A 57,671-nucleotide genomic window follows, 5' to 3' on the forward strand; every position below is an offset into this window, starting at 1 on the left:
GTGGCATTAACCCGCTCCGTGAATGTACTGAACTCTGCGGCTACCCATCAAAACCTTGATTCATGGAGCATTTGCGAGCGTCGATGTGACAACATTGGTGCAAAACTTGCCATACTTCTCATTTTGCAGACTGCGTACCGCACAAAAGTCTCGAATGCGCAAGCTCTAGGGGATTCCCCTCCCACCTTAAGGGCGATGTGGCAAAGGGGTTCGCTGCAAATAATACCGACACCCTCAGCATGGAGGGGATATGGGAGAAACATGAGAAATCAATCAATCTTGAAGCTGTCGATTGGCGCAGGTCTTTGCGCGGCGTTTCTGGTCGGTTCTGCGCATGCCGCAGCGGCAACGCATTCAAAACCACAGATGGGCGGCCAGAAGAAAGTCATCTACACGATCAAGAAGAACAGTGCGGGGTCAAAAAAGGGTAGCGCAGTTGTAGCCCTGTCGGCGGAGGGAGGCTGCATGCCCGATTCGGAGGTGGTCTGCGTGCCACCGGATGAGGCTACAGAAATCTACTCGGTTACCTACGAGCTGCCGAAACAGGAAATCAACGGCCGCGCCATGGATGACGGCTGGACAACGATTTGCTCAGGGATGGAGTGCATCGGCTTCGAACTCCAAGAGGCGAAGAATGCAACCGATGATGAGAACTCCCATGGGGCAATCAAGGAGGCAATCATTCGGTACTCTGAGGTTCGAGACAAGACTGAAAATGCATGTTCGAGCGTCGCTGCTATAGGCTCAAGCGCGACCGCAAATATGGTGAGCAACACAACGAGCCAAAGTAGTACGTTGGCTCGCGATGTTGCCGCCAAGGCCATTTGGAATGAATCACCACAACGCATCCAACTCGCGAGAGACTTTGCGAGCCTCGCTCCATCAACATGGCTTGATAAATATGGATATGCGGCCGATGGCGGTTACACTCTGACCATCACGTACTCTGATGGAGGCACGGAGAAGTTCAAGGTGATAATGATGAATGGAAGCGGAGACCTATCTGAACCACTTCCAGGAACCCTTGTTACGGGCACTGGAGTTTCCCAATGTCCAAAGAGCTAAATTGAGTTGAAATGAAAAGAAGGCAAGTACTTGGTTTTGGCGTCATTGTTGCTGCCTCATTGATCGTAGTTTTTGCCAAAATGGCGAAAGATGATTCTGTGGTCAATCTGCCTGATCGAGGCTTGTCTTCGTCGGTCGTTCCAGTTCCTGCAAATAGCGCCAGCGCTGTGGCGCCCCTCAAGAGTTCCCAGGAGCCAAACTCAGCTTTGCTCCCGTGGGCCAAAGCATTAAGCAGGGTTCGAAGGGAAAGTCTTCAAGTTACGGCGCAACGTGCTGCCGTTTCTGGAAAGCTTACGGATATTGTGGCCCTCCGTGTAGCGGAACGGGCTTGTGTGACTTTTCAGTTAGGCGCTGAGACATATGCCAAGCAGGGGATCGTACTCACCCCTACACAGCTAGAACACTTCGCATTGCGGAGATCACTCTGCGACGCCGCCGGGACCCCGGAATCGTTTAATATTCCCTTGAAGGATGGACAAGGACTTGGAGTTGCAGCGGATGCAGTTCTAAGCTCCGTAAGGGGTGGCTTCAAGAAGGGAGATGCGCGCCGCGAAGAGGCCATCGAAACTATTGTAAAGTCACGATCCATTGAGTTACTCGATGCGGTGCCCCGCAACGTGTTTACTGTTGAAGATGCTTACCGCGCAGGACTCCCTCGTTCTGATTCAAGAATGCTTGACGAGCAATTAATGGACATGGCAATCAAGATCCAAGCATGCTCAGTTCGAGGTGATTGCGACATTGTTGCCCTAGATCGAATGAATTGCAGTGAGTCAAATTCTTGCGTATCGAATATGCTTGATTTCCCTGAAAAGAAGATCTTCGCCGAACCGGGGGATCGAGTCCCTCCCTATCATGATCCCAGGCTATCTTCTGAGGATTTGAGGGCTAGATGGATGGTTATACAAGGATTCTTCTCAAGCAGGTTTGATTCGTAATCCTGAAAGCTTAGGGTCGAAAAGACCACGGAGGAAGCGGGAGCTTTCCCCGCCCGAGACAGGGCACGCAGGTTCGCTAGTTCCGATCCGGCCTGATCGGCAACCCGCCCGAGGACTCGGAGCCATCGGTGACCTTGCCGCTGGCCATTCGAGATGCGCGGCCTGATCGCAGGACTGGCTTGGGGTCTGGGGTGGTGGGCGCCGCCTCCTGTACTGGGGGGGCGGGTTCAGGTGCGGGGTGATTGGCCGAGGGCGCCGGGGACGGCACGACCGGTGGCGTGATGACCGGCGCCGGCAGGTTGGTCGAGGCCGCATCCACGGGCGGGCCGACCTTGCCGGACTGTCGCCGGCTGGCCGCCGAGCCGGGCGCATCTACCGTCTGAGCGATGGCGGCCGCGGCCACCACTGTCACCGACAGGGCGATCACCGCGACATTGAAGTGCTTCATGGCCGATTCCTCCGGAGCGGACAAGCAGCGCGCCGAGAAACGCGGCGCCGGTCGGCAATTGCGGCAATCCGCATTCCTGGCGGCGGCCGCGATCGCACATGACAGGTCTGCAATCCATCGGCATGGATTCCTGGAAGCCGCCGATTTCTACAGTGATCTCCGCGATGAACGCGCTGGCGGCCTCCAGAGAAGGCGGCGTTCCCGAATTGGAGGTCCCTCATGAATGCATCGCGCCGAGCGCGTTCGCGGCCAAGGGGCTCGTGGTGCGTGTATCGAGGAATGCGGCGGAGGGGAACTCGGCCCCAGACCGTGCCCGATTGCCCGGGCACGGCCAGATCTGACGCGGGCGGCGGCTTTCCGGGCCGCCGCAGCCTCTACACTCCGCCCCCATGCGCCGCTGGCTCACCGTTTTCCTGCTGGTCTTGTTGCCGCTCCAGTTCTCCTGGGGAGCGGCCGCCGTCTATTGCCAGCACGAACCCGCGCCCGAGTCCCGCCATTTCGGCCACCACGTCCACGAGCACGGGGACGCCGCACATCAGGGCCAGCAAGCCGACCTCAAGAAGTCCGCCGACGCCGACAAGTCCAAGCCCGCCAAGCTCGCGCCGGACAACGACTGCGGCCAGTGCCATCACAGCGCCTTCAAGCCGGTCACCGCCGTGGCCGCTTCGCTGAACGGCCCGGGCGCCCAAGTCCTGCGAGGCCTCTCCGGCCCCGCCTTCTCCTCCCGGTCGCCCGATCACCCGGACCGCCCCAACTGGCGCATCGCCTGATTCGGCGATCGCAGCGGGTCTTCCTCCCCCTTTCATTCCCCAGCGGCTGAACGCCGCGCTGCCTTCGTCGAACCCTTCGAGTTGTTCCCGCAACCCTGGAGTTTTCGATGCGCAGATTGCTTGTGCCGCTCGCTTGGGCGGCCATTGTTTCCCTCCCCACGTCCCTCGCCGCGCAAGGCCTGACGCTGGAGGCGGCCGTCCAGACTGCCCTCCGTCAGAACCCGACGCTTCGCGCCTTCGGTCATGAGCTCGAAGCCAGCGACGGCGCCATCCGCCAAGCCGGCCTGATCCCCAACCCCTCGCTGAGCCTGACCGCCGAGGACACCCGCAAGGACACGCGCACCACCTCGATGACGCTGAGCCAGACCATCGAGCTCGGCGGCAAGCGCTCGGCGCGCGTGGAGCTCGCTAGGCGTGAGCGCGACCTCGCCGCGCTCGATCTGGCGACGCAACGCGCCGACGTGCGCGCGACGACCATCCAAGCCTTCTTCGACGTCCTCATCGCGCAAGAGCGCGTCGAGGTCGCGCGCGAGTCGCTGGAAATCGCCGGCAGCGGCGCGTCCGCCGTGTCGCGTCGCGTGATGGCGGGCAAGGTCTCGCCGGTCGAGGAGACCCGCGCCAAGGTCGCCGAATCCACCGCCCGCATCGAGCTGCGCCAGTCGCAAGCCGACCTGCGCGGCGCCCTCCAGGCGCTGGTCGCCGTGATGGGCGCGGAGCCCGACACCATCGCCCGCGTCGACGGCAGTGCCGATGCGATGCCCGCCTTGTCCGCCGCCGCTGTCCTGAACGAGCGCCTCGAGCGCTCGCCTGCGCTGCAGCGCGCCCGCATGGACGTGCAGCGCGCCGAGGCGGCATTCCAGCTGGAGCGTTCCCGCGGCGTGCCCGACGTGACCGTGGGCATCGGTGCCCAGCGCGCGCCCGATGTCGGCCGCACGCAGCCGCTGATCAGCGTGTCCATCCCGATTCCGCTCTTCGATCGCAATCAGGGTGCGCAGTTCCAGGCGCTGCGCAAGCGCGAGGCGGCGCAAGCCTTGGCCCAAGCCGAGGAGCAACGCCTGCGCGCCGAGGTGCTCCAGGCCGTCGATCAGCTGGAGGCCCGCGCCGACGAGGTCGACGCGCTGCGCCGCGACGTGCTGCCGGGCGCCCGCACCGCCTACGAGGCCGCCCGACGCGGCTTCGAGCTCGGCAAGTTCGGCTTCCTGGACGTGCTCGATGCCCAGCGCACCTGGTTGCAGGCGCGCGGCCAGTACTTCAGCGCGCTGTCGCAGGCGCACCGCCTCTCGGCCGACATCGATCGGCGCCTCGGCAGCCCCGATGAGCGCGGCGACGCCGCCCCTGTCCCGACCTCCGCGGCCCGTCCCTGATTCGATTCCGATCCCACGCGATCGACCCCAACACGAGTTTCTCCATGACTTCCAACAACGAATCCAACAGCCGCTCCGGCGCTCGCTCGGGCGGCCTCATCGGCGGCTTGCCCAGGAAGCAGGCGATCGCGATCGCCGTGGTGCTGCTGCTCGGCACGGCGGCCGGCATCGGCATCTTGACCAGCGTCGGCAAGAGCGGCGCCTCGACCGAGGAGGCCCATGGCCACGGCCATGACGAGGCCAAGGGCCATGACGACGGCGAGCATCACGAGGCCAAGGAGCCTCATGACGACGAGGGCCTGATCCGCTTCACGCCCGAGCAGATGAAGAGCGCCGGCATCGTCGTCGACACCGTCCAGGCCGCGACGCTGCAAGGCAGCTATCAGCTGCCCGGCGAAGTGAAGTTCAACGAGGACCGCACCGCCCACGTCGTGCCGCGCGTGTCCGGCGTCGTCGAGGCGGTGCCCGTCGCGCTCGGTCAGCAGGTGCGCAAGGGCCAGGTGCTGGCCGTCGTCAGCAGCCCGGCGGTGTCCGATCAGCGCGCCGATCTGCAAGCCGCGCAGAAGCGCATGCAGCTCGCCAAGCTCACCTACGAGCGCGAGAAGCGGCTTGTCGAGGAGAAGATCTCGCCCCAGCAGGACGTGCAGATCGCCGAGCAGGCCCTGCGCGAAACCGAGATCGCCGTCGCCAACGCGCGGCAGAAGCTGCAGGCCGTGGGCGCGTCGCCGGAGAGCGGCTCGCTCAACCGCTTCGAGCTGCGCGCGCCCTTCGACGGCACCATCGTCGAGAAACACATCGCGCTGGGCGAGCAGGTCCGCGAGGACGTCAACGTGTTCACCGTGTCGGACCTGCGCAGCGTCTGGGCGCAGATCAGCGTGCCGGCCAAGGACCTGCCCATGGTGCGCGTCGGCGACGCGGTCACCGTCCGCGCCACCGCCTTCGAGCAGAGCGCCTCGGGCAAGGTCGCCTACGTGGGCTCGCTGATCGGCGAGGCCACGCGCACCGCGCAGGCCCGGGTGACGCTGGAGAACCCCGATGCCGTCTGGCGTCCCGGCCTCTTCGTCAACGTCGAGATCAAGAGCGCCGCCTTCAGCGCGCCCGTCACCGTGACCGCCGACGCGGTCCAGACGCTCGAGGACAAGACCGTCGTCTTCGTCCGCCAAGGGGAGGGCTTCGTCGCCCAGCTGGTCAGGGTCGGCCGCGCGGATGCGCGCCGGGTCGAGATCCTCGACGGCCTGAAGGCGGGCGCGGCCTACATCGCCGCGGGCAGCTTCGTCGCCAAGGCGGAGCTGGGCAAGGCCACGGCCTCCCACGCGCATTGAGAGGCGGATCCTCATGTTCGAACGCATCATCCGCTTCGCCATCGAGCACCGACGGCTGGTCCTGCTCGCCGTGCTCGGCATGGCGGGCCTGGGGCTCTACAACTATCAGAAGCTCCCCATCGACGCCGTCCCCGACATCACCAATGTCCAGGTGCAGATCAACACCGGCGCGCCCGGCTACTCGCCGCTGGAGACCGAGCAGCGCGTCACCTATCCGATCGAGACGGTGATGGCCGGCCTGCCGGGCCTGCAGCAGACGCGCTCGCTGTCGCGCTACGGGCTGTCGCAGGTCACTGTCATCTTCAAGGACGGCACCGACATCTACTTCGCGCGCCAGCTCGTCAACGAGCGCATCCAGGCCGCGCGCGATCAACTGCCCGCCGGCGTGACGCCCAACATCGGGCCGATCTCCACCGGCCTGGGCGAGATCTACTTGTGGACCGTGGAAAGCGAGCCCGGCGCGAAGAAGCCTGACGGCACGCCCTACACGCCGACCGACCTGCGCGAAATCCAGGACTGGGTCATCAAGCCGCAGCTGCGCAACGTCGCGGGTGTCACCGAGATCAACTCGATCGGCGGCTTCGCGAAGGAGTACCACGTCGCGCCCGACCCGGCCAAGCTCTCGTCCTACGGCCTGACGCTGGCCGACGTGGTGACCGCGCTGGATCGCAACAACGCCAACGTCGGCGCCGGCTACATCGAGCGCCGCGGCGAGCAGGTGCTGATCCGCGCGCCCGGCCAGGTGCGATCGATGACGGACATCGGCAACATCGTGCTGCGCAACGAGGCCGGCATCCCCGTCCGCGTCCGCGACGTGGCGACGGTCGAGATCGGCCGTGAGCTGCGTACCGGCGCGGCCACCGACAACGGCCGCGAGGTGGTGCTGGGCACCGTCTTCATGCTGATCGGAGAGAACAGCCGCACGGTGTCGCAGGCGGTGGCCAAGCGCATGGCGCAGATTAACGCCAACCTGCCCAAGGGCGTGCATGCGGTGACGGTCTACGACCGCACGACGCTGGTCGACAAGGCCATCGCCACGGTCAAGAAGAACCTCATCGAGGGCGCGGTGCTGGTCGTCGCGGTGCTGTTCCTGTTCCTGGGGAATCTGCGCGCGGCCATCCTGACGGCGATGGTGATTCCGCTGTCCATGCTGTTCACCTTCACCGGCATGGTGAGCCAGAAGGTCAGCGCCAACCTGATGAGCCTGGGCGCGCTGGACTTCGGGATCATCATCGACGGCGCCGTCGTGATCGTGGAGAACTGCTTGCGCCGCCTGGCCCATGCGCAGGCCCACAAAGGCCGGCCGCTGACGCGATCCGAGCGCTTCCACGAGGTCTTCCTGGCGTCCCAGGAAGCGCGCCGGCCGCTGCTCTTCGGGCAGCTGATCATCATGATCGTGTACCTGCCGATCTTTGCGCTGGCCGGCGTCGAGGGGAAGATGTTCCACCCGATGGCGTTCACCGTCGTGATCGCGCTGATCGGCGCGATGATCCTGTCCATCACCTTCGTCCCGGCCGCGGTGGCGCTGTTCATCGGCGACAAGGTCGACGAGAAGGAGAACCGCCTGATGGGCTGGGCGCGCCGCGCCTACGAGCCGCTGCTGGCCCGCGCGATGGGCGCCAGGCCGCTGGTGCTGACCGTCGCCGCGGTGACGGTGGTGCTCTCGGTCCTGCTCGCCACGCGCATGGGCAGTGAGTTCATTCCCAGCCTCAACGAGGGGGACTTCGCGATCCAGGCGCTGCGCATCCCGGGCACCAGCCTGTCCCAGTCGGTGGCGATGCAGCAGCAGCTGGAGACGCGGCTCAAGCAGAAGTTCCCCGAGATCGAGCGCGTCTTCGCCCGCACCGGCACCGCCGAGATCGCTGCCGATCCGATGCCGCCCAACATCTCCGACGGCTACGTGATGCTCAAGCCGATGGACCAGTGGCCCGAGCCGCGCAAGACGCGCGACGAGCTGCTGGCCGCGGTGCAGGCCGAGGTCGCCCAGCTGCCCGGCCAGAACTATGAGTTCTCGCAGCCCATCCAGCTGCGATTCAACGAGCTGATCTCGGGCGTGCGTTCTGACGTGGCGGTGAAGGTCTTCGGCGACGACATGGAGGTGCTCAACGCCTCGGCGCAGAAGATCGCGGGGCTGCTGCAGGGCATCTCCGGCGCCTCGGAGGTCAACGTCGAGCAGACCACCGGACTGCCGATGCTCAGCGTCACCGTCGATCGCGAGCGGACCGCGCGCTACGGGCTCAACGTCCAGGACGTGCAGGACACGCTGGCCACGGCCATCGGCGGCCGCGAGGCCGGCACCCTGTTCGAGGGCGACCGCCGCTTCGACATCCTGGTGCGGCTGCCCGAGACGCAGCGCGCGGACATCGAGGCCATCAAGCGCCTGCCGATTCCGCTCCCCCTCGGCGCCGACGGCGCGCGCCGCTTCATCCCGCTGAGCGAGGTCGCCGATCTGGGGACCGCGCCCGGCCCCAACCAGGTCAGCCGCGAGGACGGCAAGCGCCGCATCGTCGTCAGCGCCAACGTGCGCGGCCGAGACATCGGCAGCTTCGTCGCCGAGGCGCAGCAGCTGATCGGCCAGCAGGTGCAGGTCCCGCCCGGCTATTGGATGGCCTGGGGCGGCCAGTTCGAGAACCTGCAATCGGCGGCGGAGCGGCTCAAGATCGTCGTGCCGGTCTCGCTGCTGCTGGTCTTCGTGCTGCTGTTCGCGATGTTCGGCAACGTCAGGGACGGGCTCATCGTGTTCACGGGGATCCCGTTCGCGTTGACGGGCGGCATCGTGGCGTTGTGGATGCGGGGAATTCCCCTGTCGATCTCGGCGGCGGTGGGCTTCATCGCGCTGTCCGGCGTGGCGGTGCTCAACGGGCTGGTGATGATTTCCTTCATCCGCAACCTGCGCGAGTCCGGTCAGCGCCTGGATGCGGCCATCCACGAGGGCGCGCTGACACGGTTGCGCCCGGTGCTGATGACGGCGCTGGTGGCCTCGCTGGGTTTCGTGCCGATGGCCTTGGCCACGGGCACCGGCGCCGAGGTGCAGCGTCCGCTCGCGACGGTGGTGATCGGCGGCATCCTGTCGTCGACCGCGCTCACGCTGCTGGTGCTGCCTCTGCTGTATCGACTCGCACATCGGCGCGATGAGGAGGATGAGGGGTCTTCGTCATGAAGCTGCTCATCGTCGAGGACGAGCGCAAGGCCGCCGTCGCGCGCATGCATGGCGGCAGCGCGGAGGTGAGGTCGGCGGACGGCGTGACGACGGTGGAGTTCCGCCTCAGAGCTTGATCTCGTGAAGCGGCACCGCCATCTCGTCGGCGGCCGGACCATGCCAGCGGCGCAGCACGCGCTGGAAGAAGAGGCTGTTGGGCAGCTGCAGGCTGGACCCGCTGGCGTGATCGCCCGATTCGAGCAGGGTCGTGTAGACGAGGTTGATCTCCACGACCCGCCCCTTCATGCCGGGCTTGTCGCCGGCCTCCAGCAGCTCGACGACGTCGCCGACGCGGAAGGCGCGGGTGACGTAGATCAGCAGCGCGCAGAAGAGGTTGGACAACACGCTCCAGGCCGCGAAGAAAGCGACCGCGCCGACGGTGGCGAAGCCGGTGAAGGCGGTCCACAGCACGCCGCCCGAGACGCCCATGCGCTCGAGCGCCCATAGCACGGCGCCGCTGTAGATCAGCGCGGCCACGATGCGCATGAAGACGGTGGCGACGGTGACGGGGAGCGTGTAGGCGGCGGTGAGCCGGCGCGTCAGCATGCGGGCGACGCGCACCAGCAGCCAGGCGCTCAGCAGGATGAGCGCCACCTCGATGGTCGGGACGATGATGTCGAGCCACTCCGTCGCCCAGGCGGGCAGGCTGATGTGCAGGCGGTCGTGCAGGTTCTGAAACAGCTTCTTCATGGCCGCGATTCTCGGCCAGTCGGCACTGTGCTGGCGTGACTCGTCGGTGCCGGCGCGGGCTTGTCAGGGCGGAGAAGGGCCTTCAGCGCAGCGCGCTCGCGCCGTGCCAGATCACATAGAGACCGACCAGGATGATCAGCGCCCCCGATAGATACGGGGCTTTGCGGGCGAAAGCGCCGAAGCCGTTCCAGCGCTTGGAGACATGCTTGACGCTGAGGGCGGCCATCGCACCCGAGGCGATCATGGTCAGCGCCAGGCCGATGCTGAAGCACAGCACCAGAGCGGCGCCGAGCGAGAACTGCTTGAGCTGCAGGCACAGCAGCAGCACGGTGATGGAGGCGGGGCAGGGGATCAGGCCGCCGGTCAGACCGAAGACGATGATCTGACCGGTGGTCACCTGGCGGTTGGCGAAACGGCGTTGGATGTCGGCGGCATGGGCGCGCTCGTGGGCGTCCTGGGGGGCGTCGTCGCCGAGGTCGATTCGGGCGGGGGCGTGCGGGTGAGCGTGAGCGCCATGCCCGTGTTCGTGCCGGTGGCCATGATCGTGGTCGTGGTCGTGACTATGGCCATGTTGGTCACGCCACGTGCGCCACAGCATCCACGCCGCCACCAGCAGGATCAGCACGCCCGATGCGAGCTGGAAGTAGGGCTCGGTGGTCTCGGCATTCCAGTTGCGACCGAAGTGCAGACCGGCGAGGGCGACCAGCCAGACCACGGCCGTGTGGGAGATCGTGGCCGACAGCCCGAGCAGGACAGCCTGGCCCATCGTGCCTCGGATCGCCACGATGAAGGCCGCCATCATCGTCTTCGAATGTCCCGGCTCCAGACCATGCAGGCCGCCCAGCAAGATCGCGCTCGGGACGAAAAGCCAGGCATTGCCTTGCTGGAGCAAGGTGGCGAAATCGGTCATCGGGGAGGGTGGCAACGGGCCGGTGAGGGGAGTGGAGTGGGGGATACTCTACCCCAGTATGTCGACGGAGGTGAGAATGGCCCTGGCGGGCTGGGGATCAATGCAGGCGACGGTGTGCGATGGCTCTATCCCGCAAGCCGGCGCGGCGCGATGCGCCCACCCGATCAGCGGATGTAGCGCCGCACGGCATCCACGACCAGATTCAGATCCGCCTCCCGCTCCTCAGCCGAATGCGAAGGATCCCCGAGATGCTCCCGCACATGGCCCTCGAGAACCTCAGCCATCAGGCCATTCGTCGCGCCCCGGATCGCGGCGATCTGCTGAAGCACTCCGGCGCAGTCGGCCTCGCTCTCCAAAGCGCGCTCAAGCGCCGCGACCTGGCCCGCGATGCGCCGCACGCGGGTGAGCAAACCCTTCTTGCCATTGATGGTGTGTGCCATGGAGGAACGCCGGCTCGACGGCCGGTATCTGGAGACGATCTCGAATGATAGGCGGGTACTCCCCCCTAGCATCGGAGCCTTGAGGGTCTTCGGGCGCTACGCCAGGAAGCGCCGAATCTCCGCCAGCACCACCTCCGGCGCCTCGCGATGCGGCATGTGTCCGTTCTCCGGCAGCAGCAGCTTGCGCGCCGGGCCCGACACCCGATCGTGGATCAGGTCCTGATGGATCGTCGACCCGAACTCATCCAATCCGCCGTGAATCGTCAGCGTCGGGCACTTCGCCCGCGGCAGCACCTCCCGCAGCGACCAGCTCGCGAATGCCTGCGACAGCCAGGTCTCCGTCCACGCGCTCAGCACCCACGGCGCCTTGTCGCCGTGATAGCGACGCAGGCGATCCAGCTGTTCCGGCGCCTTGAAGTCCTCGCGTGCCGCGCGGATGCCCGTCAGCGTGCGGTCCTCGGCGAAGACCTGAGCCGCGATGGTGATGAGGCGATCCACCCGATCCGGCAGCTGCGCCGCCGCCTCGATCGCCATGCCGCCGCCGACGCTGTGACCCATCGCGACGAAACGCTCGATCCCCAGCCGATCGACGACGGCCGACAGCCCCGTCGTTGCTTCATCCGCGACGAATGCGGGCGTCAGCGTGTCGGCACGTGGGCTGGACTCGCCGAAGCCGGCGCGGTCGTAGGCAACGACCTGGCGACCCGTCGCGAGCGCGAGCGCCTCGGGGAAGTTCCGCCAGAGGCTGACCGCGCCGAGCGAGTCATGCAGCAGCACGATCGGCGGCGTAGTCGCGCTCGCGGATGCCGGCGTCCAGCTGCGCGCATGGAGCGTGCCGCCGTTGTAGGGGATGGCATGGACGGCGACCTCGCAGGTCGTCTCGGCGGACAGGGCTGGATCGAGGGGCTGTGTCATGTGGCGATTAGAGCTGTTGAGGCGCCCGATGAGCGTCACGGGGGCGACCGGGGTGCGCGCGAAGACCCTCTCCCCAGCCCTCTCCCGCAAGCGGGAGAGGGGGGCATACGAGCGGGTTCGCGGCATCGTGCGCGGCGTCCAGCTCAGTACGTCTCCAGATGCAGCCGCCCCTCGCGCTTGAGGCCGCCCGCGATGGCTTCCCAATCCGCGCCGGCCTGCACCGCGATGTCCCGCAACGCCAGCACCACGCCTTCCTCCATCGCCTTCAGGCCGCAGACGTAGAAGTGCGCTTGAGGATCACGGAGCATCTCCGCCAGGTCGGCGGCGCGCTCGCGCATCAGGTCCTGCACGTAGCGGCGCGGCTCGCCGGCCACGCGGCTGAACGCCAGGTTCACGTCGATGAAGTCCTTGGGCAGCTTCTGCAAGGGACCGAAGTAGGGCAGCTCTTGCGGCGTGCGCGCGCCGAAGAACAGCATCAACTTGCCGCCCTCGAACTTGCCCGACTGCCGCAGTCGTCGACGCCATTCCGTCATCGCCCGCATCGGCGCCGAGCCGGTCCCGGTGCAGATCATCACCACATGGCTGCGCGGATGATTCGGCATCAGGAAGCTGCTGCCGAAGGGACCGACGACCTGCACCTGCGCGCCGACCTCCAGGTCGCACATGTAGTTGCTGCCCACGCCCCGCACCGGCCTGCCGTCGTAATCCTCCAGCACCCGCTTGATGGTCAGCGAGACATTGTTGTAGCCCGCCCGCTCGCCGTTGCGCGGGCTCGCGATCGAGTACTGGCGTGGGAAGTGCGCGCGACCCTGCTCGTCGACGCCGGGGGGCACGATGCCGATGCTCTGGCCTTCCAGAACCGGGAAGGGCATCGCGCCGAAGTCCAGCACCAGGTGATGCGTGTCGTAATCCGAGCCCGCGTCACCCACCTCGGTCACGCGGACGTTGCCGGTCACCGTCGCGGTCACGGTCTTGTGCGCGGCCTTGGGCCCGTAGAGGTTGGTGTACGCATGCGCGGCCGACCAGGGCGGAATCACCGCGCCGTAGTCCGCGCTGCGGAAGACCGGCTCCAGCGCGCCGCTGGCGGCGCTTGCCGCGTCGGCCCGGACGGCATCGGCATTCGCGGCCGTCTCGCTCAGCGACGCCTCGACGCCGCCGGCCTCGGCCAGTTCGCCGGGGCCGAGCTCCTCCGGCAGGCTGTCCCAGCCCAGCTGCGCCTCGACGCTGTAGGCCAGCGCCTTGGGCATCGTGCGCCAGTTGTCGATGCTGCCGGTGGGGCAGGGCGGCACGCAGGCCATGCACAGGTTGCATTTCTCCGCGTCCACCACGTAGTTGCGCGAGTCGTGCGTGATCGCGCCCACCGGGCAAGTGGCCTCGCAGGTGTTGCACCGGATGCAGATCTCCGGATCGATCACGTGCTGCTTGATGAGGATCGCTTCCGTCATGTCCATGCCGCCTCCACTGGGGTCGTGTCGTCTCCTGGCTCGGGGGCGTTCAATTGAAGCGAACGTACTCGAAATCGACCGGCTGGCGGTTGATGCCCATGACGGGTGGTGCGATCCAGTTGGCAAACTTGCCGGGCTCGACCACGCGTCCCATCAGGCTCGCCACGAACTGGCGGTCCCCCGCCGTCGGCAACCACTGATCGACGCGCGCGGCCCACTCGGCCTCGCTGACGATCTGGCCCTCAGGCGAGACCTTCGCCCCCGACAGCGTGCCGATGTTGCGATGGAAGGCCTTGTGCGGCGTCTTCAGACGATGCGGCAGGCCGGACTTCTCGATGACCTTGTTCCAGCGATCCACGCCGCCGACGCTGTCGCGGATGAAGTCGTCGCGCAGCACCTCGTTGAGCGCATTGAGCATCGGCACCTGGCGCTCGACGAAACGGCCGCCCTCGATCGCGAGCACTGGATAGAACTGGCCCTTGAGCACATGGTCGTCCTGGCGCTTGCCCTCCTCGTAGCGGCCCTTCAGGCCGGTGGAGTAGAAGGTCGCCGCGTTGGAGCTCTCGTCCGCGCCGAAGAGGTCGATGGTGACGCTGAAGTGGAAGTTCAGGTAGCGCTGCAGCGTGGGCAGGTCGATCACGCCGGCGGCGCGCAGCTTGGCCGGATCGTCGGTCTTGAGCTCGTTCATCACCTGGCAGGTCCGCTGGATCACGCGGCTCACGCCGGACTCGCCGACGAACATGTGATGGGCCTCTTCCGTCAACATGAACTTGGTCGTGCGGGCCAGGGGATCGAAGCTGCTCTCCGCCAGCGCGCACAGCTGGAACTTGCCGTCGCGATCGGTGAAGTAGGTGAACATGAAGAAGGACAGCCAGTCCGGCGTCGGCTCATTGAAGGCCTGCAGGATGCGCGGGTTGTTCTCCTGGCCGCTGCGGCGCTCCAGCAGCGCCGCGCCTTCCTCGCGGCCGTCGCGGCCGAAGTACTTGTGCAGCAGGTAGACCATCGCCCATAGGTGCCGGCCTTCCTCGACGTTGACCTGGAAGAGATTGCGCAGGTCGTACTGGCTGGGCGCGGTCAAGCCGAGATGGCGCTGCTGTTCGACGCTCGCCGGCTCGGTGTCGCCCTGCGTGACGATGATGCGGCGCAGGTTGGCGCGGTACTCGCCGGGGATGTCCTGCCAGGCGTCCTCGCCCTTGTGATCGCCGAAATGGATCTTGCGGTTCTGCTCGGCGGGGTTCAGGAAGATGCCCCAGCGGTAGTCCGGCATCTTCACGTGGCCGAAAGTGGCCCAGCCTTGCGGATCGACGCTGGTGGCCGTGCGCAGGTAGACGTCGAAGTTGTGCGAGCCGTCCGGTCCCATGTCCTCCCACCAGGACAGGAAGTTGGGTTGCCAGCCCTCGAGCGCGCGCTGCAGCGTGCGGTCCTCGTTGAGGTTGACGTTGTTGGGGATCTTCTGGCTGTAGTCGATGGTGCTGACGGTCATCTCGGTCTCCTGATGGTGTTAGACGCGGTTCCAGTCGAACTGGGCCTTGTCGCCCTTGCCGAAGACCTTCAGCGCGCCCTTCTCGCCGACGGCGTTGGGGCGCTGGAAGATCCAGTTCTGCCAAGCGGTCAGGCGGCCGAAGACGCGCGTGATCATGTTCTCCGGGCCGTTGAAGCGCAGGTTGGCCTCCATGCCGGTGAGGGCGTCCGGGCTCATGGACACGCGCTCCTCGATGGCGATGCGGGTCTCGTCGGCCCAGTCGATGTCGTCGGGGTTGCTGGTCACCAACCCGAGTTGGAAGGCCGCATCGGCATCGAGCGGCATGCCGGCGATGGCGCGACATTGCTCGATCTGATCCGCGTCCTCGTAGAAGCGACGCTCGAGCCGGCTTTGGCCCGTGGCCATCGGCAGCAAGCCGAAGTTGGCCTCGCCGATGAAGAGCTTGGGCGCGCGCTCCGGCTCGTCGGGCAACGCGAGCATGTAGCTGCGGTCGCAGGCCAGCGCGAGCTCCAGCAGCGAGCCCGCGAAGCAGGAGCCCGGCTCGATCAGCGCGAACAGGCTGCGCGAGGAGACGTCGACGCGGCTGAAGGTGCGGCGCAGATAGCCGATGGTCTCGCGCACCAGCCAGTGATGGGCGTGCTCGGCCAGCACGCCGTCCGATGCGAGGACCGCGGCCGCATCGCCCTGCGTGCGGATCAGCCAGGTGCCGATGTCCAGCTCGTTGGTGCGCATCGAGAGGACGGCGTCCTCCAGATCGCGGGCCAGCGCGAGCGGGTACCAGTCGGCGCCGGCGGCCTCGATCTCGGCGATGGTGGCGGGGAGCGCGTTGATCGGGCCGCTGGGGCCGTTCACGGTGAAGCTGGCGACGCGGCGGGCGCGGTCGATCTCCACGGTCACATGGCGGTAGCGCAGCGCGTCGGGCTCGATCGTGCGTGGCAGCGGGCCGAGGACGACGCCCTTGCCGTCGGCGGGGCGGTCGCTGCCTTCGGCGAGCGAGAGGGCGCGTTCCTGGACCTTGGCGGCGAACTGCGCCGGCTTGACGATGTCGTCGACCAGACGCCAGTCCTTGGCCTTCTTGCCGCGCACGCCTTCGTTGGTCGTGCAGAAGATGTCGGCCAGGTCGTGGCGGACCTTGCGCTTGTCGGTGACGCGGGTCAGGCCACCGGTGCCGGGGAGCACGCCCAGCAGCGGGACCTCGGGCAGACTGACCGCGCTGGAGCGGTCGTCGACCAGCAGCAGCTCGTCGCAGGCGAGGGCGAGCTCATAGCCGCCTCCGGCGCAGGCGCCGTTGATCGCGGCGAGGAACTTCAGGCCGCTGTGCTGGCTGGAGTCCTCCATGCCGTTGCGGGTCTCGTTGGTGAACTTGCAGAAGTTCACCTTCCACCCGTGGCTGGAGACGCCCAGCATGTAGATGTTGGCGCCGGAGCAGAAGATCTTGTCCTTGGCGCTGGTCACGACCACGGTGCGGACCTCGGGGTGCTCGAAGCGGATGCGTTGGAGCGCGTCGTTGAGCTCGATGTCGACGCCCAGGTCGTAGCTGTTGAGCTTGAGCTTGTAGCCGGGGCGCAGGCCGCCGTTCTCGTCGAAGTCGGCGGCCAGCGTGGCCACCGGGCCTTCGAAGGACAGCTTCCAATGGCGGTAGCGCGAAGGATGCGTCTGGTAATCGACGCGGGTGGCGGGGAGGTCGGAGAGATCGCTCATTCGGGGCTCCATCGACATGCAGGAACGTGCAGCGAGAACGCTGCGGGGTTTCATGCAGTATGGTGCTTGTGAATGGGGATTGCAAGCAGGTTAGTGCATCTTTGGATGCGGGTTAACCCGTTTTAGCCCCTCTCCTCAGTTCAACGCGCGATGAGCTCTCTGACCCGCCGCTCCAAGATCCCAAACGTCTCCGCCAGCGGCTGCGCGCTCGTATCCACGTGCAGCTCCGCCTTCGCATAGAACGCCGCGCGCCCATGAAGAATGGACCGCAGATCGTCCATCGCTTCCTTGCTCGCCGCCATCGGCCGCGTATCCCCTTGCGCGACCACGCGCTGCATGTGGTCCTCAGGATCCGCCTGCAGCCACACGGTGCTGCAATGCGCCAGCAGCAGATTGAAGGTCGCCGGGTCCGACACGATCCCGCCCGGCGTGGCGATCACCGCCTCCGGATAGATCTGGATCGCCTCCTCCAGCGCCCGCCGCTCATAGCGCCGATACGCCGCCTGGCCGTACAAGGCCTGGATCTCCCCGACGCTGCAACCGGCGAATTTCTCGATCTCCCGGCTCAGCTCGACGAACGGGTAATCCAGCGTCTCCGCCAGCATCGCGCCCAGCGTCGACTTGCCGGCGCCACGCAGCCCGATCAGCGCCACGCGCTGACTCCGCGGCTGTCCACGACCCTGCGCGCCACCGGTGCCGAGCAGCTCCCCCACCGCCACTCGCACCCGATGCAAGGTCGCCTCATCGCGCCCCTCCAGCAGCTCCCGCAGCAGCAGCCATTCGGCGCTGGTCGTCGTGACATCGCCCAGCAGCTCCGCCATCGGGCATTGCAGCGCCTGAGCGACCTGCAACAGGATGAGGATGGACGGATTGCCCGCGCCGTATTCCAGATTGGCCAGATGCCGCTCGCTGACGTCCGCCAGCGCGGCCAGCGCCTTGCGCGTCATCCCCTTGCGTGAGCGCAGCCCGCGGACGCGATCGCCCAGCTGCATCAGGAAGGGGTGTTTCGCCGGCTCCTCCACCTCCGGGACGGTAGGTGTTAACCCGTCAACAGGCACTATATTGCTTGACATGATTTTTGACCGGCTCTAGATTGCCTTCATGCACGATACTGCATGGCGAGAGGTGCCGCAAGGCCTGCACTCTACGTCATCGCCGCCAGGAGACAGTCATGAAGCCTCAAGTCCGCCGGTGTCCGTCATGAGCCTCGATCGGCTCCCCAATTACCTCGGCGGCCGCTGGATCTCCGGCACCGGCACGCCGGCCTCGCTCTTCGATCCGGTGCTGGGCGCCGCGCTGGTCCAGGTCGATGCGACCGGGCTGGATCTGAAGGGCGGCTTTCGCTTCGCGCGGGAACAGGGTGGGGCGGCGCTGCGCGCGCTGACCTATCGCCAGCGGGCCGAGCTGCTCGCCGCGATCGCCCAGGTGCTGCAGACGCACCGCGACGACTATTACGAGATCGCGCTCGCCAACAGCGGCACGGTGAAGAACGATTCGGCGGTCGACATCGACGGCGCGATCTACACCGTGGGCACCTACGCCAAGCTCGGTGCCACGCTGCCCGATGCGCATTTCCTCCGCGACGGCGAGCCCGCCTCGCTCGCCAAGGACGCCGCCTTCCAGTCGCTGCATGTGCAGACGCCGGTCGCCGGCCTGGCGCTCTTCATCAACGCCTTCAACTTCCCGGCCTGGGGCTTGTGGGAGAAGGCCGCGCCGGCGCTGCTGTCCGGCGTGCCGGTCGTCGTCAAGCCGGCGACCGCGACCGCCTGGCTGACGCAGCGCATGGTCAAGGATGTCGTCGACGCCGGGATCCTGCCCGCGGGCGCGCTGTCCGTGGTCTGCGGCAGCGCCGCGGGCCTGCTGGATGCGCTGGAGCCCTTCGACGTCCTGTCCTTCACCGGCTCCGCCGAGACGGCCGCGACCATCCGTGCCCACGCCGCCGTGACGCGCCTGTCCGTCCGCACCAACATCGAGGCCGACAGCATCAACAGCGCGCTGCTGATGCCCGACACCCGCGCGGGCGATGCCGCTTTCGACCTCTTCATCAAGGAAGTCGCGCGCGAGATGACGGTCAAGTCCGGCCAGAAGTGCACCGCCATCCGGCGGGCCTTCGTGCCGGCCGCGCTGTATGACGAGGTCGCCGCCGCGCTGCGCGAGCGTCTGTCCAAGGTCGTCGTCGGCAATCCACGCGACGAGCGCGTCCGCATGGGCGCGCTGGTGAGCCGTGCGCAGCTGTCCGCCGTGCGGGAAGGGCTGTCGCATCTGCAGCGCCACACGACGACGCTGTTGGATGGCAACGCCGCCGCCATCGTGGATGCGGATCCCAAGCTCGCCTGCTGCCTCGGCCCGACGCTGCTGGGCGTGGACACGCCCGAGGCGGTCGAGTCCAACGCGGCCGTTCACGACATCGAGGTCTTCGGCCCCGTCGCCACGCTGCTGCCGTACGCGGACTTGCCGCGCGGCATCGCGCAGGTTCAGCGCGGCCAGGGGTCACTCGTTGCCTCGCTCTTTGGCGACGACCCCGAAGCGCTGGCTCGCACCGCGATGGCGCTCGCGCCCTGGCACGGCCGGGTGCACGTGGTCACGCCGGACGTGGCCGCCGTGCAGTCGGGCCACGGCAATGTGATGCCGCAATCGCTGCACGGCGGGCCCGGCCGCGCCGGCGGCGGCGAGGAACTCGGCGGACTGCGGGCGCTGAACTTCTATCACCGGAGAACCGCCATCCAGAGCGGCCCGTCCGTCCTCAAGAAGATCCAGGAGACATGACATGAGCCCCTCCCAGGTGGACAGCCCGCCCGATGTGCCGGCGCTTCCCGATCCGTTCAACTTCGCCGGCTACCTGCTCGCGCTCAACCAGCCGCGGCCGGACCGGCTGGCCTATGTCGACGATGCGGGCTCGCTGACCTATGGCGAGCTGGACGAGCGCGTGCGCCGCGTGGCCGCCGCGCTGCGTGCCAGCGGCGTCAAGCGCGAGGAACGCGTGCTGCTGATGATGCAGGACACCCTGGACTGGCCGGCGAGCTTCCTTGGTGCCATGTACCTGGGCGCGGTGCCGGTGGCCGTCAACACGCTGCTGACCGAGGAGGACTACGCCTACATGCTGGAGCACTCGCGCGCGCAGGTGGTGCTGGTCTCCGGCGCGCTGCTGCCGGCGCTCAAGGGCGCGCTGCGCAAGTGCCCGGCGCATGAGGTACAGCGCGTCGTCGTCTCGCGCCCGATCGAAGCGCTCGAGTTCGGCCACACCGATTTCGACGCCTTCATCGCCGCCCATGCGCCGATGGCGCAGCCCGCCGCCACGCATGCGGACGATCCCGGTTTCTGGCTGTATTCATCGGGCTCGACGGGCCGGCCCAAGGGCACGGTGCATTCGCACGGCAATCCGTACTGGACCGCCGAGCTCTACGGCAAGCGCATCCTCGAGCTGCGCGAGGACGATGTCTGCTTCTCCGCCGCCAAGCTCTTCTTCGCCTACGGCCTGGGCAACGCGCTGACCTTCCCCTTGTGCGTCGGCGCCTGCACCGTGCTGATGGCCGAGCGGCCCACGCCGGCCGCCAGCTTCAAGCGCCTGCGCGGGGAGACCTGCGGCGTGAAGCCCACCGTCTTCTTCGGCGCGCCGACGGGCTTCGCGGCGATGCTGGCCTCGGCGGATCTGCCGCCCGCGTCCGCGACCGCGCTGCGCATGGTGTCCAGCGCGGGCGAGGCGCTGCCGGCGGAGCTGGGCCATCGCTTCAAGGACCACTTCGGCGTGGACATCGTCGATGGGATCGGCTCGACCGAGATGCTGCACATCTTCCTGTCCAACCGGCCCGACGCCGTCGCCTACGGCACGACGGGCTGGCCGGTGCCGGGCTATCGCATCGAGCTGCGCGCCGAGGACGGCAGCGCGGTCCAGGACGGCGAGCCCGGCGACCTCTTCATCGCCGGTCCGAGCGCGGCCATCATGTACTGGGGCAACCGCGAGAAGAGCCGCGAGACCTTCCAGGGCGGCTGGACCAAGAGCGGCGACAAGTACATCCGCAACGCCGATGGGACCTACACCTATTGCGGCCGCAGCGACGACATGCTGAAGGTCAGCGGCATCTACGTCAGCCCCTTCGAGGTCGAAGCCACGCTGGTCCAGCACCCCAGCGTGCTGGAGGCCGCCGTCATCGGCGTCGCCGACGACGACGGGCTCATGAAGACCAAGGCCTACATCGTCGTGAGAGAGGGCCGGTCGGTGACCGACGAGGAGCTCAAGACCTTCGTCAAGGAACGGCTGGCTCCGTATAAATACCCACGTCAGATCGAGTTCATCGCCGAGCTTCCGAAGACGGCGACTGGCAAGATCCAACGCTTCAAGCTGCGCCAGCTCGGCGCCGTCGCGGCTTGAGATTCCAGGGGCCGCCGGCGGTATCGCGGCCCCCGCAGCAGGTGATCCATAACAAGGCGCGGCACGCATCGCGCAATCCAGGAGACAACACATGAACTGCTTCGCCAACGCCGCCATCGCCGTCGCCCTGACGACCGCGATCGCCACGCCCGCCTTCGCGCAGGCCAAGCTCAAGGTGGGGCTGATGCTGCCCGCCACCGGCACCTTCGCCCAGCTGGGCACGGCCATCGACAACGGCTTCCGGCTCTACGTGGCGGAGCAGGGCGGCAAGATCGCCGGCCGCGAGGTCGAGTTCGTCCGCGTGGACGACGAGTCCGATCCCGCCAAGGCCACCGACAACGTCAACAAGCTGATCAAGCGCGACAACGTGGACGTGCTGATCGGCACGGTGCACAGCGGCGTCGCGATGGCCATGGCCAAGGCGGCCAAGGAGTCCGGCACGCTGCTGATCGTGCCCAACGCGGGCTCGGACCCGATCACCGGCCCGATGTGCGCGCCCAACATCTTCCGCTCCAGCTTCAGCAACTGGCAGCCGGGCTATGCGATGGGCGAGGTCATGGCCAAGCGCGGCCTCAAGAAGGTCGTGACCATCACCTGGAAGTACGCGGCCGGCGACGAGTCGGTGAAGGCCTTCAAGGAGGCCTTCGAGAAGAACGGCGGCAACGTGGTCAAGGAGCTGTCGCTCCCGTTCCCCAACGTCGAGTTCCAGGCGCTGCTGACCGAGATCGCGGCCTCCAAGCCCGACGCGGTCTACACTTTCTTCGCCGGCGCGGGCGCGGTGAAGTTCGTCAAGGACTACGCCGCCGCCGGTCTGAAGAAGAGCATCCCGCTGTACGGCGCGGGCTTCCTCACCGACGGCACGCTGGAGGCGCAGGGCGCCGACGCGGACGGGCTGATGACCACGCTGCATTACGCCGACGGCCTGAACACGCCGCGCGACAACGCCTTCCGCCTGGCCTACGCCAAGTCCTACAAGCTGCAGCCCGACGTCTACGCCATCCAGGGCTACGACGCGGCGCAGATGCTGAGCATCGGCCTGACGGCGACCAAGGGCGACCCGAAGAACGCGGCGGTCTTCGCCGAGGCGCTGCGCAAGGCCAAGATCGACAGCCCGCGCGGCAGCTTCACGCTCTCGCGCAGCCACAACCCGGTGCAGGACATCTATCTGCGCCAGGTCTCGTCCAAGGAGAACAAGGTCAGCGGCATCGCCGCCAAGGCCCTGGCCGATCCGGGCCGCGGCTGCCGCATGTGAGCCCGCGAGCGAGCCGGCGATGGACCTGACCACCTTCCTCATCCAGTGCCTGAACGCGCTGCAGTACGGGCTGCTGCTGTTCCTGGTGGCCTCGGGGCTCACGCTGATCTTCGGGATCATGGGCGTGATCAACCTGGCCCACGGCAGCTTCTACATGATCGGCGCCTACATGGCTTTCGCGCTGGCGCCCTGGGTCGGCGCGGTGCTGGGAGGCGGGTTCTTCACCACGCTGCTGGTCGGCGTGGCGGTGGCGGTGCTGCTGGGCTATCTGCTGGAGTGGGCCTTCTTCAGCTTCCTCTACGAGCGCGATCACCTGCAGCAGGTGCTGATGACCTACGGGCTGATCCTGATCTTCGAGGAATGCCGCAGCCTGCTGGTCGGCGACGACGTGCACTCGGTGGCGGCGCCGGCGCTGCTGTCGGGCTCGATCCCGCTCGGGGATCTGATGACCTATCCGGTCTACCGGCTCTTCATCAGCGGCGTGTGCCTGGCGCTGGCGGCGGGCATGTGGTGGGTGTTCGCCAAGACGCGGCTGGGGATGATGATCCGCGCCGGCAGCGTCAACCGCGAGATGGTGCAGAGCCTGGGCATCGACGTGCAGCGGCTGATGCGGCTGGTCTTCGCGGGCGGCGTGGCCCTGGCGGCGCTGGCCGGCATGGTCGCGGCGCCGGTGTCCAGCGTCTATCCGGGCATGGGCGGCCACGTGCTGATCATCTGCTTCGTGGTGGTCGTGATCGGCGGCATCGGGTCGGTGAAGGGCGCGCTGCTGGCGGCGCTGCTGATCGGCGTGGTGGACACCTTCGGCAAGGTCTTCCTGCCGCAGGCCTCGGGCGTGCTGATCTACGTGTTGATGGCGGCGATCCTGCTGTGGAAGCCCGCCGGGCTGTTCAAGGCCTGAGGCCAGTGCAATGGTGATGCTCAATCTCTTGTCCGGACGCGCGGCCTTCGCCGGCCTCGGTTTCGCGGTGCTCGCGGCGGTGCCGCTGTTCAGCGGCGGCTATGTGGTGGACCTGATCACCAAGGTCATGGTCTACGCGATGCTGGCGCTCAGCCTGGAGCTGCTGGTCGGCGGCACCGGCCTGGTGTGCTTCGGCCAGGCCGCCTTCTTCGGCATCGGCGCCTATGCGGCGGTCAAGCTGGCGCCCGAGAGCGGCGAGCCCGCGTCGCTCGTCGTCGTGCTGCCGGCCGCCTTCCTGCTGGCGGGCTTGTACGCGCTGGTGACGGGCGCGCTGTCGCTGCGCACCCGTGGCGTCTACTTCATCATGGTCACGCTGGCCTTCGCGCAGATGGCCTATTACGTGGTTCACGACACGCCGCTGGGCGGGGGTTCGGACGGGATCTATCTCTACGCCAAGCCGGTGCTGGGCAGCTGGATCGATCTGGACAAGCCGCTGCATCTGTATGCGTTCACCTGGGGCAGTCTGCTGGCGATGTTCGTGCTGCTCGCGGTGCTGGGGCGCTCGCACTTCGGCCGCGCGCTGGCGGGGATCCGCGTCAACGAGCAGCGCATGCGGGCGACCGGCTTCTCGACCTACCCCTACAAGCTCGCCGCCTTCACGCTGTCGGGCGCGTTGGCGGGCTGGGCCGGTTTCCTGTTCGCGGTCAAGGACGGCGCGGTCAATCCGGAGCTGATGAGCTGGCACCTCAGCGGCGCGGTGCTGATCATGATCATCCTGGGCGGACTGGGGCATCTGCGCGGCGCGGTGCTGGGCGCTTTCGCGTTCACGCTGCTGCAGGAGCTGTTCAAGAGCGAGGCGATCTTCGGATCCTTCGCCAAGCATTGGCAGCTGGGGCTGGGCTTCGTGATCATCCTGAGCGTCGCGTGGATGCCGCGCGGGCTGGTGGGCGTGCCCGGTCAACTCCGCGAGATGTGGGAGATGCGCGGTCAGCCGCGGACGGCGAAGGCCCGGCCCAAGTCGGTATTGGCGGCCCTGAAGCGGGAGCGCAACGCATGAGCGAGATTCTTCTGCGCGCCGAGCGTTTGACGCGGCGCTGGGGCGGGCTGGTGGCAGTGGACGAGGTCTCGCTGGACCTGCGCCGCGGCGAGGTGCACGCGGTGATCGGCACCAACGGCGCCGGCAAGAGCACGCTGATCAATCTGCTGTCGGGGGAGTTCCCGCCCAGCGCCGGCAAGGTCGAGTTGCTGGGCGAGGACATCTCGCGCTGGCCGCAGCCGCGGCGCGCGCGGGCGGGCTTGGGCCGCAGCTATCAGCGCAACACGATCTACCCGGAGTTCAGTGTCGAGGAGAACTGCCGGCTTGCCGCGCAGGCCAGGCATCAGGATCCGTGGCGCTGGTGGCGGGCGGCGCATTGGCATGCCGGCGTGGTTGATCGCGCGCGGGACAGCGCGCGACGGGCCGGCCTGGGCGATGCGCTGGCCGCGAGCGCCGGGGCGCTGAGCCATGGGCAGAAACGGCAGCTGGAGATCGCGATGTGTCTGGCGACGACGCCGCAGGTGTTGCTGCTCGACGAGCCGTTGGCGGGCATGGGCGCGGATGAGACCGAGCGCATGTTGGCCTTGCTGGGCGAGCTCAAGCGGGAGCACGCGATCCTGCTGGTGGAGCACGACATGGAGGCGGTGTTCCGCATCGCCGATCGGATCACGGTGATGGTCAATGGGCGGGTGATCTGCTGCGGCGATCCGGCCGCGGTGCGCGCGGATCCGCAGGTGCAGACGGCTTATCTGGGAGAGCACGCATGAGCGCGGTCCCTAGCTCGATGCGGGCGACCGAAGGCGCGAAGCGCGCATCCGGAACGGCGGCATCGACCAGCCTGGCTGCCCCGCTGCTGGAGGCGCGCGACGTGCAGGCCTGGTACGGCAGCAGTCATGTGCTGCATGGCGTGGACCTGGTGGTCGGCAAGGGCGAGACGGTGGGCCTGCTGGGCCGCAACGGCATGGGCAAGAGCACCTTGATCCGCAGCTTGCTGGGCCACGTGGCGCGCAGGGAAGGGGAGATCCGTGTCGGCGGCGTCGACGTGTCGAGGGCCAAGCCGCATGAGGTGTCGCGGCTGGGGATCGCGTATGTGCCGGAGGGGCGCGGCGTCTTCCCGAATCTGTCGGTGCGGGAGAACCTCGTCATGGCGGCGAGGCCGTCGAGGGACGGCCGCAAGGATTGGACGCTGGAGCGGGTGCTGAGCGTGTTCCCGCGGCTGGCGGAGCGCATCGATCACCTGGGCGGGCAGCTGTCGGGCGGGGAGCAGCAGATGGTGTCCATCGGCCGGGCGCTGATGACGCATCCGGAGCTGGTGATCCTGGATGAGGCCACCGAGGGCCTGGCGCCCTTGGTGGTGGCGGAGATCTGGCGGGTGATCGCGCAAATTCGCGAGGCGGGGCTGGCGACGGTGATCGTCGATCGGGATTACCGCAAGGTGCTGGCGCACAGCAACCGGGCGGTGGTGCTGCAGAAGGGGCGGGTGGTGCTGGCGGGGTCGGCGGAGGCGGTGGCCGGAGATCCCGCGCTGAGCGGCTTGCTCGGGGTTTGAGGGCCCGCCCACGGAGTGGGAAAGGGGCCAGGGGCAGCGCACGTCCAAAGGCGGCGAGGGCAAGGGCAGCGTTTGGCGTTTACCCTGCCTTTCGACATCGCTCCCCCCGCCCCTCAGAATCCGCCTCCCTGAATGTGAGGCCGCGAGTGAATCGACCCCTGATCGTCATCTTGATGACGCTGTTGCTGGACGCCGTGGGCATGAGCCTGGTGTTCCCCATCCTGCCCGGGCTGCTGCGCGAACTCGGCGGCGAGGCCTCGACCAGCACCCATTACGGCGCCTTGCTCGCCCTCTATGCCGCCATGCAGTTCCTCTTCGCGCCCGTGCTCGGCGCCTTGAGCGATCGCTTCGGCCGCCGCCCCGTGCTGCTGGTCTCGCTGGCCGGCGCGGCCGCCGACTACGTGCTGATGGCCTTGGCGCCGACCCTGACCTGGCTCTACATCGGCCGCGTTCTCTCGGGCATCACCGGCGCCAGCATGGCCGTCGGCACCGCCTACCTGACCGACGTCACGCCCGAGCCCGACCGCGCCAAGCGCTACGGCCAGATGGGCGCGGCGCTCGGACTGGGCTTCGTCGTCGGACCGCTGATCGGCGGCGCGCTGGGCGAGTGGTCCCTGCGCGCGCCCTTCATCGGCGCGGCGGTGATGAACGCCATCAATCTGGTCATGGCCTGGCACATGCTCCCGGAGTCCAACCAGAACCGCACCCCGCGCATCGAATGGGCCAAGCTCAACGCCTTCTCCGCCCTGCATCGGCTGAGCGGCAAACCGCCGCTGTTGCCCCTGGTCGGCGTCTTCGCGGTCGTGATGCTGGTGTCGCAGGTGCCGGCCGCGCTGTGGATCCTCTACGGCCAGGATCGCTACGGCTGGACCGCATGGGTCGCCGGCCTGTCGCTGGCCTGCTATGGCGGGCTGCACGCGATCTCGCAGGCCTTCGTGACCGGCGCGATGGTGAGCAAGCTCGGCGAGCGACTCTCGCTGCTCGTCGGCATGGCGGCCGACGGACTGGGCTTCGTGCTCATGGGCATCGCCACCGCGGGCTGGATGCCGTTCGCCTTCCTGCCGCTCTTCGCGATCGGCGGGCTCGCGCTGCCCTCGCTGCAGGCGATGCTCGCGCGCCAGGTGGACGCCTCGCATCAAGGCGAGCTGCAAGGCACGCTGGCCAGCATCGGCAGCCTGATCGGCATCGCCGGGCCGCTGATCGCGACGGCCGCGTTCTCAGCGACGCATCACACCTGGCCCGGCCTCGCGTGGCTGGTCGCCGCGGCCATGTACCTGTTGGCCTTGCCGCTGCTCTTCAGCCGCCGAGCCCGCGAGGAGCAGGCGGACGCCTGAACGGCCGACCGCCTCAATGCACCTTCGGGAACCCATGCCGCTCGTGCAACAGCTCCAGGATGCGCTTGGGGTCGTTCACGAAGCGGCGCTCGCCGAGCGCCAGCGTTTTCCTCTCGAAAACCCGGAGTCGCCACGCTTTACACCTGCCTCTTGACGCCCTGGTGACGATCGCCGCGGTCCTCGTCATGTGCGAGATACAGACCACGCAAGACCTGTCCCCATCGGCCCTTCACGGGCCTCTCCTAGTAAACCCGACCGGGACTGGCACGCATCCTGCAACTTGAGGATGCACGCCATACCGCACCTACCCTTTCGACGGTGGGGCGAGCCCGATCCAATCCTGGGAGATCCTGAATGTCCACGAGTTTCAAGCGTTTCAAGAAGACCTGGCTGCCGGCAGCAATGCTGGCCTTCGGCGCCGCCACAAGCGCTCATGCCGACGCGGTCTTCAATGAGGGCGGCAAGGACGCCGGCCAACTGGTCACCACTGCCACGCCCGTCTCCGGCGCCGGCACCATCGACGCGATCCGCGGCACCCTGGGTGGCGGCATCGATTCGGCCGACCTGTTCGCGATCTATCTGACGGCCGGCACCGCGTTCACCGCGACCACCACGCTGTCCAACTTCACCTACAACGCCTTCGACACGGTGCTGTATCTCTTCGACGCCGCCGGCAAGGGTCTCTTCGCCAACGACGACGACGGCGACTTCGGCGGCCCGCAGTCCACCATCGCCAACTACATCCCGACCGTCAGCGGCCTCTATTACTTGGCCATCGCCGGCGCGGGCTACACGCCCACCAGCGGCGGCGCGGCCATCTTCCCGTCGCTGTGGGGCCAGGGCGGCAACGTCGCTCCGATCAACTCCGGCGCGCTGACCGGCTGGAGCAGCAGCTCCCAAGAGTTCGGCGACTACGAGATCGTCCTGACCGGCGCCGCCGCGGCCGTGCCGGAACCCGCCAGCCTGCTGCTGGCCGGCGCGGCCCTGGGTGCCGCCGGTCTGATCCGCCGTCGCAAGGCCGCCAAGGCCGCCGCTGTCAACGCCTGACCCCAAGGACATTCGCCACATGACGACTTCCTATTCCAAGTCCCAACCGCGTCTGCGCGTCCTGACCGCGCTGATGGCGCTCGCCGCCGCCGGCACCGCCCATGCCCAGCACGCCAAGCTGGACGGCCCGCTGTCCGACCTGGTCGACCAGCAGCAAGTGCGTCGCACCGCGCGCCTGGCCGTGGCCACCGACGTGATGCGCGCCGACCAGAGCGCGATGACCGACGACCAGGGCCGCATCCTGGTCGACCTCTACGTCCAGAAGGGCGCTTCGCTGCAGAGCGTGAAGGACGCGCTGATCGCGTCCGGCGCCAACATCACCGGCGTCAACGAGGCCTTCGAAGGCGGCGCGATCTCGGCCTACGTGCCGGCGTCCTCGCTGCTCCAGCTGTCCGGCAACGGCGGTCTGAACGTCATCACCATGACGCAGCAGCCCCAGCGCAACGTGGGCATCACGACCTCGCAAGGCACGGCCGTGCTGCGCAGCAACGTGGCCAACGCCTCGGGCTGGACCGGTGCCGGCATCACCGTGGGCGTGCTGTCGGACTCCTATGACGGCTCGCCGTCGAGCTTCTCCACGGTCCGCGCCGCCAACGACATCGCCAGCGGCGACCTGCGTCCGCCCAAGTTCGTCATCGATGCTGCGCCCGCCAGCAGCCTGACCGACGAAGGCCGCGCGATGATGCAGATCGTGCAGGACGTGGCCCCGCAGGCCGACCAGTGCTTCGCCACCGCCTTCGCGGGCGCGGCCAGCTTCGCGGCCAACATCCGCACGCTGCGCACCAACCCGGCCTGCGCCGCCGACGTGATCGTCGACGACGTCTTCTACTTCGACGAGCCCTTCTTCTCGGACGGCCAGATCGCGCAGGCGGTCAACGACGTCACCACCAGCACCACGCTGGCGGGCAAGCCGGTGTCCTACTTCTCGTCGGCCGGCAACCAGGGCTCGGCGGGCGGCTACGGCTCCATCGACATCCCGGTGGCGACCTTCTCCACCTCGCCGACCAATCTGGGCAACGTCAACCTGGCGTCGCTCACGAGCTGCTCCGGGTCCCCGACCTCGGGCGGCACCGGCGCCAACGTGGGCGGCGGCTTCCTGGACTTCGGCGGCGGCGTGTACGCACTGCCGGTGACCTACAACTCGTCCAGCTCGCGCCTGCTGGTGCAGTGGGACGACCTGTTCTATCGCGGCAAGGTCACCACCGACCTGAACTTCTACCTGATCAACAGCGCCGGCAACTGCGTCTTCCGCTTCGCCAACAACAACCTGACGGTCGACAACGCGCTGGAGACCGTGGCCCTGAGCGGCGGCGCCTCGGGCAACTATCGGATCATGATCGCGCGCACCAGCGCCGGCACCAAGCAGGCGACCCGCGTGCGGATCGCCAACCTGGGCGGCTGGGGCGGCGCGGCCTTCCAGGTCCGCAACAGCCCGACGACCTTCGGTCACAGCGCGTCGGCCAACGCCAACAGCGTCGCGGCTTACCGCTACACCTACACGGCGGGCCCCTACACGCCGGCGATCGAGGCCTTCAGCAGCCCCGGCCCGGTGACCATCGCCTTCGACGCGGCCGGCAATCGCCTGGCCGTGCCCGAAACGCGCAAGAAGCCCGACTTCGCGGCGCCGGACGGCGGCAACACCACCTTCTTCTATCCGGGCTCGGATTACGAGGGCGACGGCTTCCCCAACTTTTTCGGCACCAGCGCAGCCGCGCCGCATGCCGCGGCGGTGGCGGCCCTGATGCTGCAGAAGGCCGGCGGACCCGGCACGCTGACGCCCAAGCAGGTCAAGACCATCCTGCAGCAGACCCCGGCGGCGCGCGTCGTGCCGTACTCGCCGGCCGGCACCGCCGCGACCAAGGGCTGGAGCCTGTATGACGGCTTCGGCCTGATCGACGCGGTCAACGCGCTGAACAAGCTGCCCTGAGGCCCATCGGCCCGTCGCTCCCCGCGCGCCGGCTTGGCCTCGCGCGCGGGCAATCGACACACCAGCGGAAACCCGGAGTCGGTCCGCTTTACACCACGCCCTCGCGAGACCCGCGAGGGCGTTTTTCGTACGGCTCACGATGAGCGCGTACGGTCCGGCAGCCCCGTGTTCATGCGGGTTCCCGGTCGTCTCCCTAATGTTGGGGATGCTCGGTGGCACATGTCATGCAGGGGCCATCCTCGTGCCGTTTCGCCGCTGGCGACCCGCCGGGGCGACGCTTCCCAACCACCGAGGGAGATCCCTGATGTCCAAGAGTCTCAAGCACTTCAAGAAGGCTTGGCTGCCGGCAGCGATGCTGGCCTTCGGCGCCGTCACGAGCGCTCATGCCGAAGCGGTCTTCAACGAGGGCGGCAGCGATGCCGGCAAGTTCGTCGCCACCGCCACGCCGGTCTCGGGCGCCGGCACCATCGACGCGATCCGCGGCAGCCTGGGCGGCGGCATCGATTCGGCCGACCTGTTCGCGATCTACCTGACGGCAGGCACCGCGTTCACCGCGACCACCACGCTGTCGAGCTTCACCTACAACGCCTTCGACACGGTGCTGTATCTCTTCGACGCCGCCGGCAAGGGCCTGTTCGCCAACGATGACGACGGCGATTTCGGCGGCCCGCAGTCCACCATTGCCAACTACATCCCGACCGTCAGCGGCCTCTACTACCTGGCCATCGCGGGCGCGGGCTACACGCCCAGCAGCGGCGGCGCGGCCATCTTCCCGTCGCTGTGGGGGCAGGGCGGCAATGTCGCCGCCATCAACACAGGCGCGCTCGATGCCTGGACCAGCATCTCCCAGGAGTTCGGCGATTACGAGATCGTCCTGACCGGCGCCGCCGCGGCCGTGCCGGAGCCCGCCAGCCTGCTGCTGGCCGGTGCGGCCCTGGGTGCAGCCGGTCTGATCCGCCGTCGCAAGGCCGCCAAGGCCGCCGCTGTCAACGCCTGACCCTCAGGAGACGCTTCATGACGACTTCCCTTCGCAAGTCTGTTCCTTCTCTTCCCCGTCTGCGCGTCCTCGCCGCGCTGATGGCGCTCGCCGCTTGCGGCGCCGCGCAGGCCCAGCACGCCAAGCTGGACGGCGCGCTGTCCGACCTGGTCGACCAGCAGCAGGTGCGTCGCACCGCGCGCCTGTCCGTGGCCAACACCATGCACGCCGAGCCGGGCGCGATGACCGACGACCAAGGCCGCGTGCTGGTCGACGTGTACGTGCAGCCCGGCGCATCGCTGCAGGGCGTGCAGCACGCGCTGACCGCCGCGGGTGCCAGCATCACCGGCGTCAACGCGGCGTTCCGCGCCGGCGCGATCTCGGCCTATGTGCCCGTCGCATCGCTGAGCGCCGTGTCCGGCATCGGCGGCCTGAACGTGGTCAAGATGGCCCACCGCCCGCATCGCAACGTCGGCAAGACGACGTCGCAGGGCGCGACGCTGATGCGCAGCCCCATTGCCAACGCGGCGGGCTGGACCGGCGCCGGCATCACCGTGGGCGTGCTGTCCGACTCCTACAACGGCTCGCTGCCCAGTTTCACCACGGTGCGCGCCGCCGACGACATCGCCAGCGGCGATCTGCGTCCGCCCAAGTTCGTCATCGACCTGGCGCCGTCCAGCAGCCTGACCGACGAAGGCCGCGCCATGATGCAGATCGTGCAGGACGTGGCGCCGCAGGCGGACCAGTGCTTCGCGACGGCCTTCGCCGGCGCGGCCTCGTTCGCCAGCTTCATCCGGCTCCTGCGCACCGACGCGCGCTGCAACGCGGACGTGATCGTCGACGACGTCTTCTACTTCGACGAACCCTTCTTCTCCGACGGTCAGATCGCCCAGGCCGTCAACGACGTGGTCAACAGCACCACGCTGCCGGGCAAGCAGGTGTCCTACTTCTCCTCGGCCGGCAACCAGGGCTCGGCGGGCGGCGGCGGCTCCATCGACATCCCGGTCGCGACCTTCTCCACCACCCCGACCAATCTGGGCAACGTGAACCTGGACTCGGTGAAGGCCTGCACCGGCTCGCCGTCCTCGGGCGGCACGGCGGCCGACGTGGGCGGCGGCTTCCTGGACTTCGGCGGCGGGGTCTACGCGCTGCCGGTGTTCTATGACGCCAATCTGTCGCGCATGCTGCTGCAGTGGGACGATCCCTTCTATCAGGGCAAGGTCACGACCGACCTGAACTTCTACCTGATCGACGACACCGGCGAATGCGTGTTCACCTTCGCCAACAACAACTTCAATACCGACAACGGCAGCGAGATCATCGCCCTGAGCGGCGGACCGTCCGGGACCTACCGGATCATGGTCGCCCGCACCAGCGCCGGCACCAAACAGGCCACGCGCGTACGCATGCTCAGCGTGGACGGCTGGGCCGGCGCGCCGTTCCAGAAGACCGCCAGCCCGACGACCTTCGGCCACAGCGCGGTGGCCGGCGCCAACAGCGTGGCGGCGTATCGCTACACCGTGTCCGCCGGCCCGTACGTGCCGCGCTTCGAGTCCTTCAGCAGCCCCGGCCCGGTGACCATCGCCTTCGACGCGGCGGGCAACCGCCTGGCCGCGCCCGAGCTCCGCAAGAAGCCGGACTTCGCCGCGCCGGATGGCGGCAACACGACCTTCTTCTATCCGAATTCGGATTACGAGGGCGACGGCTTCAACAACTTCTTCGGCACCAGCGCGGCCGCGCCGCACGCCGCGGCCGTGGCGGCCCTGATGCTGCAGAAGGCCGGCGGACCCGGCACGCTGACGCCCAAGCAGGTCAAGACCATCCTGCAGCAGACCCCGGCGGCGCGCGTCGTGCCGTACTCGCCGGCCGGCACCGCCGCGACCAAGGGCTGGAGCCTGTTTGACGGCTTCGGCTTGATCGACGCGGTGAACGCGCTGAACAAGCTGCCCTGAGGCCCTGTTGAGCACGCGTGAGCTGATGGCGCTCGCCCTCGCGGCGGGCGCCCGGCTGACGCTTGCGGGGCCCGCGACCGGCCCTCACCCTGGAGATGTGGTCAGGCTCGAGGACGACGATGGCCACAAGGAGCGGCGGCTGAGCTTCCCGGTCGACGAGGCGGCCCGATCCGCCTACATCGGCGACGGGCGCTACGACCGGGAGAAGTGGCGCGGCAGGCTGACCAGCAGGATGCCGGTCACCACGAGCAGACCGCCGATGACGAAGCTGGTCCGCAGCTGCTCGCCGAGCAGCCAGACGCCCAGCAACACGCCGAGCAACGGCGTCAGGAAGGTCAGCACGCCCAGCTGCGAGGCCAGATAGCGCTTGAGCATCCAGAACCAAGCCAGGAAGCTGGCGAAGGACACGACCAGGGTCTGGAAGGCCAGGTGCCCCCAGGCCTGCGGCGAGCCGTCGAAGCGCGCCTCGCCGACCAGGAGGCTCACCGGCAGCAGGATGGCTGCCGCGCATAGCAGCTGACAGAGCAGCGTTTCGCCGGCCGGCGCACCGGACAGCGCGGTGCATCGGAGGGTCACCGTCGTCGCACCCCAGCAGACGGCGGCCAGCAGCGCCAAGGCATCGCCGAGCAGCGCCGCGTGGCCGCCGATCCCGCCGCCGCTGTTGAATAGGAAGGCCGTGGCGATGCCCCCGAAGGCGATCAGGATGCCCAGCCACTGCACCGGGCTGAGACGCTCCGCCGGCACGCGCCAATGCAGGCCCAGCGCCGCGAAGATCGGCGCCGCATAAAGAAGGATCACGACGTGCGAGGCCTGCGTCAGCGCCAGCGCCTTCGACACCAGCAGGAACTCGAACGCGAAGAGCAGGCCCGCGCCCAGCCCGGGCAGCCAGCGCTCGCGGGCGGGGCGCTCGCCGCGGTGCCGCATCAGCGCGGCCAGCAGCAGTGCGGCGATCAGCGACCTCACACCGACCATCCACATCGGGCTGACCGACCCGGCGGCCGCCTTCAGCGAGATCTGCTGCAGGCTCCAGGTCAGACAGAGCACGACCATCACGCCGATCGCGCGCAGGTCCAGCGGGGAGGGCGCCGTAAGGGAGTCTGCCGACGCGGTGCCGATGGCGATGCGGTCGGTGCTCATCAAAGGACTCGTACTGCTCATGGCCCGCAGTCTGCGATCTCCTGTCGATCCTGAAAATCGCATAATTCGCGAGCCTGCCATCCGAATCTCGAAAGTCATGAAGGACCTGCAACTCGACTGGCTCAAGTGCTTCGTGGCCGCGGTGGACGCGGGATCGCTGTCCGGCGCGGCCGCGGAGATCCACCGCTCCCAATCCGCGGTGAGCATGCAGATCAAGAAGCTGGAGGACGCCGCCGGCCATCGCTTGCTGGAGCGCGGTCCGCGCGCGCTCGCGCTGACGCTGGAGGGTCAGACCCTGCTCGGCTATGCGCGCCGCATGCTGGAGCTGGAGAGCGAGGCCCAGTCCGCGCTCAGCCAGGAGGTGGTGACCGGCGTGGTCCGCATGGGCGTTCCCGACGACTACGCCCGTCGCTACCTGACGCCGGTGCTCAAGCGCTACGCGCCGCGTCATGGCGGCGTGGAGATCCAGCTCAGCTGCGAGCAGTCGACCTCGCTGATCCCTCGCGTGTCGGCCGGCGAGCTGGATCTGGCGCTGGTGTCGCGCGACCACGCGCGTCGCGGCACGCTGCTGTTCCATGAGCCCATGGTGTGGGTGGGATCGCCGCAATTCGACATCTGGACGCGCGACCCGCTGCCCATCGCGGTCTATGAAGCCACCAGCCTGGCCCGGCGCAGTGCGATGGAATCGCTGGCGCAGCAGGGCAGGGCGTTCAAGATCGTCTACAACAGCTCCAGCCTTGCGGGCCAGATCGCCGCGGTGGAAAGTGGCCTGGCCGTCGCGGCCTTGACTCAGTGCAGCACGCCGTCGCATTTGCAACTGCTGGGCGCGGAGCACGGCCTGGGACCGATGGCGCCGATGCAGGTGGCGGTGGTGCGCAGCACGGCCTCGCGTGGTTCGAAGGCAGTCGACAGCCTGCACCGGATGCTGCTGTCGACCTTGCGCGAGGCGCGCACGGGCTAGCGGGGCCGCGTCCTAGACTCGCAAGACCTTTCGCTGCCAGCCCACGCCCTGGGCCCGCTCGCCATGATCGATCACCTCGACCACCTGGTCCTCACGACCAGCCACGAAGCCGAGTGCATCCGCTTCTACACGGAGCTGCTGGGCATGCAGTTGGAGTCCTTCGTCGGCGGCACGCCGCCGGTCGAGCGACGCGCGTTCCGTTTCGGTCACCAGAAGATCAACCTGCATGTGAAGGGCCGCGAGTTCGAGCCCAAGGCCCATACGCCCGTGCCGGGTGCCCTGGACCTGTGTTTCATTGCGGCCATCCCGCTGGCGCAGGTGATCGAGCGCCTGAACGCCGCGGGCGTCAAGATCATCGAGGGTCCGGTGCAGCGCACCGGCGCGACCGGCAAGATCACCTCGGTCTATCTGCGCGACCCGGATCTGAATCTGATCGAGATCTCCGAGTACCTCGCCTGAGGCATCGCGCGGCTCGGCGCACGCGCGGCACGATCGCGAACTGAAAACACCCCTCAACTGTTCGTCGCTAAGTGTTTGATTCGCTTAGGAGTGACGAGGTTGTAGGCAACTTTAGTCGTCGAGCGCCCACACCGAAAATTGCCAACAAGTGGCGATTTCGAACCACAAGTTGCCAACAAGATTGGTCTGGCGGGCCTAGGGGGTACCTCTGGGCAGGCGCTGCATGAACCTGTCAGCCTCCAGCATCGTGGCCTCGAAGGCCTGCGCTGCGGCGAGCAAGGTGGTTGGCATGTCCGCGTCCGCTTGTGCGTTGAACAGCTCCAGGGTGACCTCCAACACCGGGTCGACGCGCGCCAGTTTCTCCAGCAGGGCCCGCAGGCTAGAGTCGGCCGCCTCTGTATCGGTAGCCGCCCAATGGCCCTTGGACGATAGCAGTCGCTTCGCTACGGCATCCCCATCGACTACCGCAGCCTTAGCAAGCGCAACCTCCAACCGCTTGGCTCGGAACTTCTCGACGTCAAGTGGCGGAGCGGCATAGATCGCCCCCTCACCCGCTACCAGCCAATTTAGCGAGACACCTAGCTCGCGGTGGGCTGCTTCTAGCAGCCCCAGGCCCGGCCTTTTCAGCCCACGCAAGACTTCGCTCACAAAGCCGGCACTTGTTTCTGCCCGCCTTGCGAACTCATTAATGCTCAACTCCGATTGCGCCATTGCGTAGCTGAATCGCTTGGCAATGCTGTCAAGAGTATTTTCCATATCTATTCAGGCGTGAGACCAGGAAGCGAAGATCATTCGCTTTGGAGACGATGCGGTAGCCGTCGCACCGCTTCGGAGAACATGTGCCAACTAGATATTCTCCGCGCACACGAATGATGGCACAGGTGCGGCACGACGAGGAGTTGCCGATGGCAGTAGCGCAAGATTCGCCAAGGTTGCTCACCGCAGCCACGGTCTCAACCGATCAACTCTTGAGCTTCAAGCCTCAGTTGCGAGACAGCTCCAAGTCCACGTACTTCTTTGGCCACTCAAACAAGCTCGGCCGTCGCGTTCACCTTAGAGAGCGAGACCGCTATTGGCTATGGGTCGCGTTGGAGGCAAGTCCGCGGTTGCCGCGTATCAACGTCAGTTTCCCGCCAATTGCGCTCGCGGTGCACGACGTGGCCTTTGAATCTTGTCCCGACGCAGTTGCAGTTGACCCAAACGGTCGCTTGACCATCTTCCTGGTTCAGCGCGAAGACGAGGACCATGCCCGGCACGCGACCGGATGGGTCAATGCCTGTGAGGCGCGAACGTGGCACTTCGAGCATCTTCAGCGAGAGCACTTTCGAATCTACCAAACCTACTTTGAGAACTTAAGCAGGTTGCTCCAATTCTGCGGCCCCTCACACGCCGTGGTGGATTCAAAAGTCTGCAAGCAAATGCTGCACGAACTTGGAATGCGTAGGCGGATGACGGTATCCGCTTTGCTGGGCCAAGTCGGCACACATCAAAATATCTATGGGGCGTTGGCGCACCTAATACTGACGCATGCCATCTTCTCAGATATTGGTGTGCGGCAATTTGATCAGTTGACGGAGCTAAGTAGATTCGAGCCAATTGGCACTGATCGAGGAAAGGAGATTCTGCCGAAGATACTTCTACCTGAAATCTTGCGCCCACCCACCAAATCGGAGGAGATTCGACCAATATGAAAAGAACCTATCGAAGGCCGGAGTCGCTCCAGCAGGAAGAGGTTCTAACCTGGGGTGGAATTCAACTAGAACAGATCAATATAAATCATCAGGCTCGCGCGAAGAAAATCAAGCGCGCAATCGATCTTTACGCCTCAGGAACAGCCGTAACTAGCATTGAAGAGATGTGCGGCATCAGTCGGGATGTATTGTATGAGGCGATCCGACGCGCGAGAACTAAAGGGGCAGATGGAACTCCCATGGGCTGGGCGGCAATCATCAAGGGCGTGCATCGTCCGATAGAAAGGGCCAACAACCCTGAGAAAACGAAAGGCCGGCGATCCAAATCAGGCGCATTTCAAGCGTTGCTAAAAGAGCATCCAGATATCGCCAAGAGCCTTCGAACGATGGCAACACAAGGAAAATTGCCAGGCGATTCGAGATCTCAAATGCTCCCTTGGTCATTGCAGCTGAAGTTCTTTCACACTCTTTGTGAAGGCAGCGGCATCAAAGCGCCGAACTACCCATTCACCTCGAATTCGGAGGGCGAGGTGGCGCTAAAGCGATGGGTTAAGTCCGAGCGAGAGCGGGAACGGCGGGCAGCTGCGCGAGCACGGGAGCTTGCCAGGGAATTGATCGAAGCAGTCAAGGGCTCCACTGCAGTTCCTTGGTCATGCGTGCAAATGGATGGACACTTTATCGATCAAAAACTGACGATAGAGCTATCCACGCGAGGCAATACTTCAATACTGAGAATTCCTTGCGATCGCGTGTGGATCATCGCGCTACTCGACACTAGCTCGACGGCTGCACTAGGTTATTCGATTGCGTTTGGTGAGAACTACGCTTCGAGTGATGTGATACGGGCCGTCCGCAGCGCTCTCATTCCTTGGACGCGCAGAGAGTTGAGCACCCCCGGGCTGAGCTACGCTGATGGCGACGCGCTGCCTAGCGGCTATTCAGACGAACTGACATATATTTGTTTCGACGAATTTCACTTTGACGGCGCCGCTTCTCATACATCCCATATGACGATGGGCTTTCTGGAGCGTTTTGTGGGCTGCACATCAGTGCAGGGCCCGATTGCTGAGCCGGATTCGCGGCCAGACATCGAGCAATTCTTCAATATTCTTGAAGAAGGTGGGTTCCACTGGCTAAAGTCTACTACTGGCTCGAGCCCACAAGATCCAAGGCGCCAAGCTGACGACCGCTATCTAATGCCACTCCCCATGCTGATGGATGCTGTTGATATCTATATGGCGAGATACAACAACAGCCGCCCTGCAGGCTCGTCACTTACAAGGAACGAAATTCTTCTTCGGCGCGCACGAGACTCAAATCAGATATTGCGAAAGGTCGACGAAAGAATTCGGGAATCCTTGGGTAAATATGATGTATTCGCGGCCGCGACGATTCGTGAAAAGGATGGTCGGAGGGTGATTCGACATCATGGGGATTATGTCGGATCCGCTCTTTCGAGTCGGGCAGGATTGCTTGACCAAGGGGTGATACTGGCCCTCGATTCGCAGGATGTAGCCGAGGGGGAGGTAATACTTGCATCTACCGGTGAATCGCTTGGCTTAGTAAAGCGGCAAGGTCCTCATAGGGTTGGAAAAACCTATATGGAGGTCAAAGAATCAAAACGACAAACCCCAAATCGCAGCTTTCAGCGGAACTCTTCCGATATCCATTTGGCCTTGCATTTGGCGCTTGAGGAAAATACTCGGAAGTATGAGAGGAGTTCAGCCGCGACAACGAAGGAGGAAGAGACGCGCAACCAGCTAGGAACGGCGCCCACAGGGGGTTCGGTAGACCCAACGCCGAAACAAGTTTCGCCGCCTCGTGCTGCCAAGCAGACGAAGGAGGATGCGCGAAAACGCGCCAACCCCGAGTTTAAGGACTTTTTGAAGCGTATCGGTGTTGGCAAGTAGCATCATTAAGGACGCAATGTGGAAGCAATGTTCGAGGATCAATTCAAGCGCGCGCAGTTGACGCAGCGAGTAAATAGCGGAAAGGGTCTTTGCATCGCCACAGACCCGTGCGTATTGCTACTTGAGAAGTTAACAGAGTGGTTGTGCGACGGCGCGTTAGGGGGCATCGTCTACGGCGTTTCTCGCCAGGGCAAAACGATGGCGACAAAATGGGTCCTTAAGAATATTCATAAGGTCATCGGGTCGGTGCCTTCGGCGCATGTGCCAATTCGCGGAGGCGAGCAGCTCACAGATCAGAAGTTCTTCTCCTATCTCCTTCAATCGGTTAAGCATCGCCACCAATCTGGCAACGCCGGTGATAAGAGAACTCGTCTGTGCAACTTCTTGTGCGACCGTGCCATTCGGTCCGGCTCATACACCTTCATTCTTTTTCTGGATGAAGCACAGAAGATGCTGCCGCTCCACTACGCGTGGTTGCAGAACCTGGGGAATGAAATGGAAAAGCGGGATGTTCGACTATTCCTGCTTCAGGTTGGTCAGCCGGAACTCGTTCACGTTGAAACAAAACTGCTTGACGCCGGGCTCGTAGAACTTCCGCTGCGCTATACGGAGAATCTTCTAGAGTTTCCCGGGATAACCAGCCACGAATCGTTGCGAGAATGCCTTGAAGGATTCGATAGTGTTGAATCCCCGCCCGGTATCAAATTCTATTCCAACTATGATGCGGCTCACATATCTCTCTCCGATCACTCCAAAAAGATATGGCAATGCTTTGAGTTGATCTCTGACAACTTTGGAGCGGCGGACTGCGAGATCCCGATGAGAGCGATCACAAGATTCGTCACAAAAATATTGAATGCACTCGCCAAACAAAAACTAGAGAGATGCGTTGTGAGTGATGAACTAATTCAATCTTCAGTCATTGAGACTCGCTTTGAATACTGGCTCAAGCTTCGTAGCAGCGGTGTCGCGGAGACTGAAGAGTGTTGAATAATTCGACTAATAAAGGTCTCGTAAGTGCCAGTGCATGGGGAGGCCCTTGGCCGTTTGAGTCGATTGTATCCTTTGGGACGAAATACTGCCTCGCGAATCATATTTCCGTCGCTCAGTTCTCACGTTTGATGCGTGATTTTAAATCTGGGACCGGAACTGGCGGGCGTTGCATCCTTTCCGCAGATTTTGATTTCCGCGGGCTTGGCCGCTTGGTCGGTGTAACGGATGCACGAATGAAGAGCATGTCTTTGCAAACCAATGACGTACTTCGAGAGGCGATGCGAACCCTCGATCGATCTTGCGAACCGAATTTCTCAGACCTAACGGTCTGCCGAAAATGTTTCGCTCGGGGCTATCATTCCGCATTTCATCAATGGCCCTGTCTAGAGCACTGCTTTGTGCACCACGAGCAGGCGCTGACCCCATTGGCGAGAAGAAGTGAAAGATGGGCCGCCTTAGGTGATGGGGTGTACGGATGGATGAATCAGTTCATTGAACACTATCGAGACCTGGGATGTCGATATCCTACCCGCTCCGAAACGGGGACGATTGCACGACATGCGCAGGCGCTAGTGGACTCGGTGAGAGTGCTGGCTGAGCAGGTCACGACGACCAAGACAACTATATTTAAGGGGGCTGGTAAATCGACAGGGCGGCTTTTGCGTGCATTTTTCTACGGGGCGAGCAAGGATTCTCGAATTGCCTCGATCACGCATGAGAACGTGCGAGAACAGTTCGAGGGTATCGCCTATCCCGAAGGAGTTGATTTTGAAACTCTGCTTGCGATTAGAGTTTGGCAGGCTGCTTATGACATCCGGGCGCCGGACTGGAGGCAGCAGCTCTCGCGGGAGTATTCCAGGCGCCGCTGGAGGCACCGCTCATGCTTGCGCGCCGCAGCGGCACTAAGGGGCCGCTATATGATTCACTCACCCTATGGCTGGCAAGGAAAGCTCGACGCGGCGCACCCCTTGCGGATGATTGCCACGAGGGGGCAGAAAGGTGCGATCTGCTCCCATTGCTTGGCTGTGGAAGCCCTGTATGATCTATTAGAGCCTCGAAACACTTCCGGAATTGTCTGTATGGGGGATGTTTCATGGGCCGCGAGTTGGGGGTTGGCCAAACCCGCGAAACCACGTGCAGCCCCACAACAACGGCAGCTTATGCGCCGGCCGGTTGCACCAGTGTGTGGCCGGCCGATTCTCAGCTCACGGCAAGAAGAGCATTTACGTCAGCTTATAGCGCCGCTGGCGGCTCCTCTGGCACTCTTCCTGGACAAGTTACTTGACATTTGGGTGAAGAATTACATTCTTCGGCTTAGGGAATTTTCTTGCGAACGAGAGCATATGATTCATGCTCCATCCGACTTCGAAACTGACGAACTCCAGTTCTCTATGAGGACGAGGAACACCATTATGTTGACATGGTCTGGTCAAGACCTTGTGATGAGGTTCTTGGAAGTCGATTCGGATCGACGGGGAGTCGTTGAGGTGGAGGGGGCGCCGGACTGTCAGGGGATGGCGTGGTTGAGCCCGAAGTCTCTAGGAACCCGCTATCGTCTTGACTGAGTCGTCAACACTAGCCGTCAACGTGATGCAATTTCGGCAGCCGCAGGTCAAACGGAGCGCATGGCGAATTGGGGTGGCCATCTTGTGGGTGGATTTCATCGTGCGGAGCGACGATGAGAGAAGTCGATCCGCAAGCATGCGCGGCGAATCGCACGAGATCCTAATGGTTCAGGGCCGCCTGAACTTCCAACGATGAGTGGATTGGCAAACTTCCCGGCCGACGCTGCCAGACAACAAGCCGGAGAGCGTGTGGCGCGAGCCGTTCTTCACATCGACCACTTCTCAGGCGCAATCGCCAAGGACCTTCAGCGATCAAAGGTTGGGCTCATCCGTGAGCTGGCTCGGGATCTCTCGATGAGAGCCGAGGCCATCCGGCTGGGTATTGCCATGGAACTTCCCGGAGAGCGGTTGCTCGCCCCGTGCGACGACTTCCGAGAAACGGCCCGACAGCTTCAGCGCGTATCGTCGAAGTCTCGGTTGCCTGAGGCCAGCAAGCTCGCGCTGCAGCTGGTCATCAGGCTGGAAGAACAGGTGAGGCTCGACCTGCAGCAGTGGAACAGCCACACGTGATGCACCCACAGACTGGCTTTTAGCAGTTTCAGGTCAGCTCATCGGTGGGATGCCAGATGACGCGCATCGGCGAGGACGTCAGCGAGAGGCTGGACTACACGCCTGGCAGCTTCACCGTGGAGCGCCATGTCCGCGGCAAGTGGGCCTGCGCGAAGTGCCGCACGTTGACCCAGGCCCCGGTACCGGCAGAGATCATCGACAAGGGCTTGCCCACGTCCGGCCTGCTCGCCCATGTGCTGGTCGCCAAGCACTCGGACCACCTACCCTTTACCGCCAGGAAGCTATCTTCGAGCGCGCCGGCCTGGCCATCCCCCGCTCAACGTTGGCTGCCTGGGTAGGCGTGTGCGGCGTCCGCGTGCAGCCGTTGGTGACGCCATGAAGGCTGACCTACTGCGGCTGCCGGTGCTGCACGCAGACGAGACGCCGGTGGCCATGCTGGCGCCCGGCACTGGCAAGACGCATCGCGCGTATCTCTGGGCCTTCGCCAGCGGCGCCTTCGAGACAATGCGGGCGGTGGTCTACGACTTCACCGAGAGCCGCTCGGGCCAGCATCCATGGACCTTTCTCGAGCACGGCGCCGAGGGTGCCTGGAAGGGCAGTCTCGTCTGCGACGACTATGCCGGCTACAAGGCGCTGTTCCTTGATGGGGGCATCACCGAGGTGGGCTGCATGGCCCACGCGCGCCGCAAGTTCGTGGAGCTGCACTTGACCAACAAGTGCACCTTGGCGGCCACCGCTATTGAGTTCATCGGGCAGCGAGCTGCAGCCATCTTGAGCCTGATCCAGACACCGCCACGCCTTCACGGTTGAGCTGCCGCCAGGCCTTGTCGACTCCGCAGACCTGCATGTTGGCCTGCCACACACGCCGGACCTGAGGCATCAGGCCCGCATCGCGTTGCGCGCGACGCGAGCACAGCGCCGGGTCGCGCTGACGAGCAGCGTGGCGCCAGTAGGGGTGAGCTCGGTTTCAATGCAGCCACCGGGGTTAGTGTCTGCGGGATAACCCATCCGCTCCTGGGAATCTCGTGCGACCACACGCGGGGGCTACTCAAAGTATGGCTATCGGGAGGATCAATATTGGTGCCGCTCGTCTACTCAAACAACGTGATGCTGCAAGCGCTGAAGATCCTCGTGTGGGCCTGCCGCAGTGAAGAGGGCGCTGGGCGGCAGCCCCGCGGGGACGGCGTTAAGGCTGAGAAAGCGCATCGTGAAGGCACCACAAGCCCGCCGGCCCTAGATGCGCGTTCGTCCACTCCGGGGCAGCGCGTAGACGCTGCAGGCTTCGGGAACTCGTCCTAGGCAGAGCATTCCATTGACGGTGTCTTGACGAGGAAACAACACCCTCCAAAGAGGGGCGGTCTCGGTCGCAGAGCGCCCTTAGCATCCATCCCGATTAACAAAGCCGCTACAGACGGCAAACAGGGATGGTCTCAATTCAGGGAACGGCGGAAGCGCTCTCAGGCGCTCCCGGTTCGGCCGCCGCATGGCCGGAACAAGCCGCGGGGGGCAGCGAGTCGGCAACGACGACGGGGCGGCCCGATGGTCCGCTGCGTGCGCTTTGCATCGTCGCGCGCATGCATCACGTGGCGGCCGATGCGCCGTCGCTCAGGCATTTGCTCGGCCTTGGCGCCAGTGATCTGCCCACGACCCGGGACCTGCTCCTTGCCGCTCGCAGACTGGGCCTGAAAGCCAAGTCCTCCCGCACGACAATCGACCGCCTTTCCCTGGCGGCGCTCCCCGCGCTGGCGACGCTGCAAGATGGCCGGACGGTGGTGCTGGCCCAGTGCGACGGCAAGCGCGTGCTGTTCATGGACCCGTCCGGCGACGAACAGTCTGCCCGTCCGACCATCGAGTCCGTCGAGGTCTTCGCCGCCGAATGGACCGGGGACCTGATCCTCATCACCAGCCGCGCGAGTCTGGCAGGTGACCTGACCAAGTTCGACTTCTCCTGGTTCATCCCCAGCATCGTCAAGCACCGCCGCCTCCTGGGCGAGGTGCTGACCATCTCGCTGTTCCTGCAGCTCTTCGCGCTGGTCAGCCCGCTGTTCTTCCAGGTCGTGATGGACAAGGTGCTGGTGCACCGCGGCCTGACCACGCTGGACGTGCTGGTCATCGGGCTGGTCGTGATCATGCTGTTCGAGAGCGCGCTGAACATCCTGCGCAGCTACGTCTTCAGCCACACGACGAGTCGCATCGACGTGGAACTAGGCTCCCGACTGTTCCGTCATCTGTTGAGCCTGCCGCTTGCCTACTTCCAGGCACGACGGGTCGGCGATTCGGTGGCCCGGGTGCGCGAGCTGGAGAACATCCGCCAGTTCCTGACAGGCAATGCGCTGACGCTCGTGCTGGACGTGCTGTTCTCGGTGATCTTCATCGCGGTGATGTTCAGCTACAGCGCCACGCTGACGTTGATCGTGCTGATCTCGTTGCCGCTGTACCTGATCCTGAGCCTGTCGATCGTGCCGCTACTCCGCGGCCGGCTCAACGAGAAGTTCGCGCGCGGCGCTGAGAACCAGAGCCTGCTGGTCGAGACGGTGACGGGCATCCAGACGGTCAAGGCCAGCGCGCTGGAGCCGCAGATGGCGCGCAAGTGGGACGAGCACTTGGCCGCCTACGTGTCGGCGTCGTTCCGCACCCAGACGCTCGCGCAGTACGGCAACGAGGGCATCAACCTCATCGGCAAGCTCGTCAACGCGGCGACCCTGTGGTGGGGTGCGCAGCTCGTGATCGAGGGCCAGTTGAGCGTGGGTCAGTTCATCGCGTTCAACATGTTTGCCGGCCGTGTCGCGCAGCCGATCATGCGCATTGCGCAGATGTGGACGGACTTCCAGCAGACCGGCATCTCGATGGCGCGGCTGGGCGACGTGCTGAACACGCGCACCGAGCTTCGCCCGCAGAGCGCTGGCGCGATGCCGCGCGTGCGCGGTGATGTGATGCTTGAGAACGTGACCTTCCGCTATCGCCCCGATGCCCAGCCGGTGCTTCACGCCGTGGACCTGTCCGTCGCGTCGGGTGAGGTGATCGGCATCGTGGGACGCAGTGGCTCGGGCAAGAGCACACTGACCAAGCTCCTTCAGCGGCTGTTCGTGCCTGAAGCGGGGCGCGTGCTGATCGACGGCCAGGACATCGCCATGGCCGACGCAACGCAATTGCGTCGCCAGGTCGGCGTCGTGTTGCAGGAGAACATGCTCTTCAATCGTTCGGTACGCGAGAACATCGCCATCGCCGATCCTGCGGCGCCGATCGAGGCTGTCATCCATGCGGCCAAGCTCGCCGGCGCGCACGACTTCATCGCCGAGCTTCCCGAGGGATACGACACGGTGGTCGGCGAGCAGGGAACCGGGCTTTCCGGCGGACAGCGCCAGCGGATCGCGATTGCTCGGGCGCTGTTCGGGCAGCCGCGGATCCTGATCTTCGACGAAGCCACCAGCGCGCTCGACTACGAGAGCGAGGCCATCATCCAGAAGAACATGCGCGCGATTTGCCAGGGGCGAACCGTGTTCATCATTGCGCATCGGCTGAGCGCGGTCCGACACGCTCATCGGATCATCGCGATGGAGAAGGGGCGTATCGCCGAGATGGGCAGTCATGACGAGCTGATCGCCATGCCCCAGGGGCTTTACGCGCACCTGTGGCGCATGCAGGGCGAAGGAGGCTCGGAATGAGCGCCGAATCGATGCAGGTACGGCAGGGCGCGACGACTCCGGACGATGCCCCCGAGAAGCCGCGCCATCCGGTCCGGGAACTGCTGGCGCGCTATGCGGCGGTGTTCAAGGCAGCGTGGGAGCGCCGAGAGGAGCTGGCCGGTCCGCGCCGGCTGGCCGATGAACGCGCCTTCCTGCCTGCGGCGCTGGAACTCCAAGAGACACCGCCGCATCCCGCCCCCCGACGTGCGGCGATCGCTATCTGCGCGCTGTTCGTGATCGCGCTAGCGTGGGCGTTGATCGGGCAGATCGATATCGTCGCGGTGGCGCAGGGGCGGGTCATCGTCAGCGACCGAACGAAGACGATCCAGCCGCTGGAGACCAGTGTGGTGCGCGAGGTGTTCGTCAAGGACGGCGACAAGGTGAAGGCGGGGCAACTGCTCATCGCGCTCGACTCGACGATGACGGAAGCGGACAGCCATCGGGTCGAGAAGGAGCGGGTCGCGGCGCTGTCGGAAGTGCTGCGAGCGCGGGCGCTCTTGCAGACGCTGGCCTCGGGCGGCGCGCCAGTTCTGGCGGCAGAGGCGACGAAGTCCATTCCGCGAGAGGATGCAGACAGCGCGCGATTTCAGCTGCAAAGCGAATGGGCGGACATTTCGGCCAAGCTGGCCAAGCTTCAAGCAGAACTGGAGCGGCGCGAGGCTGAGATCGCCACAGCCCGGCAAGTGGTCGAGAAGCTCCAAAGCACGGTGCCGATGGCGCAGCAGCGAGAGCGTGATTACAAGGCTCTGAGCGACCAGGGCTTCATCGCCGGACACGCTGGTCAGGACCGCACGCGGGAGCGGGTGGAACAAGAGAAGGACCTGGGAACGGCGCTGGCTCGGCAGCGGGAAGCGCAAGCCGCCTTGGCAGAGTCGCGCGGATCGGCTGCGGCGTTCCGGGCCGAGACGCTGCGCACGCTCCGCGACCGCGAAGCGCAGGCGGATCTGAAGCTCAAGCAGCTGGCCGAAGAGGGAGCGAAGGCCAACAAGCGTAACCAGCTTACTCGCCTGACGGCCCCGGTGGACGGCACGGTGCAGCAGCTCGCGGTGCATACGGCTGGCGGCGTCGTGACCGAGGCGCAGGTGCTGCTGGTGCTCGTGCCCGACGAGGCTCAGGTGACCGCCGAAGTGGTGCTTGAGAACAAAGACATCGGCTTCGTGCGCGCGGGGCAGGAGGCCGAGATCAAGCTTGAGACATTCCCGTACACGCGCTACGGCACGGTGTCCGCCACGGTGAAGAGTGTGTCGGCCGATGCGGTCAATGACGAGAAGCGGGGGGCGATCTTCCCCGCGACCCTCGTGCTGGGCCAGGGGGCGATCGACGTGGACGGCAAGCCGGTGAAGCTGACGCCCGGCATGAATGTGACCGCGGAGGTGAAGACGGGGCGACGTCGCGTCATCGAGTACCTCTTCAACCCCGTCCAGCAGCACGTGCAGGAAAGCATGAGGGAGCGTTGATGCGTGTGCTCGTCATCCATCAGAATTTTCCCGGCCAGTTCAGACATGTTGTGAAGGCTTGGTCGCAGCGCCCCGGCTGGCAGGTTCTGGGCATCGGACAGGCAACGGCGCCTGGAATGCCCGAGCTGGAGCGCGACGGCAGGCTCACGCTGATTCGCTACAAGCCGCATCGCGAGGTGAGTCCGACACAGCACCACTACCTGCGCCGCATGGAAGAAGCAGTGCTGAACGGCCAAGCGGTGGCGCGGCTGCTGCTCAAGCTCAAAGCCAAGGGCTTCTCGCCGGACGTGATCCTGGCGCATCCCGGATGGGGGGAGACGCTGAACGCGAAGGACGTCTTCCCGAACGCCCGCCTGGTCCATTTCTGCGAGTGGTTCTACAACGCGCCGCCCGATGGCAATGGAATGGACCCGAACTGGGCGGGTGCAGACATCGGCTTTGATCCGGAGTTCCCGGTGACCTTCGATGACCGTGCGCGAATCCGGGCGTGGAATGCGCTGCACCTGCTCAACCTCGAGAACTGCGACGCGGCGATCAGTCCCACGCAGTGGCAGAAGGCGCAGCATCCGAAGGCGTACCTCGACAAGATCACGGTAGCGCATGAGGGAATTGACCTTGAGGGTCTGAGGCCAGACCCGGAGGCGCGAATGACGATGCCCAACGGGGCGGTGCTCAAGGCGGGGGATCCGGTGATCACGTACGTCGCGCGCAACCTGGAGCCGTATCGCGGCTTTCACCATTTCATGCGGGCGTTGCCATCCATTCAGAAAGAGCACAAGACCTGCCACACGGTCATCGTCGGGGGAGATGAGGTCAGCTATGGCCGAGCGCCGAAGGGTGGCAAGACCTGGCGCGAAACGATGCTGGAAGAGGTTGGTGGGAGGTTGGATCCGTCTCGGACGCACTTCCTGGGCAGGGTGCCTTATGCGATCTATAAGCGCGTGCTGCAGATATCAGCCGCTCACGTGTACCTGACCTATCCCTTCGTGCTGAGCTGGTCGATGCTGGAGGCGATGGCAACCGGGTGCGCCGTGATTGGGTCGGATACAGCGCCGGTGAGGGAGGTTGTCGAGGACGGTGTCAGCGGGAGACTTGTACGGTTGTATGAGAGCGACCAGTTGATACGGCGGACGGTTGAAACCATCGGTCTGCCGCAGGGCGATCGACAAGAGTTGCGTGAAGCTTCGCGTGGACGAGTAACAACGTTCGGGCTTGCGCACGGGATGGAAGCGTTTGAAGTACTTTGCCTGGGCTAGCTGGCGGCTAAGGGATGCGTTGATGGATGCTCAAGAATTCTTGCAGCCATATAAGCTGCACTGAAAGGTTTTTATGAGATTTCAATCTCGAATTAACATTCTTCTTTGGAAAATCTTCATAGGCGACTCGGCCCCCAGAAGGGGGGTGATCGGGTTCATCCTCGCATCTGGCGCAGGGCTTGCGGTGATGCCCTCCGTGGCGGCCGACCAGGATTATTGGGAAAATTCGAAGATTAAAAACTCCGCAGAGGTTTTGCCAAACGGGGTTAAATATCCGCAATGCTCGTCAATAAATGCTCGAACAATACCATTCCGATCCGTCCGAATTGAAAATTCACACTTTATTTTCTTGAATGATGAAGGTGAAGGTGTTTTGCGGGATGCGTGTATCGGCAATAGCGTCAGCTTCAACAGATACCTGATGCAGGACATGGCGTGGTTGAGTGAGTCTCAACGTCGAATGGCAGAGCAGCGTCTAGCTGGGGGGGTGAGGGTTGCTGCACATATCCTCATATACGGAATAGAGGGGCGTGACATGCAAAAAACAGGGCTACCCCTGAGTTTTATTGGTGAGCCGCGCACATTCCCTGGGGCGGTGTTCACGAGATGGGAGGCGAGTGCGTGGAAGGTCTCCGAGTTCAATAAGGTGCCTGAGATGCGCTCGATTGACTCGTCGGCTCGCTGGTCAATAAATGGCACGATGGACGATCGGACAAAAAAGCCCATCGCGATTTCCTGTGTTCAGCCCGCAACGTCCCACCTCCAGGAGGATCAGGTGTACCTAGCAGCGGCACGACAGCCCGACGATACAGCAGGAAAGTCCACCGGGAACTGTAGTTTTTGGTTTGGCGTCGATGTTCCGGGGGATGGGCGGGTGCTGGTGAAGGTGGCCCTAGGCGGACAAACGCATCTTGCCGCGGAAGTGGTGAAGCGCGTTCGCGAGGAAATCAAACATAAGGTCCGGGGAGAGAAATAATGTCAATTCAATTGAATGAAGCGGAGCAAGTCCGAGTTCGGGAAGCGCTCTTGCACTGCAGCGCTCAAACGTCGGCTACGAGGGAGACCGCGGACGGTAACTGGGCGCCGTTCTACGTGGAGTTAAGCGCAATCTTGAGTGAGCGTATCCTTTATGGAAATCTGTCGGCAACGGATATTGATACTGCCAAAAGCGTCAAGCTCTGGCTCGATGTTGCTGCTGGAGCAAACGCGGGAGTTGGCATCCACAGCGCGTTCATTCGAAGCTATACAGAGAGGGAGTTTCAACTTCGTGTTGGACGCCCCTTGACGCAGCAGGAAATGCAGCTTGCTTCAAATGGCGTGGCCTTTAATTTGCTAGATAACCTAAAGAAGACCGGATATACCATTCCGACAATCAGTCAACTGGCTGAGGCGGATGCATCTTCTATCGGCCGAAATCTATATCAAAGCATTCTCGGAATTTCCGATACGGCATATTCTGCAAACAGTGCATGGGCTGGCGCGCTTGGCTTTAACATGCTCGGTGGAAATCCCCCGTATGAAAGCTGGAGGCTCCTCACAGCGGGTGAATCAAATAGGCTCGATACGGTCGATGATTTGAAGAACGTCATCTTCGCGGCATACAGCTATGCTCAGGCCAGTTTCAGTGCAATAAAAAGTGGAGTGCTCCCGAGCGGAATGCCGTCGCTTGAGGATTGGTGGCAGCAATGGGTGGGAGGGCTCCCGGCTCAGTTTGCAATTGCTTCGCAAGCCAAGAATTGGGGGGAGGCCTTCGGCGTTTTGGATGCCGTGGCAGCGCGCACGCCGGCTGTTGGCCAGCCAATGCAAGTCATGAGTAGAGCTGGAGTAACCCGATTCCTCGACATGATTGAGGGGACGATTTCCGGGCAAGCGAAGATCGGTCGCACCAACGAAGATAACTTCGAGGCTCGCGCCCGACAGATATTTAGTCAATGGACGACCGCAGAAATGCAAGCCGGTGCAGTTCGCATCTTGACGGCCGAAGAGCTACGTGTTTTGGCTCGAACCGAAATAGATGCGAGAGCAGCACTCGCTGGGCTCTCTCTAGTGCTGCTCTCGCCTCGGTCGCCCGGTGACCGCGAGCTCAGTCTGGTAGATCCCGCCACCGGTACGGGCAACCTCAGCACACGCTGGATTGACGACCGAGCAGCAATGCTTAGCTGGCTAGCTAGAGCGACGACACCTACGAACGGAGGCTTTGCTCCATTTATGTACGCCAAGGAAGTGGCGACGTATAGGGACCTTTCTTCAGGTGTTAGCTTCCGCGTCAATCCTGATAGTGGAGTGCCTGACAGCACGAAGCCGGGTGCGCCGCCGACGACCACCCCAGACGTAGGACTGCACGATCTGAATGCGCGAGTATTCGTCTTTGGTTCAAGGGCAGCCGATTCCATTCAAGGTGGTGTGAATAGCGATAGGCTCTACGGGGATGGCGGCAATGACACGTTGACCGGAGGTGCCGGAAGCGACTTCATCGAAGGAGGGCTGGGAGACGATTCCATCCAAGGAGATGGTGGTTTGCTAGTAGATGGAAAGTCCTACGACGACACGCTCTATGGCGGCGAAGGCAATGACACGATCAGCGGAGGTCGAGGGGCCGACTATTTGTCGGGGGGGCTTGGAGACGATGAAGTCTTGGGAGATGAGGGCAACGACTTCATCACCGGAGGTGCCGGCGCCGACAAGCTTTGGGGCGGGGACAGCAACGACTTCCTCTATGACGAAGGAGGGCCTGACTCCAATTTCCTGCATGGTGACAACGGCAACGACGTCCTGGAGATCGGCGGTGGCACAGGCATGTCGTTCCTGGATGGCGGCGAAGGTACCGACATTCTGATCGGAGGCCAGGGCAACAACTCCCTCGATGGAGGCACTGGAAACGACAGCATCCGCGGCGGGGCAGGAGTCGACATCGTCAATGGCGGCGACGGCGCGGACCTGGTGGACGCCGGCGCCGGCAACGACGAGATCACTGGTGGTAAGGGCGCCGACTACCTGAAAGGTGGTGCGGGCACAGACACGTACAACTACGCAGAGACCGACTTTGGCGTAGATCTCATTGATGACGTCCAGGGTGCAGATGCCCTACGGGTGGGCGGCGTGGAGATCCAGGGTGCCGCAGTCTATGACGCCGACAAACTCGCCTGGATTACCAATGGGCTCGAGATCCGCAAGTTGGAAGCGGGTGAATCCATAACGCTGTCGATCAGTAGTGCTGGCGACGCGAAGAACACGATCTATCTACAGGACTGGAGTCCTGGTCGATATGGCATCAGCCTGAGCGGAGAGCCGCAGGATCCTGAGCGTCCGCAGACGCTGCTGACCACCCCTAGGTCGATCGCCTTGAACAACTTCGTCGACGAGCAGCAAGGCGATGCGCTTGACGGCGGCGAGGGCAACGACATCTTGTACGGGAATGCTGGAAGCAGCTTCCTTGTCGGAGGTGCAGGTAACGACCTCATCAACAGCGATTACATGAGCGACGGCGCTGACTGGGTCGAGGGCGGCGAAGGCAACGACGTCATCTTCACTGGAGGCGGAAAGGATGCGGCCTTCGGGGGGGCGGGCGACGACCTTCTTGTGGCCGGGCGCGATTTTGAGGTCCAGCGCAGCGTCGTCAACACCATTTTCTGGCGGACGGACGGGGAGGACGCCTACTGGCTGTACTCCCTTCCCACCGGCGGGTACTCCACAGCATCTCCGTTTCACTACAGCTTCCCCGGCACCGACTATGAGATCGCTCACCCAGAGCTGTCGAGCTTCGACGTGAGCGTGAAGCGCGAACGCGCATCGCTCCCCGACTATGACGGGTACTTCTGGTGGCAGAACGCGGGGTCACCTGCGGCAAGCCTGGAGCCAGACCTGAAGTTCACGATCACTGTTGGGGACATTCAGTACGGCGACAACAAGTTTCTTCAGGATGGTGATGATCTGCGCGCCGATCCTGGGCCGAACATCGGCAAGCCAATCGAACTCACCGTCATGCTACCCGTCGGCGGGGATCTACTGCGTCCCGGCCAGAACGTGCAAGGAGCGTTGTTCCATGGCGGTGACGGCAACGATGTCATCTATGGCGCAAACAACAATGACCGGCTTTTCGGAGATGCGAACGACGACCTGTTGATTGGCTATGACGGAGATGACCGGCTTGACGGCGGCGATGGCGACGATGAATTGTCTGGCGGTGCAGGTCGAGATCTACTCGAAGGGGGCGCAGGCGATGACCAACTGGTCGGCGGCTATGGGGCCGACATGCTGTATGGCGGAGAGGGCGACGACAAGCTGACTGGCGACGCACCGAACCTTTACCCTACAGGCGCCTACCCCCCTGCACTCGATACTGGTCTCATGGGCGGAGACTATCTCGCCGGCGGCGCAGGGAATGATTCTCTTTGGGGTAATCATGGCGATGACTACCTCTTCGGTGGTACTGGCGACGATCGGATCTCCGGCGGCGCAGACGACGACCACGGGTTCGGCGAGCTCGGCAGCGACGACCTGTGGGGCGGGGACGGCGCCGACTACCTTGACGGGGGCGAAGGCGACGATCGGCTCTACGGCGGAAATGACAACGACATGCTTGTCGGCGGTTCGGGCAGTGACGATCTGCAGGGCGAAGCTGACAACGATCTCTTGGACGGTGGGGCGGGCGACGATGTGCTCTTTGGTGGAGATGGGCTGGACTTTCTCAACGGGGGGAGCGGCAACGATCGTCTATACGGCGATGGTGGCGAGTCGGAGGACGGTGCCGACACTCTGGAGGGGGGGGCAGGCAACGACGACCTGAATGGCGGAGGGGGCAGCGATCTCTACATCTTCTCTAAAGGCGATGGACAGGACACTCTGCATGACGACGGAGCAGGAGGCAGTCGAAATGTCATCGCATTCAAGTTTGCCAGTGGAGATGTGCGAACGCTGCAGCGAGACGGCACCGATCTTCTGATCAAGTACGGGCTCGATGACCAGGTGCGAGTGGTCGGATACTACCTAGGCAGCAACTTCAGTTTGGGCAGCACCTCCGCCAGCTCTGATTCGGGTCCGGCCGGGCCGGCAATCGCTGAGATCCAGTTCCAAGATGGGACGATATGGGGACAGGACGAGATCTTGGCGAAAGCACCTCCGCCGCCAGCGGGCGAGGTGAAACCGGATCCCTTCGCGTCTCTGGCATCGCTCTACTTCGTCAATGCGCTGCTGTCGCGTGAAGCGGTGAAGGCAGCTGGAAAGCATGCGCTGAGCTTCTCTTTTGCGACGCGTGTGCCGGTGGGCGTGACGGGGGGCTATCAGTTCTCGGAGGCGCAGAAGCAGGCTGTGCGCGAGGCGCTGGGGCGGTTCAGCGCAGTGCTGGATCTCACATTTGCAGAGGTGGCGGACGACGCACAGTCTGACCTCAGTTTCCATCTGGATGACCTCGTGTCCGCAGGCTTTGGAGCCTTCGCCGGCTACGCCAGCGCCGGCGCCGGTGAGGTGCATCTGAATAGCACGTACTTCTCCAAACCGGTGCGAGACGAGTTCGGCAATGTCGCGACGCAGCGCACGCTGAACGTCGGCTCCTCCGGCTTCGAAGTGCTGTTGCACGAGATTGGCCACGCGCTTGGTCTCAAGCATCCGTTCGAAGCGCCGGTGCTTCCCAACAGTGAGAACACGAACTCGAACACGGTGATGTCCTACACCCGACCGGGCGGCCCGGCAACGGATCTCGCGGCGTTCGATGTTGCTGCGCTGCAGCTTCTCTATGGGGTGGCTGAAAACAAAGGCAGCGGAAACGACATCGTCGACTTCCGCACCCGATGGGTGCAGGACAGCGGAGGCCTGGACCTCTTTGACGCGAGCGCGGAGGCCTCTGGCGTCTATGTCGACTTGACGCCAGGGAGCTGGATCTATCGCGGTGCAAAGGCGACCAGCATCCTTGCGGCCGACCAAGCCTTCATTGGCTTCAATACTCTCATTGAGAACGTGACCGGGGGCTTGGGTGACGATTCTTTGACCGGCAACTCTGCTGACAATGTGCTTCGCGGTGGAGGAGGTAGAGACGTACTAAACGGCGGAGCGGGAAGTGACACGCTCGTCGGCGGCGAGGGCTCGGACACTTACGTGTGGGGCCGCGGCAGCGGCGCAGATGTTGCGGTCGACGATGCGGGTCAGGCTGCCGATATCGACTCCTTGCGCCTGACTGCTGGGCTCGGCGCTTTTGACGTATTGCTTGAGCGAGTTGGCGACGATCTGTTGGTTCGGTCCAGGAGTGGGTCGGACAGCATTCTCATCAAGGGTCAGTTCGTCGGGGGCGGAATCGAGCGGCTGACCTTCGAGGACGGTACCGAATGGAACGCAACCACGATCGAGCAGAAAGCCCAAGGCGGGATGACGGCCAGTAGCGATTTGTATATCGGCTCCTCAGGCTCGGACATGGTGGACGGCTTGGCTGGCGATGACGAACTCGTTGGCAACGGGGGAGCTGACACGCTGATCGGAGGAGACGGGAACGATCTGCTGTTCGGAGGAGATGGTGTTGACAGGCTGGACGGCGGAGCGGGCAGCGATTCCCTCGACGGCGGAGAGGGAAATGATCTGCTCGTCGGTGGTGAAGGCGCGGATACATACTGGTGGGGTGCCGGAAGCGGGCAAGACACCATCGCCGATGGCAGCGCGAGCACCGCGGAGGTGGACACGCTGCGAGTAGGAAGCGGAACTAAGCCGTCGGATCTCTTGCTATCCCGTTCGGGCAATGATCTCGTGATCCAGATCACATCCGGCGTAGATCGTGTCGTCGTCAGAGACCATTTCACTGGACAGTCAATCGAACGGATCCTTTTTGAGGGCGGCACTGAGTGGGATGCGGCGGCGATCCAATCCAAGCTTCAAAGCGGCGCGACGAATGGCGCTGACATCCTTGTCGGAACCGGTGGCGATGACATCATCGACGGGCTCGGCGGTGATGACGAGCTCCGAGGCGAAGCCGGAGCGGATCTACTGCGGGGTGGGGCTGGCGCGGACACGATTCGTGGCGGTGACGGCAATGACTCGTTGTACGGCGATAGCGGCATCGATGTGCTGGACGGTGGAGATGGCGATGACTTGCTGGTTGACGGCGAGTCCATGTCCGGCGGGAATGGATCCGATACATACGTCTGGGGACTTGCAGGAGGAGCCTCCACCCTTCGAGAGGCATACGACGCGCCAAGTGTCGATACCTTGAAGTTCAAGGCGGGCATCAGTCCCTCGGAGCTTGCGCTCACGCGCACAGCCAGTGATCTGCAGATCTGGGTCAAAGGCACGGGTGACAGCATCGTCATCGTCGATCACTATGCGATGAAGTCCATCGAGCGCTTCGTCTTTGACGACGGAACTGTCTGGGATTCCATAGATATCTACCGCAACACCAACTTGCCGCAGCTGGGCACCGATGCCAACGATGTGGCTTTGCTCGGGCCGTTCGGGGACAGCTACAGCGCTGGTGGCGGAGATGACCGCGTGGACGGCCAGGAGGGCGATGACTATGTGCTTGGGGAGTCCGGGAACGACTCGCTCCAAGGAGGCCTGGGCAACGACAGTTTGTACGGCGGGACCGGGGCAGACCTTCTGCAGGGCGGGGCTGGCAATGACGTCCTGAACGGCGATGAGGGCAACGACACGCTCTGGGGGGAGGCGGGCGACGACATGCTAAGTGGTGGAGCTGGCGTCAATGTGCTGTACGGCGGTGACGGTAGCGATCATTTGAGCAGCAGGACGCGTGGCGCACGCGACACCATGTACGGAGGGCAAGGAGCAGACAGCTACAGCGTTGCGTACGGCTCGACTGCGGACATCACAGCGGTCTCCATCGACGATTCCGCCAGCTCGGATGACCAGTATGTCGCTACGACCCTTGATGGCTATGTGAGCAACCAGGTTACCCAAACCTGGAATATTCGTGATGCAGGCGGAGACCGGGATGAGCTCGTCTTCGACGGCGCCTACGTCACGGCCGACTCCACCGTGATTCGTTCAACGGGTACAGGCATTTCCGTCACGGCAGCGAACTTGCGCATCGTCATCAACGACGCGGTTGATGCGCTGGGCAACAAGGCCGCCGGGGCGATCGAGAAGGTGACCCTTGGCGATGGCACGGTTTACTCGTTCGAGCAACTGGTTGCAGCCACATTGCGTTCGACAACTGGCAATGACTCGATCGTCGGTTACGGCGGTAGCGACACACTCGATGGGGGGCTGGGTAGAGACTCGTTGCTGGGCGGCGATGGCGACGATGTGCTCCGCGGCGGCGGCGATTACGACTACCTGTGGGGCGGCGCCGGAAACGATACCTTGGAAGCCGGTGCTGGAGGCGGGAGCCTCAATGGAGGATCGGGCGACGATACGTTCTTGGTCCGCGCTGGTGATGGCAACGTCGAGATCTTGGACGACATGAGCTCCGGTGGACAAGACACTTTGGTGGTCGACGCGCCCCCGAGTGGAGTCACCGTGGCGCTTGAGCCCTTGAGTTCAGGGTCCGACGAGGATCAGGTTGTGTTGCGCTGGAAGGATGGCTCGGCGACCGTGCGCTTCACAATCAAGGCGATAGCCGGCCAGATCTCAACTGTGGTCGAGCGAGTTCGGTTCCAGGACGGGAGCGAACTCGACATGGCCGCGCTCGTCGCCGCCCAGCTTCAAACTCCCACGAGTGCAGATGACCTTCTCAAGGGAACCGGAGCGGGTGAACTGCTTCGGGGACTGGATGGCAATGACACGCTCTATGGGCGCGCGGGGCCGGATACGCTGGAAGGTGGCGCGGGAGACGACCGGCTCTTTGGCGGACTCGGCGACGATGAGTTGATCGGCGGGACTGGCAACGACACCTTCAGCGGAGGAGCAGGGCACAACACGATCGTTTTGTCCGATGCCTCCGGCCTTGACACGGTCCTTGCAGAAGATGGCTCCTCGAACACTCTGAAGTTTGGCGCGGACGTTGCCGCCGGCTCGCTCT

At 64.6% G+C, this 57,671-nt stretch carries 40 protein-coding genes and 3 pseudogenes (1 of these 43 running past the window's edge); 31 read left to right on the plus strand and 12 right to left on the minus strand.

Going from position 1 to position 57,671, the window contains the following annotated elements; all coding sequences use genetic code 11:
• Together ABDW59_RS14870 and ABDW59_RS14875 are read left to right on the plus strand one after the other, a co-directional pair.
• Positions 1-1,065, plus strand: a 1,065-nt coding sequence (locus ABDW59_RS14870) for a hypothetical protein (RefSeq protein ID WP_343630618.1), incomplete at its 5' end; no start/stop codon positions are given.
• Positions 1,066-1,076: 11 nt separating this feature from the next.
• The gene (locus tag ABDW59_RS14875) at positions 1,077-2,003 is read left to right on the plus strand and encodes a hypothetical protein (protein ID WP_343630619.1); all 927 of its coding nucleotides are present in this window, start codon (positions 1,077-1,079) and stop codon (positions 2,001-2,003) included.
• A gap of 76 nt (positions 2,004-2,079) precedes the next feature.
• Here the strand turns inward: ABDW59_RS14875 and ABDW59_RS14880 are convergent, their stop codons facing one another.
• Positions 2,080-2,451, minus strand: a complete 372-nt coding sequence (locus ABDW59_RS14880; protein WP_343630620.1) for a hypothetical protein — start codon at positions 2,449-2,451, stop codon at positions 2,080-2,082.
• A 98-nt stretch (positions 2,452-2,549) separates the two neighbouring features.
• On the opposite strand from ABDW59_RS14880, the gene ABDW59_RS14885 reads away from it, so the two are divergent.
• The 5 genes from ABDW59_RS14885 to ABDW59_RS14905 all read left to right on the plus strand — a co-directional run bounded on the left by ABDW59_RS14885 (position 2,550) and on the right by ABDW59_RS14905 (position 9,067).
• Positions 2,550-2,792 (plus strand): hypothetical protein, encoded by a 243-nt coding sequence (locus tag ABDW59_RS14885; RefSeq protein WP_343630621.1) that lies wholly within the window; start codon positions 2,550-2,552, stop codon positions 2,790-2,792.
• Between the two features lie 48 nt (positions 2,793-2,840).
• Complete coding sequence (gene czcI, locus ABDW59_RS14890; protein ID WP_343630622.1) at positions 2,841-3,221, plus strand: cation efflux protein, CzcI family; 381 nt, start codon at positions 2,841-2,843, stop codon at positions 3,219-3,221.
• A 107-nt stretch (positions 3,222-3,328) separates the two neighbouring features.
• Positions 3,329-4,585, plus strand: a complete 1,257-nt coding sequence (locus ABDW59_RS14895) for a TolC family protein (protein WP_343630623.1) — start codon at positions 3,329-3,331, stop codon at positions 4,583-4,585.
• Between the two features lie 44 nt (positions 4,586-4,629).
• A complete protein-coding gene (locus ABDW59_RS14900) occupies positions 4,630-5,907 on the plus strand; it encodes an efflux RND transporter periplasmic adaptor subunit (RefSeq protein ID WP_343630624.1) in 1,278 nt (425 codons plus the stop codon).
• A gap of 13 nt (positions 5,908-5,920) precedes the next feature.
• Positions 5,921-9,067: a CusA/CzcA family heavy metal efflux RND transporter gene (locus ABDW59_RS14905; RefSeq protein ID WP_343630625.1), complete on the plus strand. Its 3,147-nt coding sequence runs from the start codon at positions 5,921-5,923 to the stop codon at positions 9,065-9,067.
• A 105-nt stretch (positions 9,068-9,172) separates the two neighbouring features.
• On the opposite strand, the gene ABDW59_RS14910 is transcribed toward ABDW59_RS14905, so the two are convergent.
• From ABDW59_RS14910 to ABDW59_RS14945, 8 genes are all read right to left on the minus strand, one after another.
• Positions 9,173-9,796 carry a mechanosensitive ion channel family protein gene (locus ABDW59_RS14910; RefSeq protein ID WP_343630626.1) on the minus strand — a complete coding sequence of 208 codons (624 nt, stop codon included), beginning with the start codon at positions 9,794-9,796 and terminating at the stop codon, positions 9,173-9,175.
• A gap of 82 nt (positions 9,797-9,878) precedes the next feature.
• Positions 9,879-10,706, minus strand: a complete 828-nt coding sequence (locus tag ABDW59_RS14915) for a nickel/cobalt efflux protein RcnA (protein ID WP_343630627.1) — start codon at positions 10,704-10,706, stop codon at positions 9,879-9,881.
• A 164-nt stretch (positions 10,707-10,870) separates the two neighbouring features.
• Positions 10,871-11,146 (minus strand): metal/formaldehyde-sensitive transcriptional repressor, encoded by a 276-nt coding sequence (locus tag ABDW59_RS14920; RefSeq protein ID WP_343630628.1) that lies wholly within the window; start codon positions 11,144-11,146, stop codon positions 10,871-10,873.
• 96 nt (positions 11,147-11,242) lie between these two features.
• Positions 11,243-12,061 (minus strand): alpha/beta hydrolase, encoded by an 819-nt coding sequence (locus tag ABDW59_RS14925; RefSeq protein WP_343630629.1) that lies wholly within the window; start codon positions 12,059-12,061, stop codon positions 11,243-11,245.
• Between the two features lie 143 nt (positions 12,062-12,204).
• A complete protein-coding gene (gene boxA, locus ABDW59_RS14930) occupies positions 12,205-13,512 on the minus strand; it encodes a benzoyl-CoA 2,3-epoxidase subunit BoxA (RefSeq protein ID WP_343630630.1) in 1,308 nt (435 codons plus the stop codon).
• Between the two features lie 43 nt (positions 13,513-13,555).
• A complete protein-coding gene (gene boxB, locus ABDW59_RS14935; RefSeq protein ID WP_343630631.1) occupies positions 13,556-14,989 on the minus strand; it encodes a benzoyl-CoA 2,3-epoxidase subunit BoxB in 1,434 nt (477 codons plus the stop codon).
• Between the two features lie 18 nt (positions 14,990-15,007).
• A complete protein-coding gene (boxC, locus tag ABDW59_RS14940; protein ID WP_343630632.1) occupies positions 15,008-16,690 on the minus strand; it encodes a 2,3-epoxybenzoyl-CoA dihydrolase in 1,683 nt (560 codons plus the stop codon).
• Between the two features lie 140 nt (positions 16,691-16,830).
• Positions 16,831-17,763, minus strand: coding sequence for a helix-turn-helix transcriptional regulator (locus tag ABDW59_RS14945; protein ID WP_343630633.1), 933 nt, complete (start codon positions 17,761-17,763; stop codon positions 16,831-16,833).
• Positions 17,764-17,890: 127 nt separating this feature from the next.
• On the opposite strand from ABDW59_RS14945, the gene ABDW59_RS14950 reads away from it, so the two are divergent.
• The 12 genes from ABDW59_RS14950 (at position 17,891) to ABDW59_RS15005 (ending at position 33,030) form a co-directional block, all read left to right on the plus strand.
• Positions 17,891-19,456, plus strand: a complete 1,566-nt coding sequence (locus ABDW59_RS14950) for a 3,4-dehydroadipyl-CoA semialdehyde dehydrogenase (RefSeq protein WP_343630634.1) — start codon at positions 17,891-17,893, stop codon at positions 19,454-19,456.
• A gap of 1 nt (position 19,457) precedes the next feature.
• On the plus strand, positions 19,458-21,059 hold the full coding sequence (locus ABDW59_RS14955) for a benzoate-CoA ligase family protein (RefSeq protein WP_343630635.1): 1,602 nt from the start codon (positions 19,458-19,460) through the stop codon (positions 21,057-21,059).
• Positions 21,060-21,150: 91 nt separating this feature from the next.
• A complete protein-coding gene (locus tag ABDW59_RS14960; protein ID WP_343630636.1) occupies positions 21,151-22,311 on the plus strand; it encodes an ABC transporter substrate-binding protein in 1,161 nt (386 codons plus the stop codon).
• Between the two features lie 19 nt (positions 22,312-22,330).
• Positions 22,331-23,209: a branched-chain amino acid ABC transporter permease gene (locus tag ABDW59_RS14965; protein ID WP_343630637.1), complete on the plus strand. Its 879-nt coding sequence runs from the start codon at positions 22,331-22,333 to the stop codon at positions 23,207-23,209.
• A gap of 16 nt (positions 23,210-23,225) precedes the next feature.
• Complete coding sequence (locus tag ABDW59_RS14970) at positions 23,226-24,266, plus strand: branched-chain amino acid ABC transporter permease (RefSeq protein WP_343630638.1); 1,041 nt, start codon at positions 23,226-23,228, stop codon at positions 24,264-24,266.
• Positions 24,263-25,012: an ABC transporter ATP-binding protein gene (locus tag ABDW59_RS14975; protein WP_343630639.1), complete on the plus strand. Its 750-nt coding sequence runs from the start codon at positions 24,263-24,265 to the stop codon at positions 25,010-25,012. The genes ABDW59_RS14970 and ABDW59_RS14975 overlap by 4 nt, the downstream gene beginning before the upstream one ends.
• Positions 25,013-25,029: 17 nt before the next feature.
• Complete coding sequence (locus tag ABDW59_RS14980) at positions 25,030-25,794, plus strand: ABC transporter ATP-binding protein (protein ID WP_343630689.1); 765 nt, start codon at positions 25,030-25,032, stop codon at positions 25,792-25,794.
• Between the two features lie 146 nt (positions 25,795-25,940).
• Positions 25,941-27,128 carry a Tet(A)/Tet(B)/Tet(C) family tetracycline efflux MFS transporter gene (gene tet, locus ABDW59_RS14985; RefSeq protein WP_343630640.1) on the plus strand — a complete coding sequence of 396 codons (1,188 nt, stop codon included), beginning with the start codon at positions 25,941-25,943 and terminating at the stop codon, positions 27,126-27,128.
• Between the two features lie 354 nt (positions 27,129-27,482).
• Complete coding sequence (locus ABDW59_RS14990) at positions 27,483-28,175, plus strand: PEP-CTERM sorting domain-containing protein (protein WP_343630641.1); 693 nt, start codon at positions 27,483-27,485, stop codon at positions 28,173-28,175.
• A 19-nt stretch (positions 28,176-28,194) separates the two neighbouring features.
• Entirely contained in the window at positions 28,195-30,102 is a 1,908-nt protein-coding gene (locus ABDW59_RS14995; protein ID WP_343630642.1) for a S8 family serine peptidase, read from the plus strand.
• A 304-nt stretch (positions 30,103-30,406) separates the two neighbouring features.
• The gene (locus tag ABDW59_RS15000; protein ID WP_343630643.1) at positions 30,407-31,099 is read left to right on the plus strand and encodes a PEP-CTERM sorting domain-containing protein; all 693 of its coding nucleotides are present in this window, start codon (positions 30,407-30,409) and stop codon (positions 31,097-31,099) included.
• A 17-nt stretch (positions 31,100-31,116) separates the two neighbouring features.
• Complete coding sequence (locus tag ABDW59_RS15005; RefSeq protein ID WP_343630644.1) at positions 31,117-33,030, plus strand: S8 family serine peptidase; 1,914 nt, start codon at positions 31,117-31,119, stop codon at positions 33,028-33,030.
• Between the two features lie 192 nt (positions 33,031-33,222).
• On the opposite strand, the gene ABDW59_RS15010 is transcribed toward ABDW59_RS15005, so the two are convergent.
• Positions 33,223-34,167 (minus strand): DMT family transporter, encoded by a 945-nt coding sequence (locus ABDW59_RS15010; RefSeq protein ID WP_343630645.1) that lies wholly within the window; start codon positions 34,165-34,167, stop codon positions 33,223-33,225.
• 97 nt (positions 34,168-34,264) lie between these two features.
• Between ABDW59_RS15010 and ABDW59_RS15015 the strand changes: the two genes are divergently transcribed.
• Together ABDW59_RS15015 and ABDW59_RS15020 are read left to right on the plus strand one after the other, a co-directional pair.
• On the plus strand, positions 34,265-35,128 hold the full coding sequence (locus tag ABDW59_RS15015) for a LysR family transcriptional regulator (RefSeq protein WP_343630646.1): 864 nt from the start codon (positions 34,265-34,267) through the stop codon (positions 35,126-35,128).
• Positions 35,129-35,191: 63 nt separating this feature from the next.
• A complete protein-coding gene (locus tag ABDW59_RS15020) occupies positions 35,192-35,587 on the plus strand; it encodes a VOC family protein (RefSeq protein WP_343630647.1) in 396 nt (131 codons plus the stop codon).
• A gap of 195 nt (positions 35,588-35,782) precedes the next feature.
• Here the strand turns inward: ABDW59_RS15020 and ABDW59_RS15025 are convergent, their stop codons facing one another.
• On the minus strand, positions 35,783-36,343 hold the full coding sequence (locus tag ABDW59_RS15025) for a helix-turn-helix transcriptional regulator (RefSeq protein ID WP_343630648.1): 561 nt from the start codon (positions 36,341-36,343) through the stop codon (positions 35,783-35,785).
• Between the two features lie 149 nt (positions 36,344-36,492).
• Between ABDW59_RS15025 and ABDW59_RS15030 the strand changes: the two genes are divergently transcribed.
• From ABDW59_RS15030 to ABDW59_RS15050, 5 genes and pseudogenes are all read left to right on the plus strand, one after another.
• Positions 36,493-37,278 (plus strand): hypothetical protein, encoded by a 786-nt coding sequence (locus ABDW59_RS15030; protein ID WP_343630649.1) that lies wholly within the window; start codon positions 36,493-36,495, stop codon positions 37,276-37,278.
• Positions 37,275-39,188 carry a hypothetical protein gene (locus ABDW59_RS15035; protein ID WP_343630650.1) on the plus strand — a complete coding sequence of 638 codons (1,914 nt, stop codon included), beginning with the start codon at positions 37,275-37,277 and terminating at the stop codon, positions 39,186-39,188. Before ABDW59_RS15030 ends, ABDW59_RS15035 begins: the two co-directional genes overlap by 4 nt.
• Positions 39,189-39,215: 27 nt before the next feature.
• Positions 39,216-40,178 carry an AAA family ATPase gene (locus tag ABDW59_RS15040; protein ID WP_343630690.1) on the plus strand — a complete coding sequence of 321 codons (963 nt, stop codon included), beginning with the start codon at positions 39,216-39,218 and terminating at the stop codon, positions 40,176-40,178.
• Positions 40,179-41,938: 1,760 nt separating this feature from the next.
• Positions 41,939-42,316: a hypothetical protein gene (locus tag ABDW59_RS15045; RefSeq protein WP_343630651.1), complete on the plus strand. Its 378-nt coding sequence runs from the start codon at positions 41,939-41,941 to the stop codon at positions 42,314-42,316.
• A 47-nt stretch (positions 42,317-42,363) separates the two neighbouring features.
• A pseudogene (locus tag ABDW59_RS15050) lies at positions 42,364-43,057 on the plus strand (IS66 family transposase); the annotation flags it as partial.
• Positions 43,058-43,100: 43 nt separating this feature from the next.
• On the opposite strand, the pseudogene ABDW59_RS15055 reads toward ABDW59_RS15050, so the two are convergent.
• Positions 43,101-43,268, minus strand: a pseudogene (locus ABDW59_RS15055) (IS3 family transposase); the annotation flags it as partial.
• A 604-nt stretch (positions 43,269-43,872) separates the two neighbouring features.
• Between ABDW59_RS15055 and ABDW59_RS15060 the strand changes: the two are divergent.
• The 5 genes and pseudogenes from ABDW59_RS15060 to ABDW59_RS15080 all read left to right on the plus strand — a co-directional run.
• Positions 43,873-45,981: pseudogene (locus tag ABDW59_RS15060) on the plus strand (type I secretion system permease/ATPase); the annotation flags it as partial.
• On the plus strand, positions 45,978-47,459 hold the full coding sequence (locus ABDW59_RS15065) for an HlyD family type I secretion periplasmic adaptor subunit (protein ID WP_343630652.1): 1,482 nt from the start codon (positions 45,978-45,980) through the stop codon (positions 47,457-47,459). The pseudogene ABDW59_RS15060 and the gene ABDW59_RS15065, both read left to right, overlap by 4 nt.
• Positions 47,459-48,715 (plus strand): glycosyltransferase family 4 protein, encoded by a 1,257-nt coding sequence (locus ABDW59_RS15070; RefSeq protein WP_343630653.1) that lies wholly within the window; start codon positions 47,459-47,461, stop codon positions 48,713-48,715. Before ABDW59_RS15065 ends, ABDW59_RS15070 begins: the two co-directional genes overlap by 1 nt.
• Before the next feature lie 73 nt (positions 48,716-48,788).
• Entirely contained in the window at positions 48,789-49,691 is a 903-nt protein-coding gene (locus ABDW59_RS15075; protein WP_343630654.1) for a hypothetical protein, read from the plus strand.
• A 134-nt stretch (positions 49,692-49,825) separates the two neighbouring features.
• On the plus strand, positions 49,826-57,671 hold the 5' portion of the coding sequence (locus ABDW59_RS15080; protein WP_343630655.1) for a calcium-binding protein. It continues 2,897 nt past the right edge of the window; 7,846 of the gene's 10,743 nt are visible here — the first part of the coding sequence; the start codon lies at positions 49,826-49,828; its stop codon lies off the right edge, out of view.

It is taken from the genome of Roseateles sp., from assembly GCF_039595295.1.
In the GTDB taxonomy this organism is placed as follows: domain Bacteria; phylum Pseudomonadota; class Gammaproteobacteria; order Burkholderiales; family Burkholderiaceae_C; genus Roseateles.

Coding starts and splice junctions, on each gene's coding strand:
- ABDW59_RS14875 (WP_343630619.1), top strand. CDS start 1,077: ATGAAAAGAAGGCAAGTACTTGGTTTTGGCGTCATTGTTGCTGCCTCA.
- ABDW59_RS14880 (WP_343630620.1), bottom strand. CDS start 2,451: ATGAAGCACTTCAATGTCGCGGTGATCGCCCTGTCGGTGACAGTGGTG.
- ABDW59_RS14885 (WP_343630621.1), top strand. CDS start 2,550: ATGACAGGTCTGCAATCCATCGGCATGGATTCCTGGAAGCCGCCGATT.
- czcI (WP_343630622.1), top strand. CDS start 2,841: ATGCGCCGCTGGCTCACCGTTTTCCTGCTGGTCTTGTTGCCGCTCCAG.
- ABDW59_RS14895 (WP_343630623.1), top strand. CDS start 3,329: ATGCGCAGATTGCTTGTGCCGCTCGCTTGGGCGGCCATTGTTTCCCTC.
- ABDW59_RS14900 (WP_343630624.1), top strand. CDS start 4,630: ATGACTTCCAACAACGAATCCAACAGCCGCTCCGGCGCTCGCTCGGGC.
- ABDW59_RS14905 (WP_343630625.1), top strand. CDS start 5,921: ATGTTCGAACGCATCATCCGCTTCGCCATCGAGCACCGACGGCTGGTC.
- ABDW59_RS14910 (WP_343630626.1), bottom strand. CDS start 9,796: ATGAAGAAGCTGTTTCAGAACCTGCACGACCGCCTGCACATCAGCCTG.
- ABDW59_RS14915 (WP_343630627.1), bottom strand. CDS start 10,706: ATGACCGATTTCGCCACCTTGCTCCAGCAAGGCAATGCCTGGCTTTTC.
- ABDW59_RS14920 (WP_343630628.1), bottom strand. CDS start 11,146: ATGGCACACACCATCAATGGCAAGAAGGGTTTGCTCACCCGCGTGCGG.
- ABDW59_RS14925 (WP_343630629.1), bottom strand. CDS start 12,061: ATGACACAGCCCCTCGATCCAGCCCTGTCCGCCGAGACGACCTGCGAG.
- boxA (WP_343630630.1), bottom strand. CDS start 13,512: ATGGACATGACGGAAGCGATCCTCATCAAGCAGCACGTGATCGATCCG.
- boxB (WP_343630631.1), bottom strand. CDS start 14,989: ATGACCGTCAGCACCATCGACTACAGCCAGAAGATCCCCAACAACGTC.
- boxC (WP_343630632.1), bottom strand. CDS start 16,690: ATGAGCGATCTCTCCGACCTCCCCGCCACCCGCGTCGATTACCAGACG.
- ABDW59_RS14945 (WP_343630633.1), bottom strand. CDS start 17,763: ATGTCAAGCAATATAGTGCCTGTTGACGGGTTAACACCTACCGTCCCG.
- ABDW59_RS14950 (WP_343630634.1), top strand. CDS start 17,891: ATGAGCCTCGATCGGCTCCCCAATTACCTCGGCGGCCGCTGGATCTCC.
- ABDW59_RS14955 (WP_343630635.1), top strand. CDS start 19,458: ATGAGCCCCTCCCAGGTGGACAGCCCGCCCGATGTGCCGGCGCTTCCC.
- ABDW59_RS14960 (WP_343630636.1), top strand. CDS start 21,151: ATGAACTGCTTCGCCAACGCCGCCATCGCCGTCGCCCTGACGACCGCG.
- ABDW59_RS14965 (WP_343630637.1), top strand. CDS start 22,331: ATGGACCTGACCACCTTCCTCATCCAGTGCCTGAACGCGCTGCAGTAC.
- ABDW59_RS14970 (WP_343630638.1), top strand. CDS start 23,226: ATGCTCAATCTCTTGTCCGGACGCGCGGCCTTCGCCGGCCTCGGTTTC.
- ABDW59_RS14975 (WP_343630639.1), top strand. CDS start 24,263: ATGAGCGAGATTCTTCTGCGCGCCGAGCGTTTGACGCGGCGCTGGGGC.
- ABDW59_RS14980 (WP_343630689.1), top strand. CDS start 25,030: ATGCGGGCGACCGAAGGCGCGAAGCGCGCATCCGGAACGGCGGCATCG.
- ABDW59_RS14990 (WP_343630641.1), top strand. CDS start 27,483: ATGTCCACGAGTTTCAAGCGTTTCAAGAAGACCTGGCTGCCGGCAGCA.
- ABDW59_RS14995 (WP_343630642.1), top strand. CDS start 28,195: ATGACGACTTCCTATTCCAAGTCCCAACCGCGTCTGCGCGTCCTGACC.
- ABDW59_RS15000 (WP_343630643.1), top strand. CDS start 30,407: ATGTCCAAGAGTCTCAAGCACTTCAAGAAGGCTTGGCTGCCGGCAGCG.
- ABDW59_RS15005 (WP_343630644.1), top strand. CDS start 31,117: ATGACGACTTCCCTTCGCAAGTCTGTTCCTTCTCTTCCCCGTCTGCGC.
- ABDW59_RS15010 (WP_343630645.1), bottom strand. CDS start 34,167: ATGAGCACCGACCGCATCGCCATCGGCACCGCGTCGGCAGACTCCCTT.
- ABDW59_RS15015 (WP_343630646.1), top strand. CDS start 34,265: ATGAAGGACCTGCAACTCGACTGGCTCAAGTGCTTCGTGGCCGCGGTG.
- ABDW59_RS15020 (WP_343630647.1), top strand. CDS start 35,192: ATGATCGATCACCTCGACCACCTGGTCCTCACGACCAGCCACGAAGCC.
- ABDW59_RS15025 (WP_343630648.1), bottom strand. CDS start 36,343: ATGGAAAATACTCTTGACAGCATTGCCAAGCGATTCAGCTACGCAATG.
- ABDW59_RS15030 (WP_343630649.1), top strand. CDS start 36,493: ATGGCAGTAGCGCAAGATTCGCCAAGGTTGCTCACCGCAGCCACGGTC.
- ABDW59_RS15035 (WP_343630650.1), top strand. CDS start 37,275: ATGAAAAGAACCTATCGAAGGCCGGAGTCGCTCCAGCAGGAAGAGGTT.
- ABDW59_RS15040 (WP_343630690.1), top strand. CDS start 39,216: ATGTTCGAGGATCAATTCAAGCGCGCGCAGTTGACGCAGCGAGTAAAT.
- ABDW59_RS15045 (WP_343630651.1), top strand. CDS start 41,939: ATGAGTGGATTGGCAAACTTCCCGGCCGACGCTGCCAGACAACAAGCC.
- ABDW59_RS15065 (WP_343630652.1), top strand. CDS start 45,978: ATGAGCGCCGAATCGATGCAGGTACGGCAGGGCGCGACGACTCCGGAC.
- ABDW59_RS15070 (WP_343630653.1), top strand. CDS start 47,459: ATGCGTGTGCTCGTCATCCATCAGAATTTTCCCGGCCAGTTCAGACAT.
- ABDW59_RS15075 (WP_343630654.1), top strand. CDS start 48,789: ATGAGATTTCAATCTCGAATTAACATTCTTCTTTGGAAAATCTTCATA.